This window comes from Actinomyces faecalis (assembly GCF_013184985.2).
Lineage (GTDB): Bacteria > Actinomycetota > Actinomycetes > Actinomycetales > Actinomycetaceae > Actinomyces > Actinomyces faecalis.
On sequence record NZ_CP063418.1, the window covers coordinates 1,726,173 to 1,783,843 of the forward strand.

Here is a 57,671-nt window from a genome sequence, read left to right on the forward strand (position 1 = left end):
GGAGATCAGGCTCGGTCAGTTCCTCAAGCTCGCAGGTCTTGTCGAGGACGGCGCCGAGGCACGCCTCGCCGTCCAGTCCGGTGATGTACGGGTCAACGGCGAGGTCGAGACCCGACGCGGCCACCGCCTGGCTGCCGGGGACGTCGTGGAGGTCACGCTGCCCGCACAGACGGCGGGCGCCGTCGTCGGCACCGAGGAGTAGCTCACCAGACCTACGGGCCAGACACCGCGAGAGCCAGCGGCTCAGTGCCGCAGGCACCCCGGGCCCAGCAGGGCCTTGACGTCAGAGTAGAAGGCCTGGGACGCCTCGACCCTGAGCGAGCTGCTCAGCTGGGTGCGTACCTCACGGTACTTGCTCGTCAGCGTCAGACGGACAGGGCTCATGCCCGGGTGCTTCTCCAGCACCGTCTTGAGCTGGTCAATGAGCGGGCCGGTGCAGCGGTTGGTCGGCAGCGTGAGCGTCACGGACTCGTGCGTCGCGCTGGACACGTCCGGGATCGTCATCTCCTGGACCGCCAGCGCCACCTGTCCGTCACGGCGGTTGACCCGGCCGCGCAGCGTCACCACGGTGTCCTGGGCCAGCATGGTGGAGACGGTCTGGTAGGTCGCCGGGAAGAACAGCGCCTCGACGCTACCGCCCAGGTCCTCGATCTGGGCGATGGCCCACAGGTTGCCCTGCTTGGTGGTCTTGCGCTGCAGGGAAGTGATGAGGCCGGCGACCGTGACCATGGCGCCGTCGGGTCGCTCCTCGTTCTCCAGCAGGTCCGCGATCTCGACGTCGGCGAGCTTGGAGAGCATGCCTTCCAGGCCCAGGAGCGGGTGGTCGGAGACGTAGAGACCGAGCATGTCACGCTCAAAGGCCAGCTTGTCCTTCTTGTCCCACTCCGGCAGGTCCGGGACCTCGGAGGAGAAGACGGGACCGGAGCCGAAGGCGGCCTCCTCCTGGGCCTGACCGCCGCCCAGCGAGGCGAAGAGGTCGAACTGCCCCACGGCCTCGTTGCGCTTGACCCCGATGATCTCGTCGACGAAGTCCTCGTGGCACGCCTGCAGGGAACGGCGGGACCTGCCCAGGGAGTCAAAGGCTCCGGCCTTGATGAGGGAGTCGATCGTGCGCTTGTTGCACACCACGGCGGGTACCTTGTCCAGGAAGTCCTCAAAGCTGGTGAACTCGCCCTGCTCCTCGCGGGCTGCCACGATCCCGTCGACGACGTTCGCGCCGACGTTGCGGATCGCCCCGAGCCCGAAGCGGATATCCGATCCGACGGCGGAGAACTGGGCGCGCGAGGCGTTGACGTCGGGGGGCAGCACCTTGATGCCCATGTGGCGGCACTCGCCCAGGTACAGGGCCAGCTTGTCCTTGTTGTCCTTCTGGCTGGTCAGCAGGGCCGCCATGTACTCGGTCGGGTAGTGGGTCTTGAGGTACGCGGTCCAGTAGGACACCACGCCGTAGGCCGCCGAGTGCGCCTTGTTGAAGGCGTACTTGGCGAAGGGCACCACGACGTCCCACAGGGTCTTGACGCTCTCCCTGGAGAAGCCGTTGGCAACCATCCCGGCCTCGAACTCGACGAACATCGTGGCCAGGATGTCCATCTTCTTCTTACCCATGGCCTTGCGCAGGGCGTCGGCCTTGCCCATCGTGAAGCCCGCCAGGTCGGTGGCGATCTTCATCACCTGTTCCTGGTAGACGATGAGGCCGTAGGTGTTGCCCAGGATCGGCTCGAGAGCCTCCTTGAGCTCGGGGTGGATCGGGGTGATCTCCTGCTGGCCGTTCTTGCGCAGGGCGTAGTTCGTGTGCGACTCCGCGCCCATGGGACCAGGCCGGTAGAGGGCGCCGACGGCGGAGATGTCCTCGAAGTTGTCAGGCTTCATCAGCCGCAGCAGGGTACGCATGCCGCCGCCGTCGAGCTGGAAGACGCCCAGGGTCTCCCCGCGAGAGAGCAGCTGGTAGGTCTCGGCGTCGTCCAGGGCGACGTGGTCGATGTCCAGCGGCTCCTTGCCGTTGGCCACGATGTTCTCCAGGGCGTCGGAGATCACCGTGAGGTTGCGCAGCCCCAGGAAGTCCATCTTGAGCAGACCCAGGTGCTCGCAGGTGGGGTAGTCGAACTGGGTGATGTAGGCGCCGTCCTGCAGGCGCTGCATCATGGGGATGATGTCGGTCAGCGTGGCGCTGGACATGATGACGGCGCAGGCGTGCACGCCCCACTGGCGTGTCATCCCCTCCAGGCCCTGGGCCAGCTCGACGATCTTCTGGGCGTCCGGGTCCTCGGCGTGCAGGGCCCGGAACTCCGCGGCCTCGCCGTAGCGCTCGTCCTCGGGGTTGAAGATGCCCTTGATGGTGATGTCCTTGCCCATGATGGTGGGGGGCATCGCCTTGGTCAGGCGGTCACCGACCGCGTAGGGGTAGCCCATGACGCGGCTGGAGTCCTTCAGCGACTGCTTGGCCTTGATGACGCCGTAGGTGACGACCTGGCTGATCTTGTCCGCGCCGTACTTGGCCTTGACGTAGTCGATGACCTCCTCGCGCCGGCGCTCGTCGAAGTCGACGTCGATATCAGGCATCGAGATACGCTCAGGATTGAGGAAGCGCTCGAAGATGAGCCCGTGAGCCAGAGGGTTGAGCTCGGTGATGCCCATGGCGTAGGCCACCATCGAGCCGGCACCCGACCCACGGCCCGGTCCCACGCGGATGCCGTGCCTCTTGGCCCAGTTGATGTAGTCGGCCACCACGAGGAAGTAGCCGGGGAAGCCCATCTGGACGATGACGCCGATCTCGTACTCGGCCTGCTTGCGACAGTCCTCGGGGATGTCACCGCCGAAGCGCTCATCCATCCCCCTCCAGCACTCCTTGATGAACCAGGACTCCATGGTCTCGCCCTCGGGCACGGGGAAGGCCGGCATGAAGGAGGCGCCCTCGTCCACCGTGGCGAAGTGGACGTCGCACTGCTCCGCCACGAGCAGGGTGTTGTCGCAGGCCTGCGGCATCTCCCGGAAGAGCTCGCGCATCTCCCGGCCGGGGCGCAGGTAGTAGGTGTCGCCGTCGAACTTGAAGCGGTCGGGGTCGGAGAGCACCGAGCCGGAGTTGATGCACAGCATCGCGTCCTGGATGGTGCGATCCTCAGGACGCACGTAGTGGGAGTCGTTGGTCGCCAGCAGGGGCGCGCCGATCTCCTTGGCCAGGCGCAGCAGGTCCTTGGTCACCCGCTGCTCGATCTCCAGGCCGTGGTCCATGAGCTCGACGTAGAAGAACTCCTTGCCGAAGATGTCCTGGAGCTCTCCGGCGCAGCGCAGCGCCTCCTCCCACTGGCCCAGGCGCAGGCGCGTCTGGATCTCCGATGACGGGCAGCCAGAGGTCCCGATGAGCCCGGCGGCGTAGCGCTGGAGCAGCTCGCGGTCCATGCGCGGGGACTTGCCCCACTGGCCCTCCAGGGAGGCGTAGGAGTCCAGGCGCATGAGGTTGTGCAGGCCCTCGTCGTTGCGCGAGAGCAGCGTCATGTGCGTGTAGGAGCCTCGGGCGGAGACGTCGTCGCTGCGCTGGGACTCCTCCCCCCAGAACACGCGTGTCTTGTCGAACCGCGAGGTCCCGGGCGTCATGTAGGCCTCGACGCCGACGATCGGCTTGATGCCGGCCTTGCGCGCGGCCTCGTAGAACTCGTAGGCACCGAACATGTAGCCGTGGTCGGTGATGGCCAGCGCCGGCTGCCCGAGCCTCTTGGCCTCAGCGACGTAGTCCTTGATCTTCCCGGCGCCGTCGAGCATCGAGTAGTCCGTGTGGACGTGGAGGTGGACGAAGTCGTCCCGGGGTGCCGCAGTCGCCTCGGTGCTCGGATCAGCCATGGACCCATCCTAGGGTCAGGCCGATGTGGTCAGCGGGTGAGGAACCTCGCCATGTCCTGGTGCCAGATGCCGGCGTCGAGGTACCGGCGCCCGTCCACCGGAGCGTAGCCGCAGCGTGCGTAGAAGCCCATCGCCTGCTCCTGGGCCGAGAGCACCATCTCAAGCCCGTTCCTGCCTGCCGCGTCCAGGGCGACGAGCCGTTCCACCGCCACCTGCTCGACGGCGGCCACGAGCCTGGCCCCCAGGCCGGTGCCTCGGGCCTGCCTGCGAACCGCCAGCCGCCCCAGGTGGAGCCGGCCGGGGCTGTCAGGATCCGTCAGCAGCCGCGCCGTGCCCAGCGGCGTGCCGTCAGCCGCGCTGGCCAGCACGTGCACCGTCGTCGGGTCGTCGTCGCGCGCGTCGACCTCCAGGACGAAGGGCACGTCCTGCTCGTCGACGAAGACCTCCAGCCGCACCAGGGCCGCACCACGTCGTACCGCGTCAGCCTCGGGCCCGACGGCGTCACCCGTCACCGTCCGGATGCTCACGGGCTCGTGTCCGTCCAGGTCCTCGTCCAGGTACCGGTCCGCCTTCATCTCAGGGCAGCCTCAGCACGTCCAGGGCCTGGACGAGGTCGTCGGGGTACGGGCTGACAAAGGTCATCCACTCTCCTGTGACCGGGTGGGCCAGTCCCAGACGGTGGGCGTGCAGCCACTGGCGCACGAGCCCGGTGCGCTGGGACAGCGCCGCGTCGGCGCCGTAGGTCTCGTCACCCACGCAGGGGTGGCCGAGCGCAGACATGTGGACACGGATCTGGTGGGTGCGTCCGGTCTCCAGGTGCACCTCGACAAGGTCTGCCACCGGCACGGACTCGATGACGTCATAGTGCGTGACCGACTCCCGACCGCCGTCGATGATCGCCATCTTCCACTCACGGCTCGGGTGACGGCCGATCGGCGCGTCGATGGTGCCGGAGGAGGGGTCGAGGTGCCCCTGGACCAGGGCGTGGTAGACCTTGTCCACCTCGTGCTCGCGGAAGGCTCGCTTGAGCACCGAGTAGGCCCGCTCCCCCTTGGCCACGATCATCGCGCCTGAGGTCCCCACGTCCAGCCGTGAGACGATCCCCTGGCGCTCAGCGGCACCGGAGGTGGCGACCTGCACGTGCATCGCCTTGAGCGCACCGAGCACGTCAGGGCCGTCCCACCCCATCGAGGGGTGCGCGGCGATACCGGCGGGCTTGTCGACGACGACGACGTCCTCGTCCTCATACAGCAGACTCATCCCCTCCACGGGTGTGGGGGTCGGACCGACCGGTCGGGGATCAGGCAGGTCGATCTCGATGAGGGCTCCTACAGGCAGGCGCTCGGACTTACCGAGGGGCGTCCCGTCCAGGCGCACGGCCTCCTTCGCGCACAGTTCGCTCACCTTGGAGCGCGACAGCCCCGTCATCCGAGCCAGCGCGGCGTCCGCACGCTCACCGACGAGGCCGTCGGGGACCGGGAGAAGCCGCAGGCTCATGCCGTCTCCTCGCCGCCAGAAGGCTCGTCGGTCGTGGTCCGCTCCGTCTCCTCCGGCCGCCCTCCGCGGGTGCCGTCCAGCTCCAGGCCGTACAGGGAGAGCACGATGATGGCGGCTGCGGCCACGACGATCGCGATGTCCGCGACGTTGCCGACGAAGAGACCTCCGTAGTCGATGAAGTCCACGACGTGGCCGCGGAAGACGCCGGGGGCACGCACCAGCCGGTCGATCAGGTTGCCGACGGCGCCGCCCAGCACGAGCCCCAGCGTCACGGCCCACCAGCGCGAGGCCAGCCGCCGTGAGGCACGGAGCACGATCACCGTGACGACGATGGCCACAGTGGTCAGGATCCAGGTCTGCCCCGTGGCCATCGAGAAGGCTGCCCCGGGGTTACGTACCAGGACCAGCCCGAGTACCTCACCCAGGAGCGCCACCCGGTGGCCGTCGGCCAGCGCGTGAGCGGCCCAGGCCTTGGTCACCTGGTCGATCACGATGACGAGGAGGGCGACCGCCCACAGGATGGTGACGCTAGGTGACCGACGACGCCGTCGCGATCGTGCCGCCGTGTCCGTCCGCTGGCCGCGGGCTGAGGAGCCTGCCATATCGGGGAGAAGGTCCTTTCTCATCAGCGTGCGAGGGCGGCGCCCCTGGCAGGGGCGCCGCCCTCGTGAGGTGGTCAGCAGCGGCTGCGCGTCACAGTGACGGCGCGTTGGAGGCGCCGGCGCCGTCCTCGACGTTGGTCAGCAGGCCCTGCAGGTAGCTCTTCAGACGCGTGCGGTAGTCGGACTCGAAACGACGCAGCTCGTCGATCTTGTGCTCCAGGCCGGAACGCTCCTTCTCCAGCTGAGCCAGGGTGCGGTTGCGCTGGTCCTCGGCCTCGCGCACGATCTGCTCACCGGTCGTGCGGGCCTCGGAGACGATGCGCTCACCCTCGGCCTTGCCGTTGGCGACGTGCTCGTCGTGCAGGCGCTGAGCCAGCTCGAGCATGCCGGAGGCGGCCACCGGCTCCTCACCGCTGGAGGCGACAGGCTCAGGGGTCGCCGCGGCGGCCTGGACCACGGGCTCAACGACCTGCGGCTGAGCGGCCGGGGCCTGCGCCGCGGCCTCACCAGCGTCAGCCAGGCGGGCGTTGGCAGCCTCCAGCTGCGCCTTGAGGTCGGCGTTCTCTGCCTCGAGCTGACGCATGGCCTCGACGACCTCGTCAAGGAACTCGTCAACCTCGTCCTGCTCGTATCCCTCGCGGAACTTCGTCGCCTGGAACTTCTTGTTGAGGACGTCGTCTGCCGTCAGCAGCGTCATAGTCGTCACCTCGGTGTCGTTACGGAAGATGTCACGAGCACCGGATCGACCGGGTACTCATGCGAACAGAGTACCTGAACTTAAGGTTCAGGCCACATTGAAGAGCTGACCGGGATGAGGATCCCGGCCGCCAACCAGCATATCGTGACCGCGGCATGCACCCAGGTAGCAGAGCGCAGGCTCCTGCACGTCGGGTCACAGCCTCGCCACCATCCCCAGGAGGACCTGGAGGACCACGATGACGAGGTAGAGGGCGATAAAGCTGAGGTCGATCCCCATCCCGCCCGCTCTGAGCACCGGCACCACGCGTCGCAGCCAGCGCAGCGGCGGGTCGGTCAGCGCGTAGACGAGGTTCGCCAGGACCAGGACCACTCCCCGTGGCCTCCACTGCCGGGAGAAGAGATCGACCCAGTCCAGCACCACGCGCCCCAGCAGGACCAGGACGTACAGGCTGAGCAGGCTTTGCGCGATGACGACGACAGGAACCAGCACCGTGGCCCTCGCCTCGCTCAGCTCTGGTTGAAGAAGCGGTCCTGCGCCACCGTGGTGGCCTGGCCGCCGTCGGTCTCAACGGTAGCCGGGGTCAGCAGGAACACACGCGGGGTCACGCGCTCGATCGCGCCGTGCAGGCCGAAGACGAGGCCCGCGGAGAAGTCGACCATACGACGGGCGTCGGACTCGCTCATGTTCGTGAGGTTGACGATGACGGGCACGCCGTCGCGGAAGGACTCCCCGATAACGCGCGCCTCGTTGTAGGTCGAGGGGTGGACCGTGACGATCCGGCGCAGGTCAGGAGTCTGGGAGAGGGCAGCACCAGGCTCGTCAAAGGCCTCGTAGCCACCCAGGTCAGTGGCCTCCTCGTCCATCGGGACAGCCACGGGCGAGGCGTAGTCGTCGAAGCGCTCACCGTCGTGCAGCCCCTCGTCGTAGCCGTCCTCAGCGGGCTCGGAGTAGCCGAGGAAGTTGGTCATCTTGCGCAGCGCGCCGCTCATGTGTTCGCTCCTGTGTCCTGCCGGTCCTGGGGCGGTCCGGACAGCATGACGCTATCGGTGCCGCGCCTGTCCGCGCCCCATTGAATTCGGCGTGTCACACCGGCTTCCCGCCAGGACCACGCCTGCCAGGCGTCCGGTGAGGCCGTCACGCCGGTAGGAGTAGAAGCGCTCGTCCTCGTAGGTGCACCACCCTGCGCGGCTCACGTGCTCCACCCCCGCCCGCTCCAGCTGCGCCTGGACCCCGGCAGCCACGTCCAGACCCGGGGTGCCCCACCGGGTCCGGGACCCGCAGGCAGGCTCACGGGCGAGGCTGTCCACCTGCATCGCCTCGGGAACCTCGTAGCAGGAGCCGCAGATGCACGGGCCTATCGCGGCCCACAGCCCACGGGGCCCGACGCCACGACGTGACAGTGCCGTCAGGGTCGCCTCAACGACACCGTCGAGCATGCCGCGCCGACCGGCGTGGACGGCCGCCACCAGGCCTCCGTCCTGGGAGGCGAGCAGAAGCGGTACGCAGTCAGCCACGAGCACCCCTGCCCCGGCGACGCCCTGGCACACGGGGTCAGACAGGTCCAGGACCAGCGCGTCCGCACGCGGGACGTCACTCAGCCCGGCTCCGCGGTAGGCGGTGGCGACGGTGGCTGAGTGCACCTGGTCCATCCAGGCCAGGACCCCTGACCGCCCTGCGTCGTCGCCACGCTCCCCCAGTCCCAGCGCTGCCTCCAGCGCCCGCCTGGCCGCCCGCACGCGCCTCGGGTCGTCACCGACGTGCGCAGCGAGGTTGAGACCCTGGTACGGGTCGTCCTGTGCGGCTTCCTCTGCCCCGTTGGTCACGGGCCGCTGTCGGGTGGTGAACACGCCCCTGGCGCAAGGGCCCAGGTCCACAGTCAGGAGGACGGGCGCGACGACGCCCCCTGCCTCGGGCGCGGACCGGGGCGAGGGGGCGTCATCAGTCACGAGGCGGCCTCAGCGCAGGAAGTCAGGAAGGTCGATCTCGTCGTCCTCGGCGTCCGCACCCATGACGCGCGGCACCTCCAGCTCCGGGGTGGCCTCCGGCGCCAGGTCGTCGACGTAGGCCGGGACCTCGCTGGTGGGGGCGGTGAGGACGGCCGGCGCCGGGGCGGGCACCTGGGCGACAGGCCGGGTCACCGGGTTCTCAGCGGCGTGGGCCCCGCGGGCCGGCGCCTTGGGAGCCGGGGAAGCAGCCGGCTGGGACTCCGCCCCGGTGCGGGGCTCGCGGCTCAGAGCGCCTTCCAGGCTCCCGGCGGAGACAGGCTCGGCATCGAAGCCAGCGGCGATGACGGTCACGCGCAGCTCGTCACCCAAGGCGCCGTCAACGACGGCACCCACGATGATGTTGGCCTCGGGGTGGACAGACTCGCGTACCAGCTCGGCACCCTCGGAGACCTCGAACAGGCCCAGGTCGGAACCGCCCTGGAAGAAGAGCAGCACACCGTGGGCGCCGTCGATGGAGGACTCCAGCAGCGGGGAGGCGATGGCCTGCTCGGTGGCGGCGAGCGCGCGGCCCTCTCCCGTGGCCGAGCCGATGCCCATCAGGGCGCTGCCGGCGTCCTGCATGACGGACTTGACGTCGTTGAAGTCGACGTTGATCAGGCCCGGGGTGGTGATGAGCTCGGTGATGCCCTGCACACCCTGGAGGAGGACCTGGTCGGCCTGCTTGAAGGCGTCGACGACGCTGATACCGCGGTCGGCGATCTGCAGCAGACGGTCGTTGGGGATGACGATGAGGGTGTCGACGGCCTCGCGGAGGTTCTTCACGCCGTCGTCGGCCTGGGTCGCGCGGCGGCGCCCCTCGAAGGCGAAGGGACGGGTCACCACACCGATGGTCAGCGCGCCGAGCTCACGGGCGACACGAGCGACCACGGGCGCGGCACCGGTTCCGGTGCCACCTCCCTCGCCGGCGGTGACGAAGACCATGTCCGCGCCGTCGAGAGCCTCACGGATGTCGTCCTCGTGGTCCTCCGCGGCCTTGCGGCCGATGGAGGGGTCCGCCCCCGCACCCAGGCCACGGGTCAGGTCACGACCGACGTCCAGCTTCGTGTCGGCGTCGGACATCAGCAGGGCCTGGGCGTCGGTGTTGACGGCGATGAACTCCACGCCGCGCAGCCCGGACTCGATCATGCGGTTGACGGCGTTGACGCCGCCGCCGCCGACGCCCACCACCTTGATAACTGCCTGGTAGTGCTGGGACTCCGCCACTGTGTGCCTCCGCGCTTGGTACCGAGCCGCTTGGGCTCCCCGACCCTCAACCTCAAGTTGAGGTAGATACTTATGTCATTCTCTCGATGACGGGAGTAACGCTATGGGCCGGCAAGGCCCCCGGCCCGGATTTGGCTCGGCGTGTTCAGGGCGTGTTCTCCGCCTCCTGCCCGGCACTGAGCAGGACGCTCAGGACGTGGTCGGGCTGTGCGGCGAGGAGACGTCGTAGACGCTCGCCTCCTGTCCCAGCAGCACCTTGAGCACCTGGGCCTTGAGAGCCAGGTCCTGGCTGTCGCCCCACTGCACCTTCGCCCCGCTGGCCAGGACCAGCGAGACCTGCCCCGACGACGAGGCGGAGCCGGAGACGACCTGGGCACGGGTGGCCACGTCGAGGGCACCCACGGTCTGCGCCACGGCAGCCACCTGGGTCCCGCTCAGCCCTGCCCCCTCCGGGTCGGTGACCTGGACGAGCCCCTGCGGAGCGGCGTCCACGGTCTCCAGGACGACGGCGTCGCCGTCGAGCACCCGCCAGGTCCGGTCCACCTGGTGGGCCGCTACAGGAACCCGCATCGTCAGCGCGACCGACAGCCCGTGGGGCCAGGAGCGCGTGACCTGGGTCGAGCGAACCCGCACCAGAGCGTCGGTCACCGTCCGCCCCGCCTCACGCAGGTCCAGGCGCAGCAGGCTCGTTCCCTCCTGCCCGGCCAGCAGGTCACGCACCTGCTGGGTCGAGACGGAGCCGTCAGAGCCCGAGACCGTGACCTGGGAGGTTCGCAGCCCCAGCAGCGGGGAGAGCAGCAGCGCCCACACGACCACAGCAACCACCACGAGGACCGCGGCGCCAGTCCGCACGCGCCGCCGTCGCAGCGCCCACAGCGCCCGACGACGCTCGGCCAGCCGGTCTGCCAGCCCCGTAGACACCACCCGGTCACGGGCGGTGCCGGTGTCCGCCTGCTCACGCTCCCCCCGGCGCCCGTACAGGGACAGGTCCGTGCTGCCGTCATGACGCCACGGCTCCCGAGGGCTCGTCACCTCCCCACGAGACGGCGCCCGCAGGGCGTCGGCCTCTCCAAGGGCCTGGCGCCCAGGTTGCCCGGAGGAAGGCTCAGGCCGCGGCGCGCTGGGCTTCCTCACGCTACCTCCCCGCCCGAGTCGCCCGGAGCACGCTCGCACAGACGTGCGAGCGCCACCTGGCCCATCTCCGTGACGTCGCCGGCCCCTACCGTCAGCAGCAGGTCACCGGGCCGCGCCATGTCAGCCAGGCTGCGCGCCGCCTCGACGCGGTCCGCCACGTACCGGGCCGTGCCAGGCGCCTTCTCGCTCACCAGGCGGCCGGTGACCTGCGGGTAGTCCTCCTGCGTCTCCCGGGCCGGGTAGACGGCGGTGACGACGGCGACGTCCGCCAGCCCCAGCGCCTGGCCGAAACGCTCGGCGAAGGCCTGGGTACGCGAGAACAGGTGGGGCTGGAAGAGCACCAGGACCCGTCCGCCCCGGGCTGCGGCGACCTCACGTGCCGCCCGCAGCAGCGCCTCGATCTCTGTGGGGTGGTGGGCGTAGTCGTCGACAACGCGCACGCCGCCGGCCTCACCACGGTCCTCGAAGCGCCGCCGGGTCCCACCGAAGGAGGCCAGGGCCCTCGCCATCTGCTGCTCGTCCACCTCCAGCTCCAGGCCGCAGGCCCATGCAGCAGCGGCGTCAAGGGCCACGTGCTCGCCGGGAGCCGACAGCCTCAGCTCCACAGGCTCCTCGTGCGTGGTCGCGCTCGTCCAGCGGACCAGGCTGGAGCGGGTACCCGTGGCCAGGTGCTCGTGTATCTGCAGCTCGACGTGAGCCTCACCGACAAGACCCTGACCAGGGAGCTCAGCCGGCGTGCAGCACCCGTAGGTCACCACGCGTCGTCCCTCCTCGGCGACGGCCAGCGCCAGCGCCAGCGCACCAGGGTCCTGCGTGCAGGAGATGAGCAGGCCGCCGGGCACCAGCGCGCGGGCGAAGTCGAGGAAGGCGCTCTCGAAGGCCTCACGCGTGCCATAGGTGTCCAGGTGGTCAGGCTCGACGTTCGTGACGATCTCGACCGCCGGGGTGTAATTGAGGAAGGAGCGGTCGGACTCGTCGGCCTCGGCGACGAAGGCCGGCCCCGTGCCCAGGTGCGCACCGCTGCCCAGCGCGCGCACGACCCCACCGATCGCGAAGGAGGGGTCCTGGCCGACGGCGGTCAGCGCCTCCGCCAGCATCCCTGAGGTCGTGGTCTTGCCGTGGGCTCCGGCCACCGCGACCATGCGCCGGCCTCGGGCCGCCAGGGCCAGGGCCTGGGACCGGTGGATGACCTCCTGGCCCCGGGCTCGGGCCTCAGCCACCTCAGGGTTGGTCTCCTTGATCGCCGTGGAGACCACGACGGTGGCCTGTTCCGGAACCGCCGCAGCGTCATGCCCCACGTACACCTTCAGCCCCTGGGCCCGCAGCTGCTCCAGCGCCGGACCGGAGCTGGCGTCGGAGCCCGTCACGTCTGCTCCCTGCTCAGCCAGGAGCTGAGCCAGGACGCTCATTCCCGCCCCCCCGACCCCGATGAGGTGGAAGGCACGACCGGTCAGGGCCTGGCCGTCAGAGTCCTCGTGCGTCGTCGTCATCTGCTTTCTCCTCCCTCAGGCCTGGCCGGGACGGTGGCTGCTGACGGTCTCACGCACGAGCCTGGCCAGCCGGGCCGCACCGTCACGGACCCCGGTCGACGCGGCGGCCTGCGCCATCTGCGTACAGGCCGCAGGATCAGTCAGCACCTGGGTGAAGGAGACGACTGCCTGGACGTCCAGCTGGGCGTCGGGCACCAGCCGTCCGCCGCCGGCCCGGACGACGTCGGCGGCGTTGAGGCGCTGCTCACCGTTGCCCACAGGCAGGGGCACGTAGAGGGCCGGCAGTCCCAGAGCGGTCAGCTCGGCCACCGTGCCCGCACCTGACCGGCAGATGACGCCGTCGGCGCAGGCGTAGGCCAGCTCCATCCGGGTGAGGTAGTCCAGGACGTGGTAGCGGCTGGCGTCCCGCTCGCTGATGCTGCCGCTGGCCGCTGCGGCCTCAAGCGCGTGACGCACCGCGCCGTCCTTGCCTCGGCCTGTCAGGTGCAGCACCTGCAGCTCGTGGGGCAGCCGTCCCAGGGCCTGGGTCAGGACCTCGTTGAGCCGCTGGGCTCCCAGCGAGCCCCCGGTGACCAGCAGGGTGGGCGCCTGCGGATCCAGTCCCAGGGCCTGGGCGCCCTCACGCCGGGTAAGGCCTGCCTCCTGGCTGGTCGCGCCCGCTGCGACCAGCTCGGCGATCGCCGGGCGCAGCGGCAGCCCGGTGACCTCCGTGCGGCCGTGACGGGCAGCCAGCGGCGTGGAGGCGAAGGTGAGGGCCACGGCGCTCGCCCAGCGGGCACCCAGGCGGTTGGCCAGGCCGGGCCGTGCGTTCTGCTCGTGGATCACGACCGGGAGGCCTGCCTGTCGCGCAGCGAGATAGGCCGGGGTGGACACGTAGCCACCAAAGCCGACGACGACGTCAGCCTCGATGCTCTCCAGGGCCTGACGCGCGGCTGCCACCGCCCCGCGCAGCCGTCCCGGCAGCCGTACCAGGGCCGGCCCCGGACGCCTGGGCATGGGCACGCGTGGCACGAGGGCGAGCTCGTAGCCTGCCTGCGGCACGAGCTCGGACTCCAGCCCCTCCTTCGTGCCCAGGACGAGCAGCCGCGTCTCCTGGCCGCCACCCAGAGCCGGGTCCCTCAGAGCCGCGGCCGTGGCCAGCAGCGGGTTGACGTGGCCGGCGGTACCGCCTCCGGCGAGCAGCACTCGAAGCGGGTGGTCCTGGGTGTCAGGCACGGTTCCTCCTGCGGGATGTCACGACGGACAGGCTACGACGCACGGCCCCGGCCCTGGCCGCGAAGGCCTCGGGCGCGCCGGGCTCCTGACGCGCGAAGGACAGCAGCACGCCGATGGCCAGGAGCACGAAGATGAGCGAGGACCCGCCTGCGCTGATCAGCGGCAGAGGCACGCCCAGCACCGGCAGCAGCCCGACGACGACGCTCATGTTGACCAGCGCCTGCCCCACGATCCAGGCCATGATGCCACCGGTCACCACCGAGACGTACAGGTCGTTGCTGCGGCGGATGATGCGCACGCAGCACCAGCCCACCACGGCAAAGAGCACGATGACGACGACGGTGCCTACCAGGCCCAGCTCCTCGCCCAGCACGGCGAAGACGTAGTCGGAGTCGGCCTGGGTGAGGTAGCCCCACTTCTGCCGGGAGGAGCCGGGCCCCACCCCGCCCCAGCCACCGGTCCCCATGGCGTAGCGGCCGTGGAGAGGCTGGTAGCCCACGTCCAGAGGGTCGGAGCCGGAGGGGTTGAGCCAGGCCATGATGCGCGCACGCCGGTTGGCCGAGAGCATCGTTCCCGCGGCGAAGCCCACCAGGCCCACTCCCCCCAGCACGAGGAACCAGCCTCGTCCCAGACCAGCCATCCACAGCGCCCCGGCCATGAGCATGGCCATGATGACCACGGTGCCCAGGTCACCGCCGCCCAGGACGAGCGTGATGGCTGCCGCTGCCGGCGCGAGCATGAGCAGGGTGCTCCTGACCGAGGAGAACCGACCGCCGCGGCGCGCCACGGCCCACCCGGTGTACAGCGCCAGCCCGAGCTTGATGAACTCCGAGGGCTGGGCGGTACCGATGAGAGGCACCGCCACCCAGTTGCAGTTCCCGCCGGCGCAGCGACTGGCCCCGGGGACGAAGACCAGGCACTGCAGCGCCATCGACGTCGCCAGCACCGGCAGCGTCACCTTCTTGAGCAACGGGATCGTGGCACGCGAGGCGGCGAGCATGGCGGCCAGGCCCACCAGCGCGATGACCAGGTAGCGAGCGAAGGCTGCGTAGGCGTTTCCGCCCTGAGCCGCTACCGTCACCGACTGGACCGAGAAGACCATGATCAGGCCCAGGACCAGCAGGAACAAGGAGGAGATGAGCAGCGTGTAGTAGGTCAGGGAGGCCTTCTCCCCCGGCACCGGGCCGTCCGGCCCGGTCAGGGTCCGCCACCACGGGCGTGAGCGCTGCGAGCGTGCCTGAGGCTGGTCCTGCCTCATGGCTGACGGTCCTGGTCGTCCTGCACCGTGCGACCTGCCTGGCCGGCTCCTGCCTGGAGGCGTGCGGCACGGGCGAACAGGTCACCGCGCTCGGCATAGCTGCGGAACTGGTCCCAGGAGGCTGCAGCGGGCGCCAGCAGCACCGTGTCGCCGCTGCGCGCCGTGGCGGCGGCCAGGCGGACCGCCTCGTCCATGACCTCGCCAGGCTCGCCCGGCCGTACCACGGTCAGAGGCACCTGGGGCGCCTCGTCCTGGAGGGCCTGGACCACCTCGGTCGGGTCGGCCCCGATGACGACGGCGCCGCGCAGGTAGCCTCGCACGCTCGCCACGAGGGGGTGCAGGTCCGCGCCCTTGGTGTCACCTCCGACGATCCACACGGCCGTGCCCGGCTCCACCGAGGTCAGCGCGGCCCTGGCAGAGTGGGCGTTGGTGGCCTTGGAGTCGTCCACCCAGGTCACGCCGTCGCCCTGCGCCACCGTCACCAGACGGTGCGCACCGGGCACGAAGGCGCGTAGCCCGCGGGCCACGCAGCCGGGGTCAGCCTGCACCCGGTCGTGAGCCAGCGCCAGGCTCGCCGCGGCCAGGGCGTCTGCCACGACGTGGGCAGGAAGCCTTCCGGACCGTCCGCCCGGGGCCAGGTGCTCCAGGTCTGCCAGGGTCGCCAGCTCGGCTGCCTCGTGGTGACGACGGGGGTACCAGGCCCGGTCCACCATGACGTCCTCAACCAGGCCTACCTGGCCCGGCCCAGGCGCTCCCAGGCCGAAGCCGACGGCGCGGCAGCCCTCGACGACGTCGGCCTCCTCGACCATGCGCAGCGTGGCGGGGTCAGCCAGGTTGTAGACCACGCCGCGCTGGGCGTGGGTATAGACGCGGGCCTTGTCAGCGGCGTAGGCCTCCATGCTCCCGTGCCAGTCCAGGTGGTCCGCCGACAGGTTGAGGCAGGCAGCAGCCAGGGGGCTCAGGCTGTGGGTGGCGTGCAGCTGGAAGCTGGACAGCTCAACGGCCAGGGCGTCCGCCTTGCCCTCGGCGACCACCGAGATCGTGGGTACGCCGATGTTGCCCACGGCTGGGGCGCTCATCCCTGCGGCGGTGAGGATCGCTGAGAGCATGCCGACCGTCGTCGTCTTGCCGTCAGTCCCGGTCACCGTGATCCAGGGGACCTCGGGCCGGGTCGAGCGGTGCAGGCGCCAGGCCAGCTCGATCTCGCTCCAGGTCTCGATACCTCGCGCGCGAGCAGCCTGCATGAGCGCGCCGGTAGCCGGCACCCCGGGAGAGACCACGAGCAGGCGCAGGTCCGAGCTGACCAGGGCCTGGGCCAGGGCGGCGTCGTCACCGACAGCGGCTGCCACGGGCCTCGTGCCGGCTGGAAGCGCCTGGACCGCGTCCTGCCGGGAGTCGAAGACCGAGACCCGGGCGCCCAGGGCCGACAGGACCTCGACGACGGCGGTGCCGGTGCGTCCCAGCCCCACGACGCCCACCTGGGCCCCGGCCAGGTCCTTGACGATGTCGCTGCTCTCGTACGTGACGGCGTTCGTGGTGCTCACGGCTCCTTGCTGGCGTGGTGACGGGGTTGACTGGCTCTCAGCGGGCGGACCGCGACGACCTGCGCACGGTCAGGCCATCCAGTACTCCGCGTAGAACAGGCCGAGACCGGCGACCACGCAGACCCCGGCCACGATCCAGAAACGGATGACGACGTTGACCTCGGTCCACCCCAGCAGCTCGAAGTGGTGGTGGATCGGCGCCATGCGGAAGACGCGCCTGCGCGTGGCCTTGAAGGAGGCGACCTGGATGACGTCGGAGAGGACCTCGGCCAGGAACAACCCACCGATGACCACGGCGAGGAACTCGGTACGTGTCAGGATCGACAGCCCGGCGAAGGCTCCCCCCAGCGCCAGGGAGCCGGTGTCTCCCATGAAGATCTTCGCCGGTGAGGCGTTCCACCACAGGAAGCCGAAGCAGGCTCCCATCAGGGCCGCCGCGATCATGGCCAGGTCACGAGGGTCACGCACCTGGTAGCACATGGTGGCCACGGTGTCGGTGTGCGCGTACTGGCAGGACTGGTTGGACTGCCACACGCCGATGAGGGTGTAGGCGGCGAAGACCATCGCACAGGCCCCGGCAGCCAGGCCGTCCAGCCCGTCGGTGAGGTTGACGGCGTTGGACCAGGCGGTGATGAGGAAGTTCGCCCACAGGACGAACAGGACGATCCCCACAACCGCTCCCCCGGCGGCCAGGTCGATGCTGGAGTCGCGGGCGAAGGAGATGCGGGTCGAGGCAGGGGTCAGCCCGTTGCGGTCGGCGAAGAAGAGCGCGGCGACGGCGAAGACGATGCCGATCAGGGCCTGGCCGACGATCTTCTGCCAGGCCTTGAGCCCGAGCGAGCGCTGGCGGGAGATCTTCTCGAAGTCGTCCAGGAAGCCGATCAGCCCCAGTCCGACCACGAGGAAGAGCAGCAGCACGCCAGAGGCACGAGGGACCCGCATCTCGACCAGGTTCGCCACCGCGTAACCCAGCACGGTGGCCACGATGATGACGAGGCCACCCATCGTGGGAGTGCCACGCTTGGTGAAGTGCCCCTTCGGCCCGTCCTGACGGATGAACTGCCCGTACTCGCGCGCGTGCAGGAAGCGGATCAGCAGCGGGGTGCCCAGAAGCGAGATCATGAGCCCCACCGCGGCGGAGACGAGGATCGCAGTCACAGGCCTAGTCCTCCTTGTCAGTGGCGGTCAGGTGATCGGCTACGCGCCAGGCACCCGAACCGTTCGAGCCCTTGACCAGGACGGCGTCCCGGGGTCGTAAGGGTGACTGGTCGGAGTCCAGCAGCTCGATCGCCGACTGTACGTCAGGCAGCTCGATCGTGCGCACCCCGGCCTGGCCCGCCGCCTGCGCGGCTGGTGCGGCCCCCTGACCGATCGTGACAAGCACCTGCGCCCCGGCCGCCGCGACAAGCTCACCCGTACGGGCGTGGTCCGCCTGGCTGGCGCTGCCCAGCTCCAGCATCTCGGAGATGATGACCACACGACGACGGTCTCCCGCCAGCGACGGCAGAGCCTGCAAGGCAGCGGTCATGGAGTCGATGTTGGCGTTGTAGGAGTCGTCGACCACCAGCAGGCTCCCGCGCTCACACACGTCCATCCGGTGCGGGCTCTCCATGCCTGCGCCGGCCAGCCCCTGGACCACGTGCGAGGGCTCCAGGCCCGCGGCCAGGCACAGACCGGCTGCAGCCAGGGCGTTGGCCACGTTGTGCCGTCCCGGCAGGCCGAGTCTCAGGCGCTGAGGCTGGGCGCCGGGCAGGTGAAGGTCGAGCACCGCGTGGGCCTGCTCGTCCAGCTCGACGTCGCAGGCGCGCAGGTCTGCTGCGGGGTCACCGTCAGCGGAGAAGGTGAGCACACGTCCGGGAGCGAGCTCTCGCATGGCGGCTGCCCTCGGGTCGTCCAGGTTGAGCACCGCGACCCCGGTGGGAAGCAGACCGGTGACGATCTCGCTCTTGGCGCGTGCCACGCCGTCGACCGACCTGAAGCCGCCCATGTGGGCGTGCCCGATCATGAGGACCGCCGCCGCGTCCAGCGGAGCGATCGAGGTGAGGTAGTCGATGTGCCCCGGCCCTGAGGCCCCCATCTCCAGCACCAGGTAGCGCGTGGTGGGCTGCGCCCTCAGGACCGTCAGGGGCAGGCCGATCTCGTTGTTGAAGCTGGCCACCGGAGCGACCGTGGGAGCCTGGGCCGCCAGGACCTGACGGGTCAGGTCCTTGGTCGTGGTCTTGCCGACCGATCCCGTCATCGCGACCACGCTCAGGGTCTGTCCTCGCTCAGCCGCCTGCTCGCGCAGCCGAGCCAGGTGCGCGCGAGCCAGGCCTCCTAGCGCCTCCACCGTGTCCGGGACGACGACCAGCGGCAGGGAGTCAGGGTCCCGACCGGCCTCGGCCATCGCCGAGCGCACGGCGTTGACGTCACTGACCAGCGCGGCCACGGCACCCTGGGCCGCAGCCGCGGGTACGTGCCGGTGCCCGTCAGTGCGCTCTCCGACGACGGCGACGAACAGCGACCCCTGACCAGCCTGCCGGGAGTCGGTGACGACATCGGTCACGGTCGGGGCACCCGCTGCGCCGTCCCCGGCAGCCTGGACCGAGTCCGTGAGCACGCCCCCGGACATCGCGGCGATCTCACGCAAGGTGCGGTCAGTCATGCTCGCTCCCGGTCCGCGGCCCGTCCTCTGAGACGGTGGGCCACTTGGCCTCGACGGCCTCCCGCATCACAGGAGCGTCGTTGTAACGGATGAACTCCCCGGCTGCCTCCAGGAAGGGCTCGTGCCCCTTGCCGGTCACGATGACGGTGTCCTGCGCGCCGCACAGCTCCACCCCGCGCCGCACGGCGTCACCGCGCCAGGTCGTGACCTCCTCGACGTCCTCCATCCCGGGGCGCACCGCGCGCACCCCTGCCAGGACGGCGTCACGGATGAGCTGAGGGTCCTCCGAACGAGGGTTCTCGTCGGTGACGACCAGGACGTCCGCCAGGCGTGCGGCGACCTCACCGAGCATAGGGCGCTTGCCCTGGTCCCGGTCCCCGTCGGAGCCGAAGACGACGATGAGCCGTCCGGGGGTGATCTCCCGCACAGCCTTGAGCGCGAGCTCCATCGCCTCGGGCGTGTGCGCGAAGTCGACGATGCAGGTACCACGACGGCCGTCACGCTGGCAGACGCGTTGCATCCGACCGGGGATGTTGTGCGCGTGGGCCAGCGCGTGCACGGCTGTGTCCGCCGGCACGCCTGCCCTCAGGGCCATGACGAGGGCGAGGGCCGCGTTCTGGACGTTGACCAGGCCAGGGAGCGGGCAGGCGGCCTCGATGTGCTCGCCGTCAGGGCCGTGAAGGGTGAAGGTCGTCGCCGCTCGCGTCATGGAGACCGCGGCGTCGCTCACCCACCAGTCAGTTCCCTGGGACGGGTCGAGCGTCGGGTCCGGACCGGGATAGGCGCGTACCCGGTCCACCTCCAGCGCACCGGCCTCAGCCACCCGCCGGGCCAGGGCGGCGCCCCACCGGTCGTCCACGCAGATCACGGCGTGACGCGCGCGCTCGGGGGTGAAGAGCTGTGCCTTGGCGTCCAGGTACTCCTCCATCGTGTGGTGGAAGTCCAGGTGGTCGCGCTGCAGGTTGGTAAAGCCCGCGACGTCCACCCGCGTCCCGCCCAGGCGGTGCAGGACGATGGCGTGGCTGGAGGCCTCCAGGCTCGCTGCTCCCACGCCCTCCTCCACAGCCAGCGCCATCATCCGCTGGAGGACAGGAGCCTCGACGGTGGTGCGCGGCGACTCCACCGACAGCGAGCCCACGCTCAGCTCGACGGTGCCCGCGATCATGCAGCCACCGTGGTGCGCCGCCAGGATCGCCTGAAGGAAGTAGGAGGTCGTGGTCTTGCCGTTGGTCCCGGTCACGGCCGTGGTCACCAGGTGCTGGCCAGGGTGGTGGTAGACCACTGCGGCCAGGGGACCGACGACCTGGCGCGGGTCAGGGTGCACCAGGACCGGGACCCGCGGCAGCTCGGCCCGCACGCGCGCCGCGCCGTCAGCGTCAGTCAGGACCGCGACGGCTCCCGCGGCCACGGCCTGGGCGGCGAAGTCCGCCCCGTGCCTGCGAAAACCTGGGAGGGCCGTGAACAGCTCGCCTCGGGTGACGTCCCCGGAGTCCACGCTCACGCCGTGGACCAGTACCTCAGACAGGTCCCCTCCGGCGTCGTCCAGCGCGTGAAGGTCCAGCTTCCTGGCCAGCTCAGCCAGCGTGGTCGGCGCCTGGGAGCGCGGACGCAGCACCGCTGCCGACTCGTAGGCCTGGTTGCTCATGGTTCCTCAATCTATCGTGGCTGTGCCTGCCTGAGGGTCAGGCGGGACCGTGCGTGCCCTGGTTTCCTGACGGTCATCCCTCAGCGTCCTGCGCCGCCTTCTCGGCCAGGACGTCCGCCTCGGCCGCTGCCTTGGCGGCGATGACCATGGGGTCCGGGGCGATCCCCAGGGCGTGCATGCAGGCCAGGGCGATCTTGCGGAAGACGGGCGCCGCCACCGTACCGCCGTACGTACCACCCGGCCGGTAGACGATGACAGCCACGGCGATGGCTGGATCGCGCGCCGGTGTGAAGCCCACGAAGGAGGCTACCGTCCCCGGCTCGGTCAGGATCTCGGTGGTACCGGTCTTGCCGGCCACCAGGTAGCCGTCGATCGAGGCAGCCTCAGCGGTACCGCCCTCCTGGGTGACACCGATGAGCATCTCGGTCAGGGTCGTGGCGCTGTCCGCCGAGATCACCTGCACGCCCTCAGGCTGGGCCTGCGAGGTCTCCTCACCCTCAGGGCCGATCCAGGCGTCGATGACTCGGGGGGCGACCCGCACGCCCTTGTTGGCCACCGTGGCCAGCACCTGTACCGCCTGCAAGGTGGTACCGGCGACTCCCTGACCGAACATCGTGGTGTAGCGGGTACGGGCGTCCCACTGGGTGTAGTCACCGAGGATGCCCTCGGACTCGGCCGGCATCTCGATACCGGTGAGGTGGCCGTAGCCGAACTTCTCCATCACCACGTGCCGGTCCTGGTCACTGACGCGGTCACCGATCTGCAGCGTCCCCACGTTGGAGGACTCCGCCAGTACCTGGGCCGCGGTCAGGACCTGGACGGGATGGTCGTGAGAGTCCCGGAAGCTCTGCCCGTTCGGCGCCGTCCAGGTGTCGGGGACCTGGAACTGGTCCTGGGGCGTGAGCACACCCTTGTCCAGGGCCGTCGCGAAGGTCATGACCTTGCCGACGCTGCCAGGCTCGAAGATCGCCTGGACGCTACGGGCGTTACGGTCGGCCTCCGCCGTGGCGCCGGGGTCAGCGGGGTCCACGGCGCGAGAGTCCGCCAGGACCAGGAGCCGACCGGTGGCCGGCTCCATGACGACGACGCTGCCCCAGTCCGCTCCCTGGGCCTGGACGACCTCGTCGATCGCCTCCTGGGCCACGGCCTGGAGGTCCGGGTTGATGGTGGTCCGTACGGTGGTGCCAGGGACGGCCTCGACCTCGTCGTGCTCGCCGGTGGGGATGATGGCGCCGGTCTTGCCGATCTCGACGCTGCCGCGTCCGTCCACGCCGGTGAGGACCTTGTTCTGGGTCAGCTCAAGACCGGCTGAGCCGATGAGCTCACGTGCCTCACCCTCATAGGTGTATCCCACGACGTTGCCCGCCACCCGGCCAGCCGGGTAGCTGCGACGTGTGCGCTGGTCAGGCTCCACGCCCGGGATCTCCAGCGCCTTGATCCTGCGCCACGTGTCGGGGGCGACCGCCTCCGCGATGACGACGTAGGTGGACTCGCCCACCATCTTCGCCCCTAGCTCCTGGGCGTCGACCCCCAGGACCGGCGCGATCCGAGCAGCTGCCGCGGCCGCGCCGTGGCCGACGACGGTACTCACCGTGCGGCCGGTCGCGGGGTCCTCCCGGTCCTCCTCGTGCAGGTACTGGGCGATCTTGACCTGGTTGACGCCGATGTCGTAGGAGATCGACGACGTCGCCAGCACCGAGCCGTCACGTCCCAGGATCTGTCCACGCTCAGCACGGTTGACCCAGGTAATGGTGCGCTCAGCCTTGGCCTTGTCAGCCAGGGCAGGTCCTTCGACGACCTGAAGCCAGGCGGTCCTGGCGGTCAGCACGCTGAAGCCGGCCAGGCCGAAGAGCTGGAGGGCACGACGGCGGCTGGGGTTCACGGCTGCTACTTCGCGACCGCTGCCTGACCGGCAGACAGGCTGGAGCTGGTGAGGTCCACGACGCCGGGAGCCGCCGCCGGCACCATGCCGAGCTCGGTGGCGCGCTGGGTGAGGTGGTCCGCGGCGGAGGCGTCCTGCACCTGGGAGCGAACAGTGTCAATGTGGTCGTTGACGACGTTGAGCTCGGCCTGTGCGGACTGCATCCTGAAGGCCGTGGTGGCCATGGAGGCGTTGAGCAGCATGGAGGCTGCCAGGGCGCCCGCCAGGATCAGGACAACGACCATGAGGAAAGGGACCGTGGACCGGGCAGGGGCGATCCCGCGCACGACGTAGAGCGCCGGGCGCTCGGACTCAGCCGGTGCAGGGCGTCGGGAGGGGGCTCGCATGGCGGAGGTCGCGCTCATCGGGTCTTCCTTCCGTGTCGTCGTCGGGTAGTGGGTGGTGCCGGCTCGCTCGCGGGAGCCTCAGCGGCTGGTCGCAGACGGGTGACGGCTCTCAGCCTCACGGGCGCCGAGCGCGGGTTGGCGGCCAGCTCCTCCTCGTCGGCCTGCTCGGCCCCGTGGGTCAGCGCCTGGAGGTAGGCGGCTGCGGTCTCAGGGACGAAGGGCAGGTCCTCGGGGACGCTGGCACGGGTGCCGGCAGCGATGGCCTGCTTGACGACGCGGTCCTCCAGGCTCTGGTAGGACTCCACCACCAGCCGCCCTCCCACACGCAGGGCGTTGAGGGCTCGTGGGACCGCTCGCTCCAGGACCTCGAGCTCGGCGTTGACCGCGATGCGCAGGGCCTGGAAGGTCCGCTTGGCGGGGTGCCCGCCCGTCCTCCTCGTCGCGGCCGGGACAGCCTGACGGACCAGCTCAGCCAGGTCCTGGGTCGAGGAGACCGGGTGACCGCTGCGCCTGGCGCGCACGAGAGCCTCGACGATCCTCGAGGCGAAGCGCTCCTCACCGTAGGTACGCAGGATCCGGACGAGCTCTCCTGGCTCGGCGGTGTCCAGGAGCTCCTGGGCGGTCATCCCCTGCGACTGGTCCATCCGCATGTCCAGCGGGGCCGGACGGGCGTAGGAGAAGCCGCGCTCGACGTCGTCGAGCTGGAGGGAGGACACGCCCAGGTCCATCAGGACCGCGTCGACGGTGGCGTCCCCGTAGGGGGAGAAGTGCCGGGCGACGTCATCGACCTCGTCGTAGGTGGCGCGTACGGCCTGGAAACGGGAACCGAAGCCCTCCAGGCGGGCGCTGGCCAGCTCGATGGCCTGGGGGTCGCGGTCGATACCGACGACCGTCAGCGTCGGGAAGCGCCGCAGCGCGCCCTCGGTGTGGCCCCCCATGCCGAGTGTGCAGTCGATCATGACCGCAGGACCCTGGGCACCCTCGATCGCCGGCGCCAGCAGGTCCAGGCAGCGTTGGAGGAGTACCGGGGTGTGACGGGAGGCCGCCTGGACGGCGAGGTCCGTCGTCGGCTCGGCGTCCCGGGCGGCGTCGGCCGGTCCCGGCTGCGGCGCAGTGGGCACGTGCTCCTCCTCTCTGGTGGTTGGTCATGACGTCAGGGGCTGAGAGCCTCGGGGCCCGGCCGTCCTGCCAGGACTCCACCCGCTCTTCCGGCGCCGGGGAAGTGGCGTCGGACGACTTCGGGTAGAGACCTCACGAGACGGCCCGTGGGCGAACGAGGGTCCTCAGCGGTATGCAGTTGTGGTTCTCCGTGCTCCACGGCCCGGTCGGGGTCGGGCTAGAAGAAGCCGGGGATGATCTCCTCGGCGGTGTCCGCGAAGACCTGCTCCTGGGCAGCCAGATAGGTCTGCCACGCCTGGGCGTCCCAGATCTCCACACGCGCTCCAGCCCCGATGACCGCCAGGTCCTTGGACAGGCCCGCGTAGGCACGCAGCGGCGCAGGAAGCGTGATGCGCCCCTGCTTGTCGGGGATCTGGGAGTCGGCGCCCGAGAGCATGACGCGGACGTAGTCGCGTGCCTGCTTCTGCGCGAGGGGGGCCTCTCGCAGCTGGGCGTACATGCGCTCGAACTCGGCGGTGGTGAAGGCGTAGAGACAGTGCTCCTGACCGCGGGTCAGCACCACTCCCCCAGCCAGCTCCTCACGGAACTTGGCCGGGAGGATGAGCCGGCCCTTGTCGTCGAGGCGAGGGGCGTGCGTACCCAGGAACACCAGGACCACTCCTTCCCCTCGACGACCCAGTGCGCCCCACAGTACTCCACTTTGCTCCCCTTTCACCCACATTGAGGATGCGATGCGACCAAACAGTGACCTGGAGGCACAGATATCCAGGGAAAGACACGGTGGAGCACAGTGGAGGGACCGTGGCACGCACAGGCCACCGGCGCGTCGTCCTGGCGGCCGCGTGTGCCCCTCCTCACCCCGATCAGGGCGCACCGGCGCTCACAGCAGGCCCGGCAGGGGCGCGCACGGCTGAGGTGGAGGGAAGTGGGGGACGCATGGGGCGGGGACCAGGGGACACTGGGAACAGGAGCACAAGGAAGAGGCGGGAGACCGGCAGCGGCAACCTCACCACGCCTTTGGCGGCGTGTATCCACCTGGTCGGGGCGTGCTCCCGCGTCGTCGGGGCGTGCGTCCACCCGGTCGAGGCGTGTATCCACCCCGTCGAGGCGTGCGTCCACCCGGTCGAGGCGTGCGTCCACCCGGTCGAGGCGTGCGTCCACCCCGTTGGGGCGTGTGCTCAGGATGACGGCGTGCCTAGAGACGTTCCCAGGCACGCCGTCATGTTCCATGCACGCCTCCGCCCACACAGAGCACGCCGTCATGTTCCATGCACGCCTCCACCCACACAGAGCACGCCGCCAAGCCCCGTATGCACGCCGCCACCAAAGAGGACAGGCCCTGTCCCCGTTGACAGGGGCAGGACCTGTGGTGACAGCCGCTAGGACGGGTCAGTCTCAGCGCTCGTTGTCGCGCCGGCGCTCCCAGCGCTCGGACTGACGGTCCATGAAGGAGGCGCGGCGAGCCGGACGGCTGGTACCGGCAGAGCGAGTCGCACCTCGGCCTGCTCGCAGGCTCTCGGTACGGGTCAGCATGAGCGTCACGCCCCACACCGCGAGCGCGAAGCCAGCCACCCCGATGAGGATCGAGACGATCCCGTGCCCGACCGCGACACCGACGATGACCACCGTCAGCCCCAGCAGGACCAGGGCGACACCAGCGCCGACATGACGAGGAGACAGGCGGCCAGGCTGCCTGTCACCCTGCCGCATCGAGCTCACCAGCGTGGGGTCGTCCTCGTGGAGCTGTTCCTCGAGGTCGCGCAGCACCTGCTGCTCGCGCTCTGTCAGTGCCATGGCTCCCCTCGCTTCCGTGACGTCGCAGTAGTGTGGCCTCGCCCTGACAGCCGCCCCGCCCTGACAAGGTCGGCGCTGACCACGCGGGTCGGACCCGTTGAGGACCAGGATAGGCGCCAGTCCTGGCGGAACGGAAACCGGACCCCACCTCCTGGGCACCTCGCTGCTCAGGACCGGTGCCGGCTCCGAGGCTCCTCGGGACCGGGTGGCTGCGTGCGGCTGCGCGTCTGGGACCTGCCCGGCAGCAGACTCGCCGGCCCCACGACCGCCGCGCCCCACCGACGCCTGACCGCGTCCGCCGCCCTCTCAGAGGCGCCACGCCGCGGGTCCTCGTCCAGGGCCAGCTGGACGCCGTCGTCGCCGCGCACGAGCCCTTCGCAGCGTACCCCGAGCAGCCGGTACCCGCCGGGCGGGACCGGTAGACCAGCGAAGAGGGACTCGACGACGGCGAAGACGTCCCTGGCCAGGTCCGTCGGCGCGCTCAGGGTCCGCGAGCGCGTCAGGGTCGTGAAGTCCGCTCCCCGGGCCTTGAGCACCACGACACGGGCCCGGGTCCCGCTGTCCCTCAGCCGCTCGGCGCACTGGTGGGACTGGTCGAGCAGGACACGACGGGCGTCCTCGCGGCTGGTCAGGGTGTCGAAGAAGGTCGACTCCGTCCCGACCGACTTCTCCTCACGCCCCACCGTCACCGGGCGCGGGTCGATCCCGTGAGCCAGGTCCCACAGGTGGCGGCCGGCCGCGGTCCCCAGGATCCTCTCCAGACGGCGCACGTCGGTCGCCGCCAGGGTACGCACGTCGGTGATGCCCCACCGGGCCAGCGCCTGGGCGCTCTTGTCCCCCACACCCCACATGGCCCCCACCGGCAGCACGTCGAGGAAGTCCTGGGTGGCCCCTGCCGGCACCAGCAGCAGACCGTCCGGCTTGGCGTGGGAGGAGGCAAGCTTGGCCACGAACTTGGTCGCCGCGATGCCGACGGACGCCGGCAGCCCCAGCTGGCTTCGTACCTGGGAGCGGATCCAGCGACCGATGACCACCGGCGAGCCCATGCGGCGCCTGGCGCCTGAGACGTCGAGAAAGGCCTCGTCCACGCTGACCTTCTCCAGGACCGGCGTGACCTGCTCCAGGATGCTCATGACCTGGCGGGACACGCGCGAGTAGTGGGCGTGACGTACCGGGAGCACCACGGCCTGCGGGCAGCGGCGCAGCGCCTGGCTCATCGACATCGCCGAGCTCACGCCGTAGGCACGGGCCTCGTAGGAGGCGGCCGAGACCACACCACGTCCGTCCGTACCTCCCACGACGACGGGACAGCCCACCAGCTCAGGGTGCTCCAGGAGCTCGACCGAGGCGTAGAAGGCGTCCATGTCCACGTGAAGGATCGGTGTGGCGGAGTCGTCCTCGCCCCAGGAACGGCGCGCTGCCTCGTTCCTCGGTGCTCGACTCATGCCTCCAGGCTAACGTGCGCCTGTGACACCACGACGCCGTTCCAGGGCCTCCTCCGCCACCACCCGTTCCCGCCAGGCCCCCAGCCTGGAGGACCTGCCCACCGGGCCGGTGACCACCAGCCTGTCCGTCGCCCGCCTGGAGCGGAGGGAGAGCGGGGTGCTTCTCCTCCTGGACGACACGGAGTCCTCGTGGATCGACCTGCGCGACCCGGCCCACCTCGACTTTGAGTACCAGCAGCAGATGAACGCCGTGCTGAAGGTGCTGATGCCTGAGCCCCGCCCTGTGCGGGCCGCGCACCTCGGCGGTGCCGGCTGCGCGCTGGCTCGGGCCTGGGAGGCGCGCCGTCCCGGCTCCACCCAGCTCGCTGTCGAGATCGACGCCGTGCTGGCCGAGCGCGTACGCCGGTGGTTCGACCTTCCGCGGGCCCCGCGCCTGCGTATCCGGGTGGGGGACGCGGCCGAGGTCGCCCCGAGCCTGCGGCCGGGCGAGTGGGACGCCGTCGTGCGCGACGTCTTCGCCCGCGGCTCGGTGCCCTCAGGGTGCCAGGCCGTCCAGTTCCACGCCGCCTGCCTGCAGGCGCTGGCGCCGGGAGGGGTGTACCTGGCCAACCTCCCCTCGCTGCCCCGGCAGGAGGCCGGGGCCGACCTTGCGGCAATCCGTGAGGTCTTCCCTGCCGTCATGGTGGTGGCCGACCCGGCCCACGCACGGGGCAAGCGGCGCGGCAACCTCGTTGCCCTGGCCCGGCGTGAACCGTGGAGCGCAGGCGAGCGCGATGAGATCGAGCGCGCCGTGCGTCGTCTGCCCCTGCCGGTGCGGACCTGGCTGCCCCAGGACCCGGCGCTGCCGCGAACCTGAGATGGACGACGGCGGGGCGAGCCCTGAGGAGGTGGGGAGGCCAGCCGCTCAGAAGCTGGTCTGCCAGCGTCCTGAGCGCAGGTGGCGGCGCGTGGCACGGCGCGAGACCAGCAGCCCGGCCATCCCCACCAGCCACACCGCGGCCGTGGTGGCGACAGCCAGGCGGAAGTCCTCGGCCGAGCGGTTTCCCCCGGTCAGGTCCAGCACGACGCCCACCAGCTCGACGGCGAGGATCGTGGCCGTGAAGCCGCCGGTGTTGACCAGGCCCGTACAGGTTCCCCACCGGCTCGGCGCGTTGAGTGAGCGGGCGACGTCGAAGCCGATACCGGAGTAGGGCGCCGTCACCCCCAGCACCACGGCAGCCAGGAAGGCGGCCAGGACCGCCTGGGGCAGGAGCAGACCGGCTATCCAGGCCCCCACCGACACCAGTGCCGAGACGATGACGACGGTCGAGCGGTGGGCGGGCAGGCGTGAGGAGAGAATCCCGGCGCTCATCCCACCTACCACCCCGGCCGCGGTGTTGGCCGTCAGGGCCGCGGAGGCCGTAGACGCCGATACTCCCAGGCCCTGGGTCATCCAGGACACGCCCCACATCAGGGTCAGCACCGCAGCCGGGAACATGCCGATCCAGTGGCAGAAGAAGCCCAGCCAGGTACCGGGGTGGCGCATGACCACAGCCATCGTGGTCCCTGTCCTCTCACGCCGCCCCACCTGGGCCCCTGCCTGTGTCCCTGGTGGCACGTCGCGGATGAGAGCGAGGCCGGTCATCGCCACCGCCATCGAGATCCCCGACATCGTGGCGAAGGTCGTGGTCCAGCCGCGGGCGTGGAGAAGGGCGAGGAAGGGGACGGCGGAGACGACCTGCCCCAGCTGTCCGAAGACCGAGACCAGCTGACTCATCAGGGGCACGGTCCCCAGCGGGAACCAGGTGGGAAGCAGGCGCAGGGTGCTGATGAAGGCCGTCGCGTCGCCTGCCCCGACCAGGACACGGGCCGCCACCGCTGCCGGCACCGAGGTGGCCGTAGCCATGAGGAGCTGGCCGCAGGCCACGACCAGGCCGCCGGTCACGAGCACGCGGCGTGAGCCGAAACGGTCCAGCAGGAGCCCCACGGGGACCTGGGCCAGGGCGTAGACCGCCAGCTGCAGCACGACGAAGGTCGCCAGCATGCTGGCTCCTCCTGGAAAACGCTCACTGGCCTGAGGGACCGCTACCGCGAAGGAGGTGCGGGCGGCCACGGCCAGGACGTAGATGACGGCCGCGGGCGCCAGGACGAGCCATGCGCGCACGCCTCCCAGGGGCGGGGAGGCGTGCGCAGGCTCCGAGGCGGCGTCGGTCACGGTAGGGGTTGGTCCCGGCCGTCGTGAGGACGTGGCTCCACCCCCGTCGAGCCCGGGTACTGCAGGCCAGGATCCGTGCCGTTGGCCTCCAGGAAGGCCTCCAGACGGGCGCCGATCTCGTCGGCGGTCGGTACGTCAAGCATGCGGGAGACCCCCTCCACGTCAGCCTTGACCGGCGCGACGGCGTCGTACTGGGCCTCCAGGGCCGAGACCACGGCAGCCACCTCCGGCTGCCCTGCGGCCTCGGTGTCGATCTCCGCACGGTTGACGGCAGCGGCTGCCTCCAGGTCACCCAGCGGCAGGGCCAGCCCCGTGGTCTCCGCCACCCCAGCCAGCAGCGCCGCGGCGCCGGCCGGGTAGTCGTCCCGCGCCACGTAGTGCGGGATACCGGCGGTCAGGCCCCGAGAGCTCAGCCCGGCCTCTCCCAGCCGAAGCTCCAGCAGCCCGCTCATGGACCCGGGGAACTCAGCGTGTCCGAAGAAGTCGGGCTGCTCGGGAAGCTCCTCCGGGCGGTTGCCGTGGTGATGGACGTAGACCGGACGGGTGTGGGGCACCGCCAGCGGCATGCCGGTCATGGACACCGCCTGGCTCACCCCCATGGTGAGCGCCAGGTGGGTGACCGCCCCGACGAGCTCCTCCCACCGGTAGTCCGGCTCGCTGCCGTGCAGCAGCAGCAGGTCCTCACCCTCGTCGTCCTGGAGCAGGTCGAGGACCAGCTCGGGCATCTGGACCGAGGTGTAGGTGTGGGAGCTGAAGGTCATCATGGGGCGGCGCGCCCGGTAGTCCATGAGGGCGTCAGTGTCGAAGGTCGCCAGGCGCTGCCACGGGAGCGTCATGAGCAGCTGCTCGACGGCGAGCTCACCGGCGTGGCCGGCGTCCATCGCCCCGTCCAGGTGGTACAGAAGGACCCTGGGTGCCACAGGCTCCCCCGTGGGGCGCTCAAAGCTGTAGAGCGGCATGGGCATCCTCCTTTCGTGCCGAGCAGTGCAACGCACCTCGTGGTGACCATGTTCCCACGTGCTGTTCGCCGTCGGCGTCTTCCGCACGGTCCGGTCAGGAGAATAATGGACCGGCCTGCCCACGCACCTTCCTGGTGCCGCCGGCAGCCTCACGACCTGCCCCGTCGAACAGACAGCGAGACAGATGCCTGCGTCATCATCGTCACCGTCCTGCGACCCGTCCCAGGCCCAGCAGCCGGTCTCGGCCCGCGAGCGCGAGATCAGCGCCGAGCAGCGCGTGGTCGACCTGGCCTACGGTGAGCTGGACCGTCAGCTGGAGGCCGCACGCCGGTCCCTGGCCGCCACCGAGGCGCAGGGGGTGTCCGGCACCCACCAGTCACGTGGTGAGCGGGACGCCTACGCCGTGCACTACTCCAGCCTCATCACCTCGCTGGAGGGCGTGGAGGACCGCCTGGTCTTCGGACGCATGGACCTGGCTGCTGACGCCGTCGACGCCGCCAGCGCCAGCCCGGTCACCCACGGCGGCCGGCGCCACTACGTCGGACGTACCGGCCTGCAGGACGAACGGCACCGCGAGGTCGTGCTGGACTGGCGAGCCCCGCTGGCCCGTGCCTTCTACCAGGCCACCGCGTCCAGGCCGATGGGGCTGGTGCGCCGCAGGCACATCAACACCCGTGCCCGTCGCGTGGTCGGCCTGGAGGACGAGGTCATCGACGTCGCCTCCCTGGACCGCGACGGCGCTGGCTCAGGCGACGACGGCACCCCGGCTCGCGTGGCCGCTGAGGGCCTGCAGGGAGAGGGCGCGCTCATCGCGGCGATGAGCGCCGCCCGTGACGGGCGTATGGGCGACATCGTGGCCACGATCCAGGCCGAGCAGGACCGCGTCGTCACCTCTGACGGCAGGGGCGTCCTGGTGGTCCAGGGAGGCCCGGGCACCGGCAAGACCGCGGTCGCCCTGCACCGGGTGGCCTACCTGTTCTACTCCGAGCGCGAGCGGCTGGAGCGCTCCGGCGTTCTCCTGGTCGGCCCCTCACGCACCTTCCTGCGCTACGTGGAGCAGGTCCTGCCCTCGCTCGGTGAGACCGGAGTGGTGTCCACCACCATCGGCGACCTCGTGCCGGGCCTGCACGCCCGTGGCACCGACTCACCGGCCGTCCACGAGCTCAAGGGACGGCAGCTGTGGGCTGAGGTGCTGCGCCGGGCGGTACGCAGCCTGCAGCGCGTGCCCGGCTCCCCTCGCGAGATCATGGTCCAGGGCACGCGGCTGCTCCTGGAGCCGGCGGACGTGCGTGAGGCCATGAGCCGGGCGCGACGCTCAGGCAAGCCGCACAACCTGGCGCGCGAGACCTTCGTGCTGTGGCTCCTGGAGCGCCTGACCGACCAGTACGCCGCCGCTACCCGGCAGGACGCCTCCGACCCTGAGACCCGGGCGTGGATCCGCGAGGACGTACGCACCGCCCGCGACGCCCGCAGGGAGATCAACCTGTGCTGGATGCCGACGACGCCCACAGGTCTGCTGGAGCGCCTGTGGTCGCGTCCGGCGCTGCTGGAGCAGGTGGCCCCCGAGCTCAGCCCGGCTGAGCGGGAGAGCCTGTGGCGCGAGCCCGGCTCCCCCCTGACCCCGGCGGACGTCCCGCTGGTCGACGAGCTCGCCGAGCTGCTGGGTCCCAGCGAGGACGCCCAGGCCCGTCAGGCCAGGCTGGAGGCCCGCCGGCGTGCCGAGCTGGTCGACTACGCCGCCCGCGCCATCGAGTCCCAGGACCTGGGCGGCGGCATGGTCAGCGCCGAGATGCTGGCTGACCGGATGGCGGACTCCGGCCCGTCCCTGACACTGGCCGAGAGGGCGCGGGCCGACCGCGGCTGGACCTACGGGCACGTCGTGGTCGACGAGGCCCAGGAGCTGGGCGACATGGCCTGGCGGGCGCTGGCACGCCGTTGCCCGGTACGGTCCTTCACGGTGGTCGGGGACCTCGCTCAGTACTCCGGGCCGCACGCGCCCTCCTCCTGGGCCGAGGTCCTTCAGGTGCTGGGGACCTCTCACGTCCCGGCACGCCGCGGCGGGCGGACGGCGAGCAGGTCCGCGTCCACGCCGCTGCGCGAGGAGGTGCTCACCGTGTGCTACCGCACCCCGGCCACGATCATGGACGCGGCTGACGCCGTGACCAGCGCGCTGGGCCATCCACCGGTCTACCCGGTGAGCTCGGTCCGCGACCTGCCCGGGTGCCTGGCTGCCGAGGAGTTGTCGACCTCACCGGCCGCGGCAGACTCCCAGGCCTGGGCCGCGCACCTTCGTCAGGTGGTGGCCCAGGAGCTGACCGCCCTCGACGAGGCCGTCGGTCCCCAGGGCGGGCGCGTGGCCGTCATCGCCCCTGACGCGCCGGCCGTGGCCGCCTGGCTCGGCCAGGACGCCACGCTGGCGGAGGCGATGACGGCTCCGGGCGGGGACGTGCTGCGAGCCAGGCTCGCGGTGATGGGACCGGTGCTGTCCAAGGGGCTGGAGTTCGACGTCGTCGTCCTGGTGGACCCCTCCGAGATCGGGCGCAGGAGCGCCGGGGACCTGTACGTGGCCATGACCCGGCCCACGCGCCGGCTGCGCGTGGTCTCGCGGACCGCGCTGCCGCAGGGCCTGTCCGCGGAGCATCCGGGCGAGCCAGGTCACACTCTCCTAGGATGAGGGTGAGGCCACACCCGCGTCGCCCCTCACCCCCTCACAAGGTTACGCAACCGTAGGTTACGGTTACGTAGGCAGCGGATCAGCCCCGCCCGCCTCGCGCCCCAGGGAAGGAACCTCGGATGAGCGACACCTCGCGCCGCTACCTGCGGCCTCACTACGCCCCCGGCGTACCTGCCACCATCGCTCCTGTCACCGAGCCGCTCTCGCGCATGCTCGACGACGCCACGCGCCGCTTCCCCGACCACGTCGCCCTGGACTTCCTGGGGGCCACGACCACCTACGCCCAGCTCTCTCGCCAGGTCGCCCAGGCTGCTGAGACCCTGCGCAGGGCCGGGGTGGGACGCGGCGACGTCGTCGGCCTCATCCTTCCCAACTGCCCTCAGCACGTCGTGCTCGCCTATGCCGCCTGGCGCATCGGCGCCATCGTGGCCGAGCACAACCCTCTGGCCCCTGCCGCCCAGGTCCGTGAGCAGATCAGCATCCACCACGGCAAGGTCATCATCGCCTGGGAGAAGACGCTGGCACGCCTGGTCCAGGCCTCCGGGTCGCTGCGCGCCGCTGGGCTGGCCGACCTCCAGGTCTACTCCGTGGACCTTTCTCGCGGCCTGCCGTGGACCAGCCGCCTGGCCCTGCGCCTGCCGGTGGCCGCCGCCCGCGCCCAGCGCTCAGAGCTGCGCGGCAAGGTCCCGGCTGGCGTGCGCTCGTGGGACGACGCCGTCGCCGCCTCCACCCCGCTTCCGGCCGGGCACCCCCTGCCGGACGTCGACGAGACCGCCGTCCTGCTCTACACCGGCGGTACGACCGGCAGCCCCAAGGCCGTGCGACTGACCCACACCAACCTGCGCTCCAACGCCGAGATGAGCCTGGCCTGGGCCTCCCAGACCTGCGAGACGGGCCAGGAGACCTTCTACGCGGTCCTGCCCTTCTTCCACGCCTTCGGGCTCAGCCTGTCCCTGCTGTGCGCCGTGGGTCTGGCGGCCACCCAGGTGGTCCTGCCCAAGTTCAGCGCTGACATGGTGCTCACCGCCTGGAAGCGCCGCCCGGCCACCTTCTTCCCGGGCGTGCCGGTCATGTTCGACCGTATCGTCTCGCGCGCCAGTGCCACCGGCGCGGACCTGTCGAGCTGCAAGATCGCCGTGTGCGGAGCGGCCGCCAACCCCAAGGCCATCGCCCAGGCCTGGGAGGAGGCCACCGGCGGCACCATCATCGAGGGCTACGGCATGACCGAGGCCTCCCCCATCATCCTGGGCAACCCCATCTCCCCTGAGCGCCGTGCCGGGGCGCTGGGCGTGCCCTTCCCCTCCACCGACGTGCGACTGGTCGACCCCGAGGATACGGACACCGACGTCGAGCCCGGGCAGGTCGGTGAGCTACTGGCGCGCGGCCCCCAGGTCTTTGCCGGCTACTGGGAGAACCCTGAGGAGACCGAGGCCGTCCTGCTGCCCGGGGGCTGGCTGCGCACCGGGGACCTGGTTCGCCAGGAGGACGACGGCTTCTACGTCATCGCCGACCGGCGCAAGGAGCTCATCATCTCCGGGGGCTTCAACATCTACCCCACCGAGGTCGAGGCAGCCGTACGCTCGATGCCCCAGGTCGAGGAGGTCGCCGTCGTCGGCCTGCCCGGAGGCGAGAGGGACGCTGGTAACGAGCGCGTCGTGGCCGCGATCCTGCCCAAGGAGGGCCAGACGGTCACCCTGGAGCAGGTGCGTGCGTGGGCCGAGCAGACCCTGTCCCACTACGCGCTGCCCCGCCAGATCGCGATCCTGAGCGAGATGCCCCGGTCCCAGATCGGCAAGGTCCTGCGCCGGGTCGTGCGCGAGGAGCTGCTGGCCGCCAGAGAGGCCGCCAGCGGGGCGGCCGACGCCGTCGCCTCGGCCTCCGTCAGCGCGGCCGCTTCCCTGGTCGAGCGTCTAGGTGAGGCCCAGGGTGCCCAGTCCAGGAGCACCCACGTCTCCTCGGCCGCCCAGGCCCACCAGAGCGAGGAGGGCGACCGGTGAGCACTGCAGCTCAGCACACCAGCGTCGGCGCGTCCTGGGACGCCGCACGCTTCCACCGCCCGGGCTACCAGCCAGGCATCCCCGCAACCATTGAGGTCCCCGACTCCCACCTGTCCGAGCTGCTAGAGACCGCCGCCCGCTTCTACCCCGATCGCGTCGCCATCGACTTCCTGGGCTGGACCACCACCTACCGCGAGCTGCTGGAGACCTCCGAGCGGGCCGCCCAGGTCCTGGCTGACGCCGGGGTGCGTGCAGGCGACCGGGTCGCCCTCATCATGCCCAACTGCCCCCAGCACGTCGCTGCCGTCTACGGCGCCCTGCGCCTGGGGGCGATCGTGGCGGAGCACAACCCGCTGGCCCCGGCAGAGCAGGTGCGCGCCCAGCTCGACCACCACGGCGCCCGCGTCGTCGTCGCCTGGGAGAAGGCCGTCGGCCTCGTCACGGACCCCGCTGCCGAGCGCGATCCCTCCGTCGACCCCCTGGGCGGCAGGACCGTCTTTGCTGTGGATCTGTCCCGTACCCTGCCTGCGCACCTGCGCGCCGCCCTGCACCTGCCGGTGGCCAAGGCTCGCCAGACCCGCGCCTCGATGAAGGCAGATCGTCTGCCCGCCGGAGTCCGCTCGTGGGACGTCGAGGTCGCCCGCAGCGGGCGTCTGCCCTCCTCATGGCCCTACCCGGTCGGCAGCGACGTCGCCGTCCTGCTGCACACCGGAGGGACCACGGGCACGCCCAAGGCCGCCATGCTCACCCACACCAACCTGCGGGCCAATGTCAACCAGGCCATGGCCTGGGTACCGATGCTGCACGAGGGTGGGGAGAGCTTCCTGACCCTCCTGCCCTTCTTCCACGCCTTCGGGCTCACCTTCAACCTCTTCTGCGCCGTCCAGAAGGCCGCCACCCAGGTGATGATGCCCAAGTTCGACGTCAAGGAGGTCCTAGCGGCGAACAAGCGCCGTGCCCTGACCTTCTTCGTGGGTGTGCCGGTCATGTTCGAACGCATCCTGCGCGCGGCGCAGAAGGCCGGAGCGGACCTGACGAGTCTGCGCTACGGGGTGTGTGGCGCGGCGCCGATGCCCGCCGAGGTTGGTGCGCAGTGGGAGGAGCTCACCGGCGGGTACTTCGTCGAGGGCTACGGCATGACCGAGACCAGCCCCATCATCGCCGGCACCCCCATGGGGCCTACCCGGCGCCTGGGGTCCCTGGGGCTGCCCTTCGCCTCGACCGACGTGCGTGTGGTGGACCCTGACGCCCCGGTCATCGACCCAGAGGTTGAGGTTCCCGATGGTCAGAGCGGTGAGCTTCTCGTGCGCGGCCCCCAGGTCTTCGCCGGCTACTGGCAGGACCCGGAGGCTACCGAGGCGGCGTTGCTTCCTGGCGGCTGGCTGCGCACCGGGGACATGGTGCGCCGTGAGGAGTCCTTCCTGTGGATGGCTGACCGACGCCGCGAGCTCATTCTCTCCGGCGGCTTCAACGTCTACCCCTCCCAGGTCGAGGCGGTGCTGCGACAGGTTCCGGGTGTTGCGGACGTGGCCGTGGTCGGCACGGACAACGGCTCGGCCAGTGAGACCATCGCAGCCGCCGTCGTGCTGGACAAGGACGCCTCAGGCCAGCCCACCGCTGAGGGCCGGGCGCTGAGCCTGGAGGTGCTGCGCTCCCACGGCGAGAGGCTGCTGCCTCACTACGCCCTGCCCAGGCGCCTGGAGATCATCGAGGAGATGCCTCGTTCGATGATCGGCAAGGTGCTGCGCCGTGAGGTGCATGAGCTGCTGGCGCGGCGAGACCGGCACGGCTGAGCGTCCTGCGCGGCGAGGCGGCTGGGCACCCGGCGTGCCGGGGGCTAGAGCAGTCCCTGCTCTGCCAGCACCTGGCGCAGCACCTCCACCTCACTGGCCTCGGCACGCACGAGCGGCAGCCGTACGGTCGCCGTCGGGATCCGGCCCTGCAGCTCCAGAGCCTCCTTGGCCATGACGGCGCCCTGACCGCCTCCCATGATGGCGGCCGTCAGCGGCCGCATCCGCTGGGCGACAGCCCGCGCCCCGGGCATGTCCCCGGCGTCGACCTCGGCCACCATCTCACGCCAGGAGTGCGCGTCAGCGTGGGCCACCACGGAGACCACACCGCTGGCCCCGTGCGCGAGCCAGGCGAAGTTGAGGCCGTCATCCCCGGAGTAGTAGGCCAGCCCTGTAGCGGCCATGCGGCGGAAGCCCTGCTCAACGTCGCCGGTAGCGTCCTTGACGGCGAGCACCCGCTCGTGCTCGGCCAGCCGGGCCAGGGTGTCGTCCTCGATCCTCACCCCGGTACGGCCAGGGATGTCGTAGACCATGACAGGCAGGTCGGTCGCCTCGACCACGGCCATGATGTGCTGGTAGACCCCCTCCTGGCTGGGGCGGTTGTAGTAGGGGGCGTTGACCAGCAGCCCCTGCGCCCCGGCCTCCTGGGAGCCGACCCCGATGCGTACGGCGTGGGCGGTGTCGTTCGAGCCCGCACCGGCCACGAGCATGGCGCGTCCGGCCAGGGCGTCACCCACCTCGCGCAGCAGGGTCTGCTTCTCCGGCAGGTGGGTGGTGGGCGCCTCCCCCGTCGTCCCGGCCAGCAGGATCATGTCGGCCCCGTCCTCGACGAGGCTGAGGGCCAGGGCCTGGGCGGCCTCGACGTCGATCGAGCCGTCGGGGTGGAAGGGGGTCACCATCGCGACGCCGACGGATCCGAAGGGGCGGGAAAGTGGGGTGCTCATAGGCTGAGTCTAGCCGCAGCCTCGGGCCTGGGACCGGGCGCGCCCCATCCTGAGGCCGGTTCCGGACCGATACGCTCAGGTCCATGAGCCCCCGCCACAGCCACGACCTGCCCTCGGTCTTCGACACTGACCCGGCCGCCGGCCTGCCTCACGCCCAGGTCCCGGGAACCGAGCAGCCTGCTGGCTTCGTCCGGCCGGCCGTGCCCGAGGACCTGGAGGCCATCGGCCGGGTACACGCCGCCGCCATGCTGGCGTCCCTGCGCCATGCCCACGCTGTGGCCCACTCCGGCACGTCGCTGCCCGCCGGCGTCGAGGCCATGATCGCTCCGGCCGTACTGACCACCGGCTGGGAGCAGGCGGTCACCGAGCCCGCGGCCACAGGTCACCACGTCCTGGTGGCCACGGCCGGGCAGGAGGTCGTGGGACTGCTGGCCCTGGCCCCCACCCAGGGCCAGGCCGTGGACGACGACGGCGAGGCGGCCGGAGCCGAGCCGGAGCCTGCCGCTGAGGTCACCGCGCTCGGGGTCGACCCGGCTCACCAGCGCTGCGGCCACGGGTCCAGGCTGCTGGCCGCGGCCAGCGACCTGGCCCGTGCCGACGGCGCCCGTGTGCTGCTGGTATGGGTCGTGCGCGGGGACGGGTCACTGGCAGGGCTCCTTCAGGCCTGCGGGCTGGAGCGCACACCCTCCTGGCGCGAGCTCCCGGTGGGCCAGGGCGTGGTCGAGGAGTGCTGGGCGGCGTCGCTGGCATAGCCCTCATCGGTGCCATAGGCCGCCTTCGTCGCCCCCGCATCCCGTATCTCGTGTCCCGTATGGCTGCCGTGTCCCGTGTCGCTTTCTACTCGGAACAGTCGCTTTCAACGCTGCGCGGAATGAGAGCGACTGTTCCGAGTAGAAAGCGACGTGATCGACCGGCCAGGCGATCGATTGGCCAGGGCGACAGGTCGCCAGCGTCTACAGGTCCAGCAAGGGCTCCAGGCCGATGGTCAGCCCACCTCGTCCACCGACCTGGCGCACGGCCAGCAGCACACCGGGCATGAAGCTGACACGGTCGAAGGAGTCGGTACGGATCGTCAGCTGCTCACCCGGGTTGCCCAGCACGACCTCCTCGTGGGCAGTGAGTCCCTGCAGGCGCACCGCGTGGACGTGGACGCCCTCGACCACGGCGCCGCGTGCCCCCAGCGGGTCGGTCGTCGTGGCATCCGGCATCGCCGGGCACCCGGCGGCTGCGCGGGAAGCCGCGATTCCGCGGGCAGTGGCGACGGCCGTGCCCGAGGGGGCGTCCACCTTGCCCGGGTGGTGAAGCTCGATGACCTCCGCAGAGGCGAAGTAGGGGGCTACCTTGGCCGCCAGGCTCATGGCCAGGACGGCGGAGAGGGCGAAGTTCGGGGCGATGAGCACGCTGCGCCCGGCTGCCTCCGGGCTGGCCAGGTGCTCGCGGACCCGGTCGTAGGAGGCCTCGTCCCAGCCGGTGGTGCCCACGACGACGTCGAGCCCGGCGTCGAGGAGCGCGTGGACGTTGGCCTCGGTCGTGCTGGGGACCGTGAAGTCGACGGCGACCTCGGCCCCACCCAGGGCGGCCGGGACGATCTCGTCACCGGCGTCCAGACGCGCGACTAGTGTCAGGTCCTCAGCGTCCTCGACCGCCTGGCAGACGGTGGATCCCATGCGCCCGCAGGCACCGATGACGGCAACAGCAATGCTCATGGCCCCAGCCTAGCCAGAACCCTGTCTCAGGACTCAGGACCGACCAGCACCCGGGCGCGAGGCTGGTCCAGCAGCCACGCTGCCAGGGACTGGATGTCCGCGCCTGAGACCGCCTCCAGGCGCCGCAGGTTTTCTGCCATGGAGCGCAGGCGCCCAGTGGTGACCTCACCGCGTCCCAGCCGTCCCATCCGGGCCAGGGAGTCTTCTCCCCCCAGCACCATCGAGCCACGGATCTGGGCGCGGGCACGCGCCAGCTCACGGTCCGTCACGCCGTGGGCTGCAAGCCTCTCGAACTCCCCCACCATCACCGTGCAGACCTCATCGACGTCACGCGGCGCGCACCCAGCGTACAGTCCGAAGGCCCCGGCCCCGGCGTAGGAGGTGTCGAAGGCGTAGGTGGTGTAGGCCAGCCCCCGCTTCTCACGAACCTCCTGGAACAGGCGTGAGGACATGCCCCCGCCCAGGATCGTGGTCAGCACGCTCATTGTCCACCGCCGCTCATCCCGGGTCGCGATTCCCTGGCAGGTGAGGTAGACGTGGGACTGCTCCGAGTCCCGGTCGATGGTCACATCCTGGACGTCCAGTGAGGTGAAGGGCTCGGTCTCGAAACGACGAGGGCGCGGCACAGCCTCAATCGAGCAGTCCCAGCCGGCGGCGGCCAGGTCACCCAGCACCCGGTCACACATCTCCTCGTGGTCCACCGCGCCAGCGGCGGCGACCACGAGCGTGTCCGAGGCGTAGGTGCGCTGGTAGTGCTCCCACACCGCGTCGCGTGGTATCGCGGTCACGGTCTCGTAGGTCCCACCGATCGGCCGCCCCAGCGGGGTGCCGTCCCCGAAGGCCGCACGGGCGAAGGCCTCCTGTGCCACGTCCTGAGGGTCGTCAGCGGCGTCGGCGAGCTCAGAGACGATGACGCCCCGCTCGGTCTCGACCTCGGCGGGGTCCAGGAGGGAGGAGGTGACCATGTCGGTCAGGACGTCCAGGGCGGTGCCGGTGTCCTGTCCCTGGACGCGGGCGTAGTAGGAGGTGTGCTCCTTGGAGGTCGCAGCGTTGGACTCCCCGCCGATCATGTCAAAGGCCTCAGCGATCTCACGTGCGTCACGCCTGGCGGTGCCTTTGAACAGCAGGTGCTCCAGGAAATGGGTGGCTCCCTCCTGTCCAGGGATCTCGTCGCGACTGCCCACCCCGAACCACATGCCGATGCTCGCCGAGCGCAGGCCCGGCACCGACTCGGTGATGACACGCACGCCCCCGGGCAAGATGGAACGGCGCAGGGCGGCGCCGTCGTCAACAAGGTGCAGCTCGGTACCGGGAGCGCCAGCGGCTCCGCGCTCGAGAGCGACCTCGGTGTAGGTGGCGGCAGCAGGTGCTGTGGAGGAAGACGTCACCGCATGAGCCTAGCTGCGCGCCGGTACGCGGCTGGGGCCGGGTGAGGTGGAGTCCCTCACCCGGCCCCAGCCGGATCACGTCCGTGCCGCAGCGCGGCTCAGCGTCTCACTCCTCCTCCGAGGACTCCTCGGCGGTGCGGTTGCGACGACGACGGGGACGACGCTCTCGACGCTCCCCCTCCTCACCGCGCTCGGAGCGGCGGGGGCGGCGCTCTCGACGCTCGCCCTCCTCCTCGCCGCCGCGGGAGGCCTTGGCGTCCTGCTCAGCGGCGAGCTGCTCGTCGGACAGCACCGCGTGCAGGGAGAGCTTGCCACGCTGGTCGATCTCAGCGAGCTCGACCTGGACCTTGTCACCCACGCCCAGGACGTCCTCGACGTTCTCCACGCGCTTGCCACCGACCAGGCGACGGATCTGGGAGATGTGCAGCAGGCCGTCCTTGCCCGGGGTCAGCGAGACGAAGGCCCCGAAGGTCGTGGTCTTGACGACCGTACCAATGAAGCGCTCGCCGATCTCAGGCATCTGCGGGTTGGCGATGGCGTTGACCGCGTCGCGGGCAGCCTCGGCAGAAGGACCGTCGGAGGCACCGATGTAGACGGTGCCGTCGTCCTCCACCGTCAGGTCCGCACCGGTGTCCTCCTGGATCTGGTTGATCATCTTGCCCTTGGGGCCGATGACCTCACCGATCTTGTCCACCGGGATGTGGACGGTGAGCACGCGCGGCGCGGTGGGGGCCATCTCATCAGGACCGTCGATGGCCTGCTCCATGACGTCCAGGATGAAGAAGCGGGCGTCACGTGCCTGGCCGAGCGCGCCGGCCAGGACCTCGGAGGGCAGGCCGTCGAGCTTGGTGTCCAGCTGCAGGGCGGTGATGAACTCACGCGTACCGGCAACCTTGAAGTCCATGTCGCCGAAGGCGTCCTCGGAGCCGAGGATGTCGGTGAGCGTGGCCCACTTGGTCTCGCCGTCGATCTCCTCGTGCATGAGGCCCATGGCGATACCGGCCACGGGAGCGCGCAGCGGTACACCGGCGTTGAGCAGGGAGAGCGTGGAGGCGCACACCGAGCCCATGGAGGTCGAGCCGTTGGAGCCCAGGGCCTCGGAGACCTGGCGGATCGCGTAGGGGAACTCGTCCCGGCTGGGGATGACCGGCACCAGAGCGCGCTCGGCGAGCGCTCCGTGGCCGATCTCGCGGCGCTTGGGGGCGCCCACGCGACCGGTCTCACCGGTGGAGAAGGGCGGGAAGATGTACTGGTGCATGTAGCGCTTGTGCGTGATCGGCGACAGGTCGTCGATCTGCTGCTCCATGCGCAGCATGTTGAGGGTGGTCACGCCCATGATCTGGGTCTCGCCACGCTCGAAGATCGCCGAGCCGTGCACGCGGGGCAGGACCTCGACCTCGGCGCCCAGGGTGCGGATGTCCTTGAGCCCACGGCCGTCCATACGGACGCCCTCGGTCAGGGTGCGGTGACGCACCAGCTTCTTGGTCACGGACTTGAAGGCCGCCTTGAGGGCCTTGACGTCCTCGTCCGCTCCGAGCTGCTCAGCGAGGTCCGCCAGCACCGCGTCGCGCACGGCGTCGGTGGCCAGGTCGCGGGCCTGCTTGCCCTCGGTGGCGATGGCGCCGGCCAGGTCGTGAGCGGCAGCCGCCTTCTCCACGGCCTCGTACTGCTCGTCGGAGTAGTCGAGGTAGAGCGGGAACTCGGCGGTGGGCTTGGAGGCGTGCTTGGCGACCTCCAGCTGGGCCTCGCACAGGGCCTTGATATGAGGCTTGGCAGCCTCCAGGGCCGAGGCGACGACGGGCTCGGTGGGGGCTGTCGCGCCAGCCTGGATCAGGTCCCAGGCGTTCTCCGTGGCACCGGCCTCGACCATCATGATGGCGACGTCGCCGCCCTCCAGCACACGACCGGCCACGACCATGTTGAAGGTGGCGCGCTCCAGCTCGGAGTAGCGGGGGAAGGCGACCCACTGACCGTCGATGAGAGCCAGGCGGGTGCCAGCGACCGGGCCAGCGAAGGGCAGGCCCGCGATCTGGGTGGACATGGAGGCGGCGTTGATCGCCAGGACGTCGTAGGCGTCGTCAGGGTGGATGGCCAGCACCGTCTCGACGACCTGGACCTCGTTGCGCAGACCCTTGACGAAGGAGGGGCGCAGCGGGCGGTCGATGAGCCGGCAGGCGAGGACGGCGGAGGTGCCGGCGCGGCCCTCGCGGCGGAAGAAGGAGCCTGGGATGCGGCCGGCAGCGTACTGGCGCTCCTCGACGTCGACCGTCAGCGGGAAGAAGTCGAACTGGTCCTTGGGGTGCTTGCCCACCGTGGTAGCTGACAGGACGGCGGTCTCGCCGTCGAGGTAGGCCATGGCGCTTCCGGCGGCCTGCTTGGCCAGGCGTCCGGTCTCGAAGCGGACGACACGCTTACCGAAGGAGCCGTTGTCGATCACGGCCTCGGCAGCGGTGACCTCGGGGTCATCGATGAACATCTGTGATGAGTCTCTTTCTCTCGATCAGGGGCGGGCTCGTGGCCTTCGATCGAGGCCCACGGAAGGCAGCCGGCTGGTCGCCGCGCGTCCGTCCGGAGGCCACCACCGAAAACCGACGGCATCCGCCCGTGCCTGCGGGCGTCAGGACCACGCGTACGCGGGTACTGGTGCAGGCACTGTGATCCTATCGTGAGCCGGGCCCCAGTGCCGGGGAGCACGACGTAGGCCCCGTCACCTCACAGTGACGGGGCCTACGTCCGAGCCGGGAAACCGCTCAGCGGCGGATACCCAGGCGGGCGATGAGGGAGCGATAGCGCTCGATGTCCTCCTTCATGAGGTAGTCCAGGAGGCGGCGACGCTTACCGATGAGCAGGTAGAGGCCGCGACGCGAGTGGTGGTCGTGGGTGTGGGTCTTGAAGTGCTCGGTGAGGTTGGAGATGCGCTCGGACAGAACGGCGATCTGGACCTCCGGGGAGCCCGTGTCACCCTCGTGGGTGGCGTACTCGGCGATGATCTGCTTCTTGCGCTCGGGGGAAACCGACACGGTCGCTCCTCTTTCTCGTTGCGCGGAGCGCCGGGGCTGGTTCTCCCGGGCATGACACGTCCGCGGCCGATCGACGGCCCGACCACGATACCAGCGCCCGCCCCGAGCAGCCCCGGTCAGAGGCCTCGTACAGCTGTGGGAAGCCGCACAGCACTGTCAGGGCTCAGGCCGTGACGTCCTCGGGACGCACCGGGGACGGGACAGGGACACCCAGGACACGAGCCGCGTCGGCGACGTCGGCACGCATCTGCGTCAGCAAGGGCTCCAGGGCGTCGAAGGCGAGCATGGGCCGCAGGCGGGCCACCAGCTCGATGACGACCACCTCACCGTAGAGGTTGAGATCCGCCCGCCCCAGCACGTGTGCCTCGACCGTGCGCTCAGGGACGTCGTCGAAGGTGGGGTTGGTACCGACCGAGATCGCTGCGGGAAGACGCTCCTGCCTCGCGCCCGAGCCGTCCCCGCCGCCGGGCGAGCGCACCAGCCAGCCCGCGTAGACGCCGTCGGGAGGCACGACCCCCGCCGTGGCCGCCTGCAGGTTCGCGGTGGGGAACCCCAGCTCGCGCCCACGGCGCAGACCGTGGACCACGGTGCCACGCAGCCGATGGGGACGCCCCAGGACCTGCGCGGCCGCCTCGACGTCGCCCGCCTCGATGAGCTCGCGCACCCAGGTCGAGGACCAGCGTCGTCCGCTGGGCGCCAGGACGTCACGGACGATCTCGATCTCCAGGCCGTCCTCGCGACCGATACCCTCCAGGGTCGCGGCGTCGCCGCTGTTGCCCCTGCCGAAACGCACGTCGTCACCCACGACCACGGCGCGTGCGCCCAGCAGCCCCTCCAGCCACTGACGGACGAAGCCCTGCGGGCTCTGCTGCGCGAAGTCGAGGGTGTAGTGGACCACGAGGACCGCGTCCAGCCCCGTGGCGGCAAGCAGCTCCAGACGGTCCGCCAGGGAGGCCACCATCGGCAGGTGCGACTGCGGACGGTGGACGAGGACCGGGTGGGGGTCGAAGGTGAGTGCGACGGCGAGCGGAGCCTGACGGTCCGGCTGCAAGCCAGCCAGGTCCCGGGCACGCTGGACCACTCGCCCCAGGAGGGCGCGGTGACCACGGTGGACGCCGTCAAAGACACCCACCGTCACCACGCTGCCGGGTCCGCCTGGCGCGCTCAGCGCCGGCGGCACCTGCTCCGGCCCGTACCAGACCTCCACCGCGCTTCCCCGGTTCCAACGCAGCCGGCCGGTCAGTGCCCGCCGCAGCCGCAGCCGCCGCGACCTCCACCGTGACCGCGCCCACCACAGCCGCAGCCGCCGCCCGCTGCGGCGGCCGAGACGTCACGCAGGCCCAGGACGTTGCCGGCCTTGCGACCGGGGACGACGCCGTCCCCCTGGTAGCCCTCGCCCAGCGGCTGGACGGCCTCAGGTGCCGGGGCACCGACCTCCTCACGCCTGCCGTGCCCGCCGCAGCCGCATCCCTGGGACTGCTGGGGCTCGTTGGTGGTCTGCTCGCTCATCGTCTCTCCTGTCACGACTGCCCTGCACTCAGCTCGTACCGCCGGAAGGGGTGAGGACGAGCAGGGGCCGGGTCCGGTCCTTGGCCGAGGTCAACAGTGCCACGACCTGCCCGTCCGGCGCGAACCCCGCAGCCACCCCGCCCGTGCCGCCGGCCTTGGAGACGACGGCACGGGGCGGCACGACCGCACGCCCCATCACCCCCACGGGCAGGAGCTGGCCGTAGCCGACCGCACGAGCCTCAGCCTCCGACAGGCTGACCACGGGGAAGCAGCGGCGTGCGACCTCAGACAGCGACAGGGTCGCCATCCCCTGAGGCCGGTCGGCGGCAGCGTCAGCCTCGACCAGCCCAGCCAGCCGCTCAACGGTCGCGGCCTCACTGACGTCAAAGGGGCCGACGACGGTACGACGCAGCGCCGTCAGGTGCGCACCGCACCCCAGCGCCACCCCGAGGTCCCGTGCCAGAGCGCGCACGTAGGTGCCCGAGGAGCAGGAGACCGTGAGGTCCAGGTCGACCACGACCGTGCCGTCACTCGCCCGCTCCTGCCGCAGACCGCCCTGGCGGGTCAGGGAGTGGATCGTCACCGGCCGGGCCGGCAGCTCGACGTCCTCCCCCCGGCGCACACGCGTGTAGGAGCGCACGCCGTCGACCTTGATGGCGGAGACGGCGGAGGGCACCTGCATGATCTCCCCCGTCAGGGTGTCCAGCGCAGGCTCCAGGCACTCAGCGACCTCAGCGGCTCGCGCACCCCGAGCGCGCACCACCTCGCCCTCCGCGTCCTCGGTGACAGTCTCCTGCCCCAGGCGCACCGTGGCCCGGTAGGCCTTGTCCGCTCCCACCAGGTAGGTCAGGAACCGTGTAGCCCGTCCCACCCCGAGCACGAGCAGGCCTGTGGCCATCGGGTCCAGGGTCCCGGCGTGTCCTACCTTGCGGGTCGCTGCCATGCGGCGGGTCATCGCGACGACGTCGTGGCTGGTGACCGCGGCGTGCTTGTCCACGAGCACGATGCCGTCGGCGGCAGTGGCACCGCCACGAGGAAGGTCCCAGCGTCGGGGGGTGGCCGCAGGCGCCTGAGGACGAGCGGGACTCACTCCTCCCAGCCCTCAACGACCGCGGGCTCCTCGTCATCGTGCCGGTAGGGGTCGGCGTCACCGGCGTAGGTCGCCCCCGCCGTCGCGCGCGCGATCTCCTCGTCCTTGGCTCGCGCCTGGGCCAGGGCGTCCTCGAAGGTCTTGGCCTGCGTCGGCAGCGCGTCCGGCTGGAAGGTGATCGAGGGCGTCAGACGGATACCGAGCGCCTTGCCGACCTCGGAGCGGATCAGGCCCGTGGCCGAGCGCAGCGCGGCGGCGGTGTCGCGGCGCTCTCGCTCAGAGCCGTACACGGTGTAGAAAACCGTGGCCTGCTGCAGGTCACCGGTCACGCGCACGTCCGTGATCGTGACGAAACCCAGACGAGGATCCTTGATACGCCCCTGCAGGAGCCTGGCAACGGTCTGGTGGATGCGGTCAGCGACCTTGCGGGCACGTGCTGCGTCTGCCATCGGTGTTCTCCTTGCACGAGGTTCCCAGTCGGCCGGGAGGCCGACTGTCCCGCAGGCTGCGGGCAGCAGATTGTCTCAGATCCGCGCCCGCTCAGCCCGGGCACCGAGCGAGATCACACCGCTTGAGGGAGCTACACAAGAGATCTTTATTTACCGGATTTATCCGGTAAATATTACCGTCTCCTCACCCCCTCCCGAATGGCCACCGATGTCCCCCTTCCTCACGGCGTCGTCTACGTCACCCTCATGATCGCGACCGGAGCCTGGCGCTGGAGGAGGACACGGTCCTGGCCTGGGGCCGTAACGACGCGCCCCTGTCCCCGATGCTCGGCGCGCCGCTGCGTATGCGCTGCGAGTCCGCCCACGGATACAAGATGGTCACGTGGGTACGCTCGGTGACCGTCATCCGTGACTATCGCGAGGTCAGTGACGGCATGGGAGGCACTCGCGAGGACTCCGGGTACCAGGACGTCGACGCCCGCATCTAGGAGCGAGGTCGAGGCCAGCGCCCGGCCGAGATCTCCTCGTGGAAGACCGCCCAGGCTATGAGGAGCTGGAGGACCGGTGAGACGAACTGGACCAGGCCAGTGGCACGCTGTCGGGTGGCAGCTTCGGCTGGGCTCACCCGCATACGGTACGACGACGGCGCTGTCACCTCCGTGGGAAGGTGGCAGCGCCGTCGTCCTCAGGCTGAGTCAGCCAGCCCGACTGGGCACGCCGTCAGTCGCGCGGCTTCTCGCGCATCTCCCAGGTCTCGATGACGTCACCCTCGGCGATGTCCTTGAAGCCCAGGTTGATACCGCACTCGTAGCCCTCGCGAACCTCGGTGACGTCGTCCTTCTCGCGGCGCAGCGACTCGATGGACAGGTTGCCGTCCACCACGACACCGTCACGCACCAGGCGGGCCTTGGTGCCCCGCTTGATGATGCCGGAGCGCACGATCGAACCGGCGATGGAGCCGAACTTCGAGGAGTGGAAGACCTGTCGGATCTCGGCGGTGCCGAGCTCGACCTCCTCGTAGACGGGCTTGAGCATGCCCTTCATCGCAGCCTCGACGTCCTCGATCGCGGAGTAGATGACTGAGTAGAACTTCATGTCCACGCCCTCGCGGTCGGCCAGCTCGGCCACCCGCTCGGCGGGACGGACGTTGAAGCCGATGATGACGGCGGAGTCGACCGTGGCCAGGTTGACGTCGTTCTGCGTGATGGCACCCACGCCACGGTGGATGATGCGCAGGGCGACCTCCTCGCCCACGTCGATCTTGAGCAGCGAGTCCTCCAGGGCCTCGACCGCACCCGAGGAGTCTCCCTTGAGGATGAGGTTGAGGGTGTCGACCTTACCCTCCTTGAGGACGTCGGTGAGGTTCTCCAGAGACACACGCTTGCGGCGCTTGGCCAGGAGCGCGGCGCGCTCAGCGGCCTCACGCTTGTCCGCGATCTGACGTGCGGTCCGGTCGTCGGGCGCGACGATGAAGGAGTCACCGGCGCTAGGCACGTTGGTCAGGCCCAGGACCAGCGCGGGGCTGCCGGGGCCGACCTTCTCCAGGGCGTCGCCATGCTCGTTGAACATGGCACGCACGCGACCGTAGGCGCTGCCGGCCACGATGGGATCACCCACGTGCAGGGTGCCGCGCTCGACCAGGATGGTCGAGACCGCGCCACGGCCCTTGTCCAGCTTGGCCTCGATCGTGACGCCTCGGGCGTCGGAGTCGGGGTTGGCCCGCAGGTCCAGCGCAGCGTCAGCCGTCAGCAGCACGGCCTCAAGCAGCTCGTCGATGTGCAGGCGCTGCTTGGCCGAGATGTCGACGAACATCGTGTCGCCGCCGTACTCCTCGGGCACGAGACCGTACTCGGTGAGCTGACCACGGATCTTGTCCGGGTTGGCGCCCTCCCTGTCGATCTTGTTGACCGCGACCACGATCGGCACACCGGCCGCCTGGGCGTGGTTGAGCGCCTCGACCGTCTGGGGCATGACGCCGTCATCGGCAGCGACCACGAGGATGGCGATGTCGGTGACCTCGGCACCACGGGCACGCATAGCCGTGAAGGCCTCGTGACCGGGGGTGTCGATGAAGGTGATCCGACGGTCCTCGTCGTTCAGGTGCACGCGCACCTGGTAGGCACCGATGGACTGCGTGATACCGCCGGCCTCTCCGGCCACGACGTCCGTGGACCGGATGGCGTCCAGCAGCTTGGTCTTACCGTGGTCGACGTGGCCCATGACCGTGACCACCGGGGGCCGCGGAAGCAGGTCGGCGTCGTCGAGCTCGGCCTCCTCAGCCTGCAGGTCGATGTCGAAGGACTCCAGGAGCTCGCGCTCCTCGTCCTCGGGCGAGACGATCTTGACGTCGTAGCCGAGCTCGGCACCCAGCAGGGCGAAGGTGTCCTCGTCCACGGACTGGGTGGCCGTCACCATCTCTCCCAGGTGGAACAGGACCGTCACCAGGGCCGCGGGGTTGGCGTTGATCTTCTCCGCCAGGTCCGTCAGGGTCGCGCCCTGACGCACCCGGACAGGCGTGGAGCCGTCACCGCGGGGAACGATCACGCCGCCGATCGACGGCGCGCCCTGCTGCTCGAACTCCTGCCTCTTGGCGCGCTTGGACTTGCGTCCGCGCTGGCTGGAGCCACCGCGCCCGAAGGCTCCCTGCGTGGAGCCACGGCCACCGCGGCCTCCGCGAGGACCGCCACCGAAGCCGCCGCCGGGACGGCCTGTGCCACCACCGGCGCCACCGCGACCGCCGCCGCCCGAGCGTCCACCACGGCCGCCCTGGCCCCCGCGAGCCGCGCCGGGGCGGGCGACCGAGGAGTGGCCGGGCATCATGCCGGGGTTGGGACGAGGACCACCGCCGGGGCGGGGACCGGGACGCGCTCCGCCCTGGGGACGAGGACCGCCGTTGCCAGCCGTCTGCGGGCGCGGGCCGCCGTGGCTGCCACCGGGGCGAGGTCCGGGACGTGGACCGCCCTGGGAACGAGGACCACCGGAGCCGCCCGGACGGGGCATGCCCTGGGAGGAGGCGAAGGGATTGTTGCCTGGGCGCGGCGCGCCCTGACCTCGCGAGGCTCCCTGGCCGCGTGAGGACCCCTGGCGCTCACCGCGCTCAGAGCGCTGGCCACCACGCCCGCCGGGGCGGGGCATGCCCTGGGAGGAGGCGAAGGGATTGTTTCCTGGGCGCGGCGCACCCGGGCGCGGGCCCGGAGTCGGCGCACCCGGGCGCGGGCCCGGGGTCGGCGCCGCCGGGCGCGGGCCCGGGGTCGGCACGTGGTCACCGCGGCTGGCAGGCTCGCTAGGAGCCTGGAAGGCCGGGGCGGAGGGCCTGGCGGCCGGCTTGGGAGCCGCCGGCGCAGAGGCTGCCGGGCTCGAGGCCTGCTCAGAGGGGGTCTGAGCAGGGCCAGGCCTGGCCGCGCCCTGCTCGGCAGAGGTGCTGGGCGCCGGCTTGCCGGGGGCAGCAGGCTTCGGGGCACCCTGGCGCGGGGCAGGCTTGGCTGCCGGGGACTTGGGTGCGGAGGATCCGGAGTCCTTGCCCGCCAGGGAGGCGGACTGCTCGGCAAAGTGCTCGCGGACCCGGCGAGCGACGGGGGGCTCAACCGCCGAGGAGGCCGCCTTGACGAACTCTCCCTGGTCCTTGAGCCAGGCCAGGATCACCTTGGAGGTGATCTTCTTGCCAGTGGGGTCGAGCTCCTTCGCGAGCTCGTGAACGCGTGGTTTAGCCACTTTTCTCCTGTCCGGTTGCCCACCCCGGATCAGGGTGGGCGTCAGTTGAGGCAGCTCATCGCTGGGTACTCATCGGGTGCCCATCGGCTTCCTACCCGCCTTCTTCATCGGTCGTTGTCGCGGCGCACGTCCGGTGCGTCGCTCGCGCGCCCTGTCTCGCCGTCCTGGCTGACCCAGGAGGCGATCCACTCACGCACGGGAGCCGCATCCAGCGGCTCACTGGTGCGCAGCGCGCGCCCGAGGGCTCGTCTGCGCTCGGCCAGCTCCAGGCACGCGGGGTCCAGGTGGATCCACGCTCCTCGCCCTGGCATAGCCGCCCGGGCGTCGACGCGGAGCTCGCCGTCGTCGATCACCAGGCGCAGCATCTGCGCCCGGGGTCCCTGAGCACGACAACCGACACAGGTCCGTTCAGGCACGTGTGAGAGGTGCTTCACCGTCTCGCCGCGTCCTTCCCGTCGTGTCAGTGGCCCGGGACCACTGGTGACCTCTCGAGGTCACCAGAGCCGCTCAGGGTCCTGAGCAAGTCTAGCCGCAGCAGGGCTCAGGCATCCTGCTCGGCAACTGAGGGGCCTGTCACGTCGTCGGCGCGAGAACCGCGCCCCGGGACCACCTCGCCGCTCTCGGCGTCAGCGTGGATGTCGATCTTCCAGCCGGTCAGTCTCGCGGCCAGACGGGCGTTCTGCCCCTCCTTGCCGATCGCCAGGGAGAGCTGGAAGTCCGGAACCACCGCCTTGGCGGTCTGGTCCTCCATGGACTGGATGTGTACCGAGGACACGCGCGCCGGGGACAAGGCGTTGGCGATGAAGCGGGCCGGCTCGTCGGAGTAGTCGACGATGTCGATCTTCTCCCCGCCCAGCTCCGCCATGACGGCGCGCACACGCTGCCCCATCGGGCCGATGCACGCCCCCTTGGCGCCCAGGCCCCGCTGACGCGAGCGCACGGCCATCTTCGTGCGGTGGCCTGCCTCGCGAGCCACGGCCATGATCTCGACGTCACCGGAGACCAGCTCGGGCACCTCACGCTCGAAGAGCTGACGCACCAGCCCGGGATGGGTGCGCGAGAGGATGATCTGCGCACCCTTGGGCCCACGAGAGACCTCGGTGACGTAGGCGCGGACGCGGTCGCCGTGGCGGTAGCGCTCACCGGGCACCTGCTCGTGAGGAGGCATGATCCCCTCGTGCTCCTCGTCCAGGCGCACGTAGACCACGCGCGGGTCGCGGCCCTGCTCCACGGTGCCGGAGATGAGCTCACCGGCCTTGTCCTTGAACGCCCCCAGGACCTCGAAGTCGCGACGGTCCTGGATGCGCTGGACGATCACCGAGCGGGCTGTCGCCTGCGCGATCCGGCCGAAGTCGTCCGGGGTGTCGTCGAAGTACTCGCCCGTGGGCTGGTCCTCCTCGTCCACCTCAGGAGCCAGCACCGCCATGTGGCCGCTGCGCCGGTCGATCTCGACGTGCGCACCACGGATGGCGCCGGGAACCTTGGCGTAGGCGCCCAGGATCGCGTCCTCGATGGCAGGAAGGAGGTCCTCAAGGTCGATGCCCAGCTCCTGGGCGGCACCTCGCAGCTCCGGCATGTTGATGTCCATGGTGTCCTCTCTCGTCCGCGTGCCTGCTCAGAAGACGACGACCATCCGGGCCTCGATGAGGTCCGCGTAGCCGATCGTGTGCTCGCTGCCGTCGACCTCGATGGTGACGGTCTCCTCGTCCGCACGGAGCACGGTACCGGTCAGGGTCTGCTCCGCCGTCACCAGACGGGCGTCGTGGCCGGTGGCGCGGCGGAAGGTACGGGGCGTGGTCAGCTCGCGCTCAGCCCCGGGGCTGGTGACCTCCAGGGTGTACTGCCCCTTGACCGGGTCGGCCTCGTCCAGGGCGTCCGAGACGGCCTGCGTCGCCTCGGCCACGGTGTCCATGTCCAGGTCACCCGGTCCGTCAGGCAGGTCGACGACGACGCGGACGGTGGAGTACCGGCCGGCGCGAGTGGTCTCTACCCCTTCCAGGAACAGGCCTGCCTGCTCGACCACGGGGGTGAGCAGCTGCCTGAGCCGCTCGGTCGTCGCAGTTGACGGCGTGTCTGCCATGGGGTCCCTTCCAGGTCGTCGTTCGTGTCACCAGCCGTGCGCGCAGGCGCCCAGGGGCGTCCACGGGCGTGGCCAGTACGACTCATGCTACCTGGCCGTGCCAGGATCACCGTGTGAAGCCTGCACACCTGCTGTCCTCCCCCGCCCTGTCGCGTCCGGCACGCGCTGGCCTCGCCCTCACCCTCGCCGGCGCCCTGCTGGCTGGCACAAGCGCCTGCGACCTCAGGCTGGGCCACGGAGCCCCGGCCACGCTGCCCACGGCCTCGGCCGCCGAGGCCACCCGGGACGCGCTGGCGCGCCAGGCCGCCCTCATCTCCTCAACGGCCCAGGTCGTCTCGGCCTCAGGACAGGCCGAGGCTGCTTCCCAGGCCGCTCGGCTCATCGAGGACGCCGACGTCCAGGTCCAGGCGCTGGGCGGAGTGTGGCAGCCGTGGCCGAGCCCGGCCCCCACCCCGCTTCCAACGACGACGCCCGTGCCCACGGCCCCGTCCTACGCCACCCCCGGTGACCTGCTGGACTCGCTCGTCGCCGGCGCGCAGCAGGCTCACGAGGCGGCCCTCCAGGCTCCTGACGCCGCTGCCGCCCAGCTCTACACCGCCCTCACCGTCTCCTGGGCCACGGCGGCCAGCCAGCTGGCGACGCCCCTGGGCCAGTCCGAGGCGACCTGGCCGACCGGTGCCGCCCGACAGGTATCGACGGTGACGACCACGCTGGACGCTGACCTCCTGCAGGCCTATGACGCTGCCCGCTACGCGATGGAGGAGGTGGCGGCACGGTCCGCCGACGCCCGACGCTCCCGGGCCCAGACCGACGCCGCCTACGCCGACGACGTCGTCAACGCCTCGATCGCGCTGGGGGGCACCGACTCACGGCTGGCTGCCTACGCCGCCCCGGCGTCCGACGGCTCAACGAGCACTGATGTGGCCTGGGCCCAGCAGGCCTGGGTGAGGGTATGCGAGCAGGAGATCGTCTCGCTGGGTGCCCCTGGCTTGTCCCAGAGGGCTGCGGCCATTGATGCCGCAATCGACGCCGGCCTACGCGCCCAGGCCTGGGGCGCGCCGCTGCCCGCCCTGCCCGGCTATGACGCCTGACAGGGCGGGGCGGTGCTACGCTCTCGGGCTGGCGCAGCGCCCCTGGGTTAGCACCGGGCGGGTGTGACGGTCACAGCACTGAGGAAGACCTGCTGGTTATTGCGGCAGATGTTGCCCTTACCGCTCGGGATCGGGTTGGTGTAGGTGATGGTCAGGGAGGTCACCGACTCCCCTGAGACCGTGTAGGTGACGTCACCGCGAGTCGATGTCTCGGCACTGATCTCTGACACCGCCTCCCTGTCCCACTCGGGCTCGACCGCAGGACGCGCCTCCACGGTGGACGTGCCGCTCCCCGTGACCGCGACGAAAGCCGGGTCCTTTGCCTGCGCCTGGATCTTCGCCCCGTCAACCGACACTGTGACGACGTCTATGTAGCTGGTATCAACAGGAAAGTCCCGTAGCCGCATGGCGTCGATGTCGTGGATGGTGAACGAGACCTCTGACATCGGCTTCGGGAAGGTGATGACGACGGTCTCACCGGCGGAGTTGATCCCACAGGTGCCCAGGGCCAGCCAGGTACCCGGGATGGCCGTAAAAGACGTGATGACGCCATTGGTGTAATCGTTCTGTCGTCCCGGATTCTGCCGATGGTCGTCAAGGGTCTTGCCGTTGAGCGTGATCGACGCGCTCGCCGCCATCCCGCTGCCGGTGAGCGGGATAGTCGTCTGCTCCTTCTTCGTGTTCGTCCACTGCAGCGTGGTCGGGTCGCAGGCGGACAACGCCGCAGCGGGTGCCGCGGGTGCTATCACGATCGCGGGCGCGGCCCATGAGGCCCCCTTCATCACCGTTCGTCGCCTCATCCCCTCAGTCATCGCGGGGCACTCCTCTCGTGATACGAGCAAATAACAGTCCACCCCCACAGAGAGGGCGCTCTGATCATTCACCCCGCCCCCCCCCCCGCAACCCCAGACGAGATTCTGGGTCCCAGATCACATATGCAGCACCCGTGCCCCCCCCCCGCCGAGCACTGCCTTCCTTCGCCTTCCCCGCACTACGTGGCTAGTCATCACGCGTCTTGAGACCAGCCGCAACAAAACAGCCAGGCCGGTGGAGGCAGCACCCGAGGTGCTGCCTCCACCGGCCTCAGTCCTTGTTCTTCCGTCCCCCCGGACTCCGTCAGCGACCAGGTCGCTCGGCGCTCATCAGGGCCTCACGCACGGTCCGCTCCACCTCTGCGGCGGCGTCGGCCACGGCGAGGGAGCGCCGCTCGCCGCTGCGACGGTCACGGATCTCCACCGTGCCCTCCTTGGCCAGGTCACGGCCGACGACGAGCGTGTAGGGAACTCCGAGCAGCTCGGAGTCAGCGAACTTCACGCCCGCCGAGACCTTACGACGGTCGTCGTAGAGGACCTCAAGGCCCGCAGCGTCCAGCTCCCCGGCCAAGGCCTGGGCGGTTGCGAAGACCTCCTCGTCCTTGCCGGTGGCCAGGACCTGGACGTGGTAGGGCGCGACCTGGATCGGCCACGCGAGCCCGCGCTCATCGTAGTTGGCCTCGGCCAGCGCAGCCATGACGCGGCTGACACCGATGCCGTAGGAGCCCATGGTGACCACGCGCGCCTTGCCGTTCTCGTCCAGCACCGTGAAGCCCAGCGCCTGGGCGTACTTGCGGCCCAGGGCGAAGATGTGACCGACCTCGATGCCGCGCTCCAGGTGCAGGGGGCCAGAGCCGTCAGGGGCTGGGTCCCCCTCGCGGACCTCGGCGGCCTCGATGGTGCCGTCAGCCTCAAAGTCGCGTCCCTTAACCAGGTGCAGAACGTGCTTCTTCGGCTCGTTGGCGCCCGTGACCCAGCTCGTGCCGTCCACGATGCGGGGGTCAAGCAGGTAGCGCACGGAACCAGTGAGGACCTCGTTGCCGTCCGCGTCAGTCTCGGTGCGGCGCAGCGGGGAGTTCGGGCCGATGGCCTCCGGGCCGATGTAGCCAGGTACCAGCTCGGGATAGGCCTTGAAGTCCTCCTCGTTCGCCATCTCGACCTCGGCGGGGGCCACTGCCGCCTCCAGGCGCTTCATATCCACCTCGCGGTCACCGGGCACGCCGACCACCAGCAGCTCACGCTCGCCGTGGGGGTGGATGAGTGTGACGACGACGTTCTTGAGCGTGTCCGCAGCCGTCCACTCCCGCCCGTCAGGACGCGGGTAGGCGCGGTTGCACAGCTCTACCAGGGAGTCGATGGTCGGGGTGTCGGGGGTGTCAACCACCTGGGGCGCGGGCTCGGCAGAGGCGTCCACGGGCTCGGGCACGGGGGTGGTGACGGCCTCAGCGTTAGCCGCGTAGCCGCCGTCGGAGCGCACGAAGGTGTCCTCGCCGATCGGTGAGGGGTGGAGGAACTCCTCCGAGTGGGAACCGCCCATAGCCCCTGCCATGGCGTTGACGGGCACGTACTCCAGGCCCAGGCGGCGGAAGATGCGCTCATAGGCGTCGCGGTGACGCTGATAGGAGGCGTCCAGGCCGGCGTCGTCGACGTCAAAGGAGTAGGAGTCCTTCATGATGAACTCGCGACCGCGGATGAGGCCTGCGCGCGGGCGGGCCTCGTCACGGTACTTGGTCTGGATCTGGTACAGGGTGGCGGGCAGGTCCTTGTAGGAGGAGAACATGTCCTTGGCCAGGAGCGTGAACATCTCCTCGTGGGTGGGGGCCAGCAGGTAGTCCCCGCCCTTGCGGTCCTGAAGCTTGAACAGCGTGGGACCGTACTCGTCCCAGCGGTTGGTGGCCTTGTAGGGCTCGGCCGGCAGGAGGGCCGGGAAGTGGACCTCCTGGCCGCCCATGCAGTTCATCTCCTCACGCACGATCGCCTCGATCTTGCGTACCACGGCCTGTCCCAGCGGCAGCCAGGTGTAGATACCCGGGGCGGTACGGCGGATGTAGGAGGCGCGCACGAGCAGCTTGTGGCTGGCGACCTCCGCGTCAGCGGGGTCCTCGCGCAGGGTACGGATGAAGGCGGTTGAGAGAGTCTGAAGCACGGGGCGATCCTACGTGGTCCCAGGACCTGGCTCTCGCCAGCCGCACGGCAGATCCTGTGTCACGTGCTCTCAGCCGGCAGCGGGCAGGTGTGGGGCGATGAGCCGCAGGGCACGGGGCAGAGCCTCGCCCACGACAGGATCGTCCAGGCCCGGATGCGTTCCCTGCGGCCAGTACCGCAGGTCCTCGCTCCTGGTCCAGATGACGCGTCCGCTGGTGCCTGTCTCCAGGGTCTCCAGGCTGGTGGCAGCCAGGTCGTCGTCACGCACGACGACGGCGGTCCGCGCCCTCATGCCCTCACCGCTCGCGTCCCACCGCGGGCTGGTCTCGATGAGGCGCCACACCGTGCCCTGAGCCAGCACGTGCCAGCTCGACGGCCACCAGCCCTCCAGCCCCTCGCACAGGGGCGCCTCGACCACTCCTCCCTCCGCCAGCGGTGGCGCAGGCGTAGAACGCAGCCGCCTGACACCCTCCAGGAGCTGACCGGCGAGAACAGTTCGTCCGCCGTGCGCCGCACCGCTCCTCGCGTTCGCACCGGTCTCCGGCTCGCCGGGCCGCGGCCGTGGGGGCGAGGCTAAGGGCTCTCGTGCGATGAGCTCGTCCTGCCCGTGCCGCCAGGCCACGCAGAGCAGGTCCTCACGCTCCTGGTAAGCCTCAGTGACGACCTGGAGGATCTCGACCGGGTACGAACCGGGCCAGGTCACCGTCTCCGCCC

General features: G+C 70.6%; 50 protein-coding genes (2 of these 50 cut by a window edge). 8 read left to right on the plus strand and 42 right to left on the minus strand.

Translation table 11 applies throughout. The features are described 5' to 3' along the window. Window positions 1-202: the 3' portion of an RNA-binding S4 domain-containing protein gene (locus tag HRL51_RS07420; protein WP_172120879.1), read on the plus strand. The gene continues 38 nt to the left of window position 1, outside the view; the window shows 202 of its 240 coding nt (coding positions 39-240); its start codon lies beyond the left edge, outside the window; it ends in the stop codon at window positions 200-202. 41 nt (window positions 203-243) lie between these two features. Here HRL51_RS07420 and dnaE read toward each other — a convergent pair whose 3' ends face one another. The 23 genes from dnaE to dinB form a co-directional block, all read right to left on the minus strand. Continuing rightward, window positions 244-3,834 carry a DNA polymerase III subunit alpha gene (dnaE, locus tag HRL51_RS07425; RefSeq protein ID WP_172120880.1) on the minus strand — a complete coding sequence of 1,197 codons (3,591 nt, stop codon included), beginning with the start codon at window positions 3,832-3,834 and terminating at the stop codon, window positions 244-246. A 29-nt stretch (window positions 3,835-3,863) separates the two neighbouring features. Beyond that, window positions 3,864-4,409: a GNAT family N-acetyltransferase gene (locus tag HRL51_RS07430; RefSeq protein WP_172120881.1), complete on the minus strand. Its 546-nt coding sequence runs from the start codon at window positions 4,407-4,409 to the stop codon at window positions 3,864-3,866. 1 nt (window position 4,410) lies between these two features. Then, the gene (locus HRL51_RS07435) at window positions 4,411-5,331 is read right to left on the minus strand and encodes an RluA family pseudouridine synthase (RefSeq protein WP_172191038.1); all 921 of its coding nucleotides are present in this window, start codon (window positions 5,329-5,331) and stop codon (window positions 4,411-4,413) included. After that, the gene (lspA, locus tag HRL51_RS07440; RefSeq protein ID WP_342355646.1) at window positions 5,328-5,933 is read right to left on the minus strand and encodes a signal peptidase II; all 606 of its coding nucleotides are present in this window, start codon (window positions 5,931-5,933) and stop codon (window positions 5,328-5,330) included. Before lspA ends, HRL51_RS07435 begins: the two co-directional genes overlap by 4 nt. A gap of 91 nt (window positions 5,934-6,024) precedes the next feature. Next, a complete protein-coding gene (locus tag HRL51_RS07445) occupies window positions 6,025-6,630 on the minus strand; it encodes a DivIVA domain-containing protein (RefSeq protein ID WP_172120884.1) in 606 nt (201 codons plus the stop codon). A gap of 195 nt (window positions 6,631-6,825) precedes the next feature. Next, entirely contained in the window at window positions 6,826-7,122 is a 297-nt protein-coding gene (locus HRL51_RS07450) for a YggT family protein (protein ID WP_172120885.1), read from the minus strand. Window positions 7,123-7,139: 17 nt separating this feature from the next. Then, complete coding sequence (locus HRL51_RS07455) at window positions 7,140-7,622, minus strand: cell division protein SepF (RefSeq protein WP_172120886.1); 483 nt, start codon at window positions 7,620-7,622, stop codon at window positions 7,140-7,142. Between the two features lie 51 nt (window positions 7,623-7,673). Beyond that, complete coding sequence (locus tag HRL51_RS07460) at window positions 7,674-8,480, minus strand: purine nucleoside phosphorylase YfiH/LACC1 family protein (RefSeq protein WP_425321753.1); 807 nt, start codon at window positions 8,478-8,480, stop codon at window positions 7,674-7,676. A 108-nt stretch (window positions 8,481-8,588) separates the two neighbouring features. Continuing rightward, on the minus strand, window positions 8,589-9,842 hold the full coding sequence (ftsZ, locus tag HRL51_RS07465; protein ID WP_172120888.1) for a cell division protein FtsZ: 1,254 nt from the start codon (window positions 9,840-9,842) through the stop codon (window positions 8,589-8,591). A gap of 189 nt (window positions 9,843-10,031) precedes the next feature. Beyond that, the gene (locus HRL51_RS07470) at window positions 10,032-10,874 is read right to left on the minus strand and encodes a cell division protein FtsQ/DivIB (protein ID WP_244960132.1); all 843 of its coding nucleotides are present in this window, start codon (window positions 10,872-10,874) and stop codon (window positions 10,032-10,034) included. Window positions 10,875-10,972: 98 nt separating this feature from the next. Next, complete coding sequence (gene murC, locus HRL51_RS07475; protein WP_172191044.1) at window positions 10,973-12,466, minus strand: UDP-N-acetylmuramate--L-alanine ligase; 1,494 nt, start codon at window positions 12,464-12,466, stop codon at window positions 10,973-10,975. A 15-nt stretch (window positions 12,467-12,481) separates the two neighbouring features. Next, the gene (locus HRL51_RS07480) at window positions 12,482-13,681 is read right to left on the minus strand and encodes a UDP-N-acetylglucosamine--N-acetylmuramyl-(pentapeptide) pyrophosphoryl-undecaprenol N-acetylglucosamine transferase (RefSeq protein WP_172120890.1); all 1,200 of its coding nucleotides are present in this window, start codon (window positions 13,679-13,681) and stop codon (window positions 12,482-12,484) included. After that, a complete protein-coding gene (locus HRL51_RS07485; protein WP_172191046.1) occupies window positions 13,674-14,939 on the minus strand; it encodes a peptidoglycan glycosyltransferase FtsW in 1,266 nt (421 codons plus the stop codon). The genes HRL51_RS07480 and HRL51_RS07485 overlap by 8 nt, the downstream gene beginning before the upstream one ends. Then, window positions 14,936-16,483 (minus strand): UDP-N-acetylmuramoyl-L-alanine--D-glutamate ligase, encoded by a 1,548-nt coding sequence (gene murD, locus HRL51_RS07490; RefSeq protein WP_172191048.1) that lies wholly within the window; start codon window positions 16,481-16,483, stop codon window positions 14,936-14,938. Before murD ends, HRL51_RS07485 begins: the two co-directional genes overlap by 4 nt. A 69-nt stretch (window positions 16,484-16,552) precedes the next feature. Then, a complete protein-coding gene (mraY, locus tag HRL51_RS07495) occupies window positions 16,553-17,641 on the minus strand; it encodes a phospho-N-acetylmuramoyl-pentapeptide-transferase (RefSeq protein ID WP_172120893.1) in 1,089 nt (362 codons plus the stop codon). Between the two features lie 4 nt (window positions 17,642-17,645). Then, window positions 17,646-19,127 carry a UDP-N-acetylmuramoyl-tripeptide--D-alanyl-D-alanine ligase gene (locus HRL51_RS07500; protein ID WP_172191050.1) on the minus strand — a complete coding sequence of 494 codons (1,482 nt, stop codon included), beginning with the start codon at window positions 19,125-19,127 and terminating at the stop codon, window positions 17,646-17,648. Then, window positions 19,120-20,772 (minus strand): UDP-N-acetylmuramoyl-L-alanyl-D-glutamate--2,6-diaminopimelate ligase, encoded by a 1,653-nt coding sequence (locus HRL51_RS07505; RefSeq protein WP_172191052.1) that lies wholly within the window; start codon window positions 20,770-20,772, stop codon window positions 19,120-19,122. Before HRL51_RS07505 ends, HRL51_RS07500 begins: the two co-directional genes overlap by 8 nt. A 73-nt stretch (window positions 20,773-20,845) precedes the next feature. After that, a complete protein-coding gene (locus HRL51_RS07510; RefSeq protein ID WP_172191054.1) occupies window positions 20,846-22,654 on the minus strand; it encodes a peptidoglycan D,D-transpeptidase FtsI family protein in 1,809 nt (602 codons plus the stop codon). A 5-nt stretch (window positions 22,655-22,659) separates the two neighbouring features. Continuing rightward, window positions 22,660-23,058, minus strand: a complete 399-nt coding sequence (ftsL, locus tag HRL51_RS07515) for a cell division protein FtsL (protein WP_235954423.1) — start codon at window positions 23,056-23,058, stop codon at window positions 22,660-22,662. Next, complete coding sequence (gene rsmH / locus HRL51_RS07520) at window positions 23,055-24,161, minus strand: 16S rRNA (cytosine(1402)-N(4))-methyltransferase RsmH (RefSeq protein ID WP_172191056.1); 1,107 nt, start codon at window positions 24,159-24,161, stop codon at window positions 23,055-23,057. Before rsmH ends, ftsL begins: the two co-directional genes overlap by 4 nt. A 215-nt stretch (window positions 24,162-24,376) precedes the next feature. Then, window positions 24,377-24,808, minus strand: coding sequence for a division/cell wall cluster transcriptional repressor MraZ (mraZ, locus tag HRL51_RS07525; protein ID WP_172191058.1), 432 nt, complete (start codon window positions 24,806-24,808; stop codon window positions 24,377-24,379). 746 nt (window positions 24,809-25,554) lie between these two features. Continuing rightward, window positions 25,555-25,953 carry a DUF3040 domain-containing protein gene (locus HRL51_RS07530; RefSeq protein WP_172120899.1) on the minus strand — a complete coding sequence of 133 codons (399 nt, stop codon included), beginning with the start codon at window positions 25,951-25,953 and terminating at the stop codon, window positions 25,555-25,557. A gap of 167 nt (window positions 25,954-26,120) precedes the next feature. Continuing rightward, a complete protein-coding gene (gene dinB / locus HRL51_RS07535) occupies window positions 26,121-27,398 on the minus strand; it encodes a DNA polymerase IV (RefSeq protein ID WP_172191070.1) in 1,278 nt (425 codons plus the stop codon). Window positions 27,399-27,420: 22 nt separating this feature from the next. Here dinB and HRL51_RS07540 point away from each other — a divergent pair, with 22 nt between their 5' ends. Next, the gene (locus tag HRL51_RS07540) at window positions 27,421-28,254 is read left to right on the plus strand and encodes a spermidine synthase (protein ID WP_244960133.1); all 834 of its coding nucleotides are present in this window, start codon (window positions 27,421-27,423) and stop codon (window positions 28,252-28,254) included. Between the two features lie 48 nt (window positions 28,255-28,302). Here the strand turns inward: HRL51_RS07540 and HRL51_RS07545 are convergent, their stop codons facing one another. Together HRL51_RS07545 and HRL51_RS07550 are read right to left on the minus strand one after the other, a co-directional pair. Next, entirely contained in the window at window positions 28,303-29,592 is a 1,290-nt protein-coding gene (locus tag HRL51_RS07545; protein ID WP_172191072.1) for an MFS transporter, read from the minus strand. Then, on the minus strand, window positions 29,589-30,557 hold the full coding sequence (locus tag HRL51_RS07550; protein ID WP_172120902.1) for a PAC2 family protein: 969 nt from the start codon (window positions 30,555-30,557) through the stop codon (window positions 29,589-29,591). The genes HRL51_RS07545 and HRL51_RS07550 overlap by 4 nt, the downstream gene beginning before the upstream one ends. A gap of 178 nt (window positions 30,558-30,735) precedes the next feature. Here HRL51_RS07550 and HRL51_RS07555 point away from each other — a divergent pair, with 178 nt between their 5' ends. The 3 genes from HRL51_RS07555 to HRL51_RS07565 all read left to right on the plus strand — a co-directional run bounded on the left by HRL51_RS07555 (window position 30,736) and on the right by HRL51_RS07565 (window position 37,015). Continuing rightward, the gene (locus HRL51_RS07555) at window positions 30,736-33,225 is read left to right on the plus strand and encodes a HelD family protein (protein WP_172191074.1); all 2,490 of its coding nucleotides are present in this window, start codon (window positions 30,736-30,738) and stop codon (window positions 33,223-33,225) included. Between the two features lie 119 nt (window positions 33,226-33,344). Beyond that, window positions 33,345-35,222 carry an AMP-binding protein gene (locus HRL51_RS07560; protein WP_172191076.1) on the plus strand — a complete coding sequence of 626 codons (1,878 nt, stop codon included), beginning with the start codon at window positions 33,345-33,347 and terminating at the stop codon, window positions 35,220-35,222. Beyond that, the gene (locus HRL51_RS07565) at window positions 35,219-37,015 is read left to right on the plus strand and encodes an AMP-binding protein (RefSeq protein ID WP_172191078.1); all 1,797 of its coding nucleotides are present in this window, start codon (window positions 35,219-35,221) and stop codon (window positions 37,013-37,015) included. The genes HRL51_RS07560 and HRL51_RS07565 overlap by 4 nt, the downstream gene beginning before the upstream one ends. A 44-nt stretch (window positions 37,016-37,059) precedes the next feature. On the opposite strand, the gene dapA is transcribed toward HRL51_RS07565, so the two are convergent. Further along, window positions 37,060-37,956 carry a 4-hydroxy-tetrahydrodipicolinate synthase gene (dapA, locus tag HRL51_RS07570; RefSeq protein ID WP_172120906.1) on the minus strand — a complete coding sequence of 299 codons (897 nt, stop codon included), beginning with the start codon at window positions 37,954-37,956 and terminating at the stop codon, window positions 37,060-37,062. A gap of 83 nt (window positions 37,957-38,039) precedes the next feature. Here dapA and HRL51_RS07575 point away from each other — a divergent pair, with 83 nt between their 5' ends. After that, window positions 38,040-38,708 carry a GNAT family N-acetyltransferase gene (locus HRL51_RS07575; RefSeq protein ID WP_172191080.1) on the plus strand — a complete coding sequence of 223 codons (669 nt, stop codon included), beginning with the start codon at window positions 38,040-38,042 and terminating at the stop codon, window positions 38,706-38,708. A 201-nt stretch (window positions 38,709-38,909) separates the two neighbouring features. Here HRL51_RS07575 and dapB read toward each other — a convergent pair whose 3' ends face one another. From dapB to rbfA, 8 genes are all read right to left on the minus strand, one after another. Continuing rightward, complete coding sequence (gene dapB, locus HRL51_RS07580; protein WP_172191082.1) at window positions 38,910-39,662, minus strand: 4-hydroxy-tetrahydrodipicolinate reductase; 753 nt, start codon at window positions 39,660-39,662, stop codon at window positions 38,910-38,912. A gap of 26 nt (window positions 39,663-39,688) precedes the next feature. Next, window positions 39,689-41,050 (minus strand): M16 family metallopeptidase, encoded by a 1,362-nt coding sequence (locus tag HRL51_RS07585; protein ID WP_172191084.1) that lies wholly within the window; start codon window positions 41,048-41,050, stop codon window positions 39,689-39,691. Between the two features lie 106 nt (window positions 41,051-41,156). After that, entirely contained in the window at window positions 41,157-43,526 is a 2,370-nt protein-coding gene (locus tag HRL51_RS07590; protein WP_172191086.1) for a polyribonucleotide nucleotidyltransferase, read from the minus strand. A 274-nt stretch (window positions 43,527-43,800) separates the two neighbouring features. Then, the gene (rpsO, locus tag HRL51_RS07595) at window positions 43,801-44,070 is read right to left on the minus strand and encodes a 30S ribosomal protein S15 (RefSeq protein WP_172120911.1); all 270 of its coding nucleotides are present in this window, start codon (window positions 44,068-44,070) and stop codon (window positions 43,801-43,803) included. A 163-nt stretch (window positions 44,071-44,233) separates the two neighbouring features. Further along, a complete protein-coding gene (locus HRL51_RS07600; protein WP_172191088.1) occupies window positions 44,234-45,277 on the minus strand; it encodes a bifunctional riboflavin kinase/FAD synthetase in 1,044 nt (347 codons plus the stop codon). A gap of 32 nt (window positions 45,278-45,309) precedes the next feature. Further along, the gene (locus HRL51_RS07605; RefSeq protein WP_172120913.1) at window positions 45,310-45,579 is read right to left on the minus strand and encodes a hypothetical protein; all 270 of its coding nucleotides are present in this window, start codon (window positions 45,577-45,579) and stop codon (window positions 45,310-45,312) included. 28 nt (window positions 45,580-45,607) lie between these two features. Beyond that, complete coding sequence (truB, locus tag HRL51_RS07610; protein WP_172191090.1) at window positions 45,608-46,669, minus strand: tRNA pseudouridine(55) synthase TruB; 1,062 nt, start codon at window positions 46,667-46,669, stop codon at window positions 45,608-45,610. Continuing rightward, the gene (gene rbfA, locus HRL51_RS07615; protein ID WP_172191092.1) at window positions 46,666-47,118 is read right to left on the minus strand and encodes a 30S ribosome-binding factor RbfA; all 453 of its coding nucleotides are present in this window, start codon (window positions 47,116-47,118) and stop codon (window positions 46,666-46,668) included. Before rbfA ends, truB begins: the two co-directional genes overlap by 4 nt. Window positions 47,119-47,387: 269 nt before the next feature. On the opposite strand from rbfA, the gene HRL51_RS11750 reads away from it, so the two are divergent. Next, window positions 47,388-47,606, plus strand: coding sequence for a molybdopterin-dependent oxidoreductase (locus tag HRL51_RS11750; protein ID WP_280528715.1), 219 nt, complete (start codon window positions 47,388-47,390; stop codon window positions 47,604-47,606). Here the strand turns inward: HRL51_RS11750 and HRL51_RS07625 are convergent. The 5 genes from HRL51_RS07625 to HRL51_RS07645 all read right to left on the minus strand — a co-directional run bounded on the left by HRL51_RS07625 (window position 47,603) and on the right by HRL51_RS07645 (window position 52,909). Next, window positions 47,603-47,743, minus strand: coding sequence for a hypothetical protein (locus tag HRL51_RS07625; protein ID WP_194256517.1), 141 nt, complete (start codon window positions 47,741-47,743; stop codon window positions 47,603-47,605). The genes HRL51_RS11750 and HRL51_RS07625 overlap by 4 nt on opposite strands. Window positions 47,744-47,838: 95 nt before the next feature. Continuing rightward, window positions 47,839-50,829, minus strand: a complete 2,991-nt coding sequence (gene infB, locus HRL51_RS07630) for a translation initiation factor IF-2 (RefSeq protein ID WP_172191094.1) — start codon at window positions 50,827-50,829, stop codon at window positions 47,839-47,841. A gap of 104 nt (window positions 50,830-50,933) precedes the next feature. Then, window positions 50,934-51,263: a YlxR family protein gene (locus HRL51_RS07635; protein WP_172120917.1), complete on the minus strand. Its 330-nt coding sequence runs from the start codon at window positions 51,261-51,263 to the stop codon at window positions 50,934-50,936. Window positions 51,264-51,370: 107 nt separating this feature from the next. Next, window positions 51,371-52,417: a transcription termination factor NusA gene (gene nusA, locus HRL51_RS07640; protein ID WP_172120918.1), complete on the minus strand. Its 1,047-nt coding sequence runs from the start codon at window positions 52,415-52,417 to the stop codon at window positions 51,371-51,373. 27 nt (window positions 52,418-52,444) lie between these two features. Continuing rightward, window positions 52,445-52,909 (minus strand): ribosome maturation factor RimP, encoded by a 465-nt coding sequence (locus HRL51_RS07645; RefSeq protein WP_172120919.1) that lies wholly within the window; start codon window positions 52,907-52,909, stop codon window positions 52,445-52,447. 113 nt (window positions 52,910-53,022) lie between these two features. Here HRL51_RS07645 and HRL51_RS07650 point away from each other — a divergent pair, with 113 nt between their 5' ends. Further along, window positions 53,023-54,000, plus strand: coding sequence for a Tat pathway signal protein (locus HRL51_RS07650; protein WP_172191096.1), 978 nt, complete (start codon window positions 53,023-53,025; stop codon window positions 53,998-54,000). A 47-nt stretch (window positions 54,001-54,047) separates the two neighbouring features. On the opposite strand, the gene HRL51_RS07655 is transcribed toward HRL51_RS07650, so the two are convergent. The 3 genes from HRL51_RS07655 to HRL51_RS07665 all read right to left on the minus strand — a co-directional run. Next, window positions 54,048-54,812 carry a hypothetical protein gene (locus tag HRL51_RS07655; protein WP_172191098.1) on the minus strand — a complete coding sequence of 255 codons (765 nt, stop codon included), beginning with the start codon at window positions 54,810-54,812 and terminating at the stop codon, window positions 54,048-54,050. 304 nt (window positions 54,813-55,116) lie between these two features. Beyond that, window positions 55,117-56,958 (minus strand): proline--tRNA ligase, encoded by a 1,842-nt coding sequence (locus HRL51_RS07660; protein ID WP_172191100.1) that lies wholly within the window; start codon window positions 56,956-56,958, stop codon window positions 55,117-55,119. Between the two features lie 69 nt (window positions 56,959-57,027). Next, a protein-coding gene (locus tag HRL51_RS07665) for a hypothetical protein (protein WP_172191102.1) crosses the window boundary here: on the minus strand, window positions 57,028-57,671 show its 3' portion. It continues 124 nt past the right edge of the window; the window shows 644 of its 768 coding nt (coding positions 125-768); the start codon falls outside the window, past its right edge; the stop codon is at window positions 57,028-57,030.

Excerpts from the sequence above, each read along its gene's own strand:
- HRL51_RS07575 (WP_172191080.1), top strand. The coding sequence starts at position 38,040 with ATGAGCCCCCGCCACAGCCACGACCTGCCCTCGGTCTTCGACACTGAC.
- lspA (WP_342355646.1), bottom strand. The coding sequence starts at position 5,933 with ATGGCAGGCTCCTCAGCCCGCGGCCAGCGGACGGACACGGCGGCACGA.
- HRL51_RS07430 (WP_172120881.1), bottom strand. The coding sequence starts at position 4,409 with ATGAAGGCGGACCGGTACCTGGACGAGGACCTGGACGGACACGAGCCC.
- HRL51_RS07560 (WP_172191076.1), top strand. The coding sequence starts at position 33,345 with ATGAGCGACACCTCGCGCCGCTACCTGCGGCCTCACTACGCCCCCGGC.
- HRL51_RS07505 (WP_172191052.1), bottom strand. The coding sequence starts at position 20,772 with ATGAGCAACCAGGCCTACGAGTCGGCAGCGGTGCTGCGTCCGCGCTCC.
- ftsL (WP_235954423.1), bottom strand. The coding sequence starts at position 23,058 with ATGAGCGCGACCTCCGCCATGCGAGCCCCCTCCCGACGCCCTGCACCG.
- HRL51_RS07645 (WP_172120919.1), bottom strand. The coding sequence starts at position 52,909 with ATGGCAGACACGCCGTCAACTGCGACGACCGAGCGGCTCAGGCAGCTG.
- dapA (WP_172120906.1), bottom strand. The coding sequence starts at position 37,956 with ATGAGCACCCCACTTTCCCGCCCCTTCGGATCCGTCGGCGTCGCGATG.
- HRL51_RS07555 (WP_172191074.1), top strand. The coding sequence starts at position 30,736 with ATGCCTGCGTCATCATCGTCACCGTCCTGCGACCCGTCCCAGGCCCAG.
- dnaE (WP_172120880.1), bottom strand. The coding sequence starts at position 3,834 with ATGGCTGATCCGAGCACCGAGGCGACTGCGGCACCCCGGGACGACTTC.
- murC (WP_172191044.1), bottom strand. The coding sequence starts at position 12,466 with ATGACGACGACGCACGAGGACTCTGACGGCCAGGCCCTGACCGGTCGT.
- HRL51_RS07455 (WP_172120886.1), bottom strand. The coding sequence starts at position 7,622 with ATGAGCGGCGCGCTGCGCAAGATGACCAACTTCCTCGGCTACTCCGAG.
- rbfA (WP_172191092.1), bottom strand. The coding sequence starts at position 47,118 with ATGGCAGACGCAGCACGTGCCCGCAAGGTCGCTGACCGCATCCACCAG.
- dapB (WP_172191082.1), bottom strand. The coding sequence starts at position 39,662 with ATGAGCATTGCTGTTGCCGTCATCGGTGCCTGCGGGCGCATGGGATCC.
- HRL51_RS07445 (WP_172120884.1), bottom strand. The coding sequence starts at position 6,630 with ATGACGCTGCTGACGGCAGACGACGTCCTCAACAAGAAGTTCCAGGCG.
- HRL51_RS07530 (WP_172120899.1), bottom strand. The coding sequence starts at position 25,953 with ATGGCACTGACAGAGCGCGAGCAGCAGGTGCTGCGCGACCTCGAGGAA.
- HRL51_RS07500 (WP_172191050.1), bottom strand. The coding sequence starts at position 19,127 with ATGACTGACCGCACCTTGCGTGAGATCGCCGCGATGTCCGGGGGCGTG.
- nusA (WP_172120918.1), bottom strand. The coding sequence starts at position 52,417 with ATGGACATCAACATGCCGGAGCTGCGAGGTGCCGCCCAGGAGCTGGGC.
- HRL51_RS07550 (WP_172120902.1), bottom strand. The coding sequence starts at position 30,557 with ATGCCCATGCCGCTCTACAGCTTTGAGCGCCCCACGGGGGAGCCTGTG.
- HRL51_RS07655 (WP_172191098.1), bottom strand. The coding sequence starts at position 54,812 with ATGACTGAGGGGATGAGGCGACGAACGGTGATGAAGGGGGCCTCATGG.
- dinB (WP_172191070.1), bottom strand. The coding sequence starts at position 27,398 with ATGAGTCGAGCACCGAGGAACGAGGCAGCGCGCCGTTCCTGGGGCGAG.
- HRL51_RS07435 (WP_172191038.1), bottom strand. The coding sequence starts at position 5,331 with ATGAGCCTGCGGCTTCTCCCGGTCCCCGACGGCCTCGTCGGTGAGCGT.
- HRL51_RS07605 (WP_172120913.1), bottom strand. The coding sequence starts at position 45,579 with ATGAGCGAGCAGACCACCAACGAGCCCCAGCAGTCCCAGGGATGCGGC.
- HRL51_RS07485 (WP_172191046.1), bottom strand. The coding sequence starts at position 14,939 with ATGAGGCAGGACCAGCCTCAGGCACGCTCGCAGCGCTCACGCCCGTGG.
- HRL51_RS07590 (WP_172191086.1), bottom strand. The coding sequence starts at position 43,526 with ATGTTCATCGATGACCCCGAGGTCACCGCTGCCGAGGCCGTGATCGAC.